We start from the raw sequence: 55850 nt of genomic DNA, 5'->3' as shown, positions 1-55850 counted from the left end.
CGCCTCGCGGGAGTTCGGCACGAAGGTGGGCTGGCAGGCCGGCCTGCTGACGCTGCTGCTGCCGCTGGCCGGCTCGCTGGGCCTGATGGCGCTGCCCGATGCGGCGATGGCGCTGGCGACGCTGCTGTGCCTGGATGCCGGCGCGCGCCTGTTGCGGCAGGTGAGCGCGCAGGCCGCGCTCGAACTGGCCGCGGGTCTGGCGCTGGGCGCGCTGTGCCATTACCGCTTCATCGCGGTGATCGTCGTGGGTTTCATTGCGCTTGTGCTGCTGGAAGACGGCCGCCGCGCATTGCGCGATGTGCGCGTGATGGTCGCCATCGCATTCGGCGCTTCGGCGTGGGCGCCGCTGGTGGCGTGGAACCTGGACAACGCCGATGCCGGATTGCGCTTCCAGCTGGTCGATCGCCATCCGTGGTCGTTCCATGCCGACGGACTGCTCTTCATCGCGGTCCAGGCGTTGCTGGTGACGCCGCTGTTGTTCGCCGCGATGGCAGTGGCGGCGCGGCGCAGTCTCGCGTGTGCCTCGACGGTGTCCCGCTATTTCGCCCTGCTGGGCACGGGCGTGGTCGCCGGCTTCTTCGCGTTGGGCTTCTTCGCCGACACCGAACGCGTGAGTTTCCATTGGCCCTTGCCCGGCTACCTGGCGCTGATGCCGCTGGTGCCGGCGGTGCTGGCGTCGTGGCCGCGCGCGTGGCGACTGGCGACGGTGTGGCTGGCGGCAATCGGGCTGGTGGCGAACCTGGGCTATTACGTCGCCGTGTCCAGCGCGACATGGCGCGAGGCGAGCGCCGCGGAGAAGTGGTATCCGTCCAACTTCGCCGGATGGGAGCCGTTGGCCGATGCCGTGCGCGCGCGCACGGCGACGATGCCTGCCGGCACGCGCGTGGTGGCCGACAACTTCAAGATCGGCGCCGAGCTCGGCTTCGCACTCGGCGACGCGCGCATTCCGGTGCTCGACCATCCGATCAACCAGAAGCACGGCCGGGCACCGCAGTTGCGCCTGTGGGGCCTGCACACGGAAGGTCGTTCGCAGTGGGGCGCAGCGCCGGTGCTGCTGGTGGTCGGCGCGACCGAAGTGAAGTACCGCGATCTGCTCGACCGCTACCACGCACTGTGCGAGATGGTCGGTCCGCTGCCGGCCCCGGAAGTGCTCAACATCGATCACGGGCGCCAGCGTTTCCTGCTCTTCGCGTTGCAGGGAACGCCCGCCGCGGGCCCGTGCACGACGCCGTCGATGGCGTGGATCGACGCGCCCGTCATCGGCGCGCGCGTGGGACGCCGCTTCGACGTGCGCGGCTGGGCATTCAAGGACGGCGTCGGCCTGTCCGGCGTGGACGTCACGCTGAATGGCGTGGCCGTGGGGCAGGCGCGCTACGGGCGCGAGTTCGAGGGGTTGCAGCGCGTCTGGCCGCGTTCCAACGATCCGCTGCATCCCAAGGTCGGCTTCGAAGCCCGGGTCGACCTGACCGGGCGCGACATCCGCCCCGGGCGGCATTGGCTCGGTCTGCGGCTGCATGGCCGCGACGGCAGCGTGGAAACCTGGGCGGAGCAGCCGATCGAGCTGGCCGACTGAACCCGGGAGCGTGCCTCAGGGCAGGCGGAAGCCGGCCTCGCGCAGCAGCCGGGCGGTGGCGATCAGCGGCAGGCCGATCAGTGCAGTCGGATCGCGGTTCTCGATGGCCTCGAACAGCCCGATCCCGAGCCCTTCGGACTTGAAGCTGCCGGCGCAGTCGTAGGGCTGCTCGGCCTGCAGGTAGCGCTCGATTTCGTCCGTGTCCAGCGTACGGAACCGCACCACGGTGCAGTCCATCGCCTCCAGCGGCGGCTGGCCGTCTCGGACCAGGCACAGGCCGGTGTGGAAGCGCACCGCCTGGCCGGACATCGACGCCAGCTGCGCGATCGCCGCGGCATGCGCACCGGGCTTGCCCAGCGCCCGGCCGCCGCACTCGGCGACCTGATCGGAGCCGATCACCCAGGCGCCCGGGTGGCGAGCCGCCACATCGGCGGCCTTGGCGTGGGCCAGGCGGCGGGCCAGCGCCTCGGGCGCCTCGCCGGGGTGGGGAGTCTCGTCCGTGCCAGGGCGATCGGTGTCGAAGGGCAGCCGCAGCCGGCCCAGCAGTTCGCGACGGTAGACGGACGTGGAGGCCAGGATCAGCCGGGGCGGGGCGCTCATGCGACCGGCGCGCGTGCCTGCGCGATGCGCGACAATTGCTGGTCGATCCGGTCCCGGGCGGCGTCGATGGAGCTGCGCACCTCGTCGAGCTGCTCCAGGCTGGCGTCCGGGCCGTGGTCACGCAGCCACAGGCGCTGGCGGAGCATCTCGCGCATGGCCTCGCCGACCGGGTCGTCGCCGTCGCCGCCGGTGACCGCCTCGATCTCGGCCCGCGCCACGCGCAGCTGGGCTTCCAGCGCATCGGCGGCGTCCAGGACGTCGCGCATGGCCCGCTCGCGCCGGCGGGGCCGGGTGCGGGAATAGGCCAACGCCGCGATCACGAGGGCAGACAGCAGCAGGAGCAGGGCGATGGTCACGAGGATGGCCGCAAGACGGACGGAAGGAGGCCAGTCTGAAGCCCCGCCCACCGGCCGGCAAATGTTGCGCGGCGGAACCGTGAACTCGCGGGTTCAGGTTTGACATGGCGGCCCCCGGTCCCTAACATTCCGCGGCTTATGTCAGCAGACCTGCCCGGGATTCTTGATGCTTGGCGCATGGTGGCGGCACGGCGCGGCCTGGAAGGTCGCGTCCCGTTGTCGGCGCTGACGCGGCTGCGGGACAGCCTGGTCGACACGGAAGGTGAGGTGCGGTTCGCGCTCGAGTTCGATAGCGATTCGCTGAAAGTGCCTTATGTCGAACTGCGTATCGATGCCGAGCTGCCGCTGACCTGTCAGCGCAGCCTGCAGCGGTTCCTGTTGCCGGTGAACATCGTGCAGCGGCTTGGCCTTATCCGTGACGAAGCGGACGAAGCCGGGCTGCCGCCCGGATACGAGCCGCTGCTGGTGCCGGATGACGGCCAGCTGCGGACCGTCGAACTGGTCGAGGACGAACTCATCCTCGCCGTTCCGGTCGTGCCGATCATGCCCGGCACGGAGGCAGTGGAAAGCGATTGGCCCGCGCCCGACCAGGCGCCGGAGCCCGAGCGCGAAAACCCATTCGCCGCGTTGTCGGCATTGAAGAAACATTCGAACTAGTTTTTTTGGAGCAAGACCATGGCTGTCCAGAAGTCCCGCGTTTCCCCGTCCAAGCGTGGCATGCGTCGTTCGCACGACGCGCTGTCCGCCAAGCAGCTGGCCACCGACCCGACCACGGGCGAGACCCACCTGCGTCACCACGTCACCGCTGACGGTTACTACCGCGGCAAGAAGGTGATCGACACCAAGACCAAGGTTGTCGACGAAGAGTAAGCTCTTCGCCCACCGCCGCGCCCGCGCGCGTCGCCAGACGCGCGCGGATGCCGTCGGGCCCGGAACTGTCCGCCGCCGAAAGGTAACGCGGGGCAGCGACAGCCCGTCGTAGCGAACGATCGCGGCGGCGCACTTTCGCCGGCCTGTCCGGTGGAAGATTCCCCGGCAAGTGCCCGAACGGGCCATAACGGCTGTGCAGCGGAGTGGCGATGACGCAACAGATTTATTCCCGCATCGCGGGAACCGGCAGCTACCTTCCCGAGAAGGTGCTGACCAACGACGACCTGTCCAAGATCGTCGACACCAGCGATGAGTGGATCGCGGCGCGTACCGGCATCCGCGAGCGCCACATCGCCGCCGAAGGCGAGACCACCAGCGACCTGGCGTACCACGCCTCGATCCGCGCGCTCGAAGCTGCCGGCATCGACGCGAAGGATCTCGACCTGATCGTCGTCGGCACCACCACGCCCGATCTCATCTTCCCTTCGACCGCGTGCCTGCTGCAGCACCGCCTCGGTGCCAACGGCTGCCCCGCGTTCGATGTCAACGCCGCCTGCACGGGTTTCGTCTATGCGCTGACGGTGGCGGACAAGTTCATCCGTTCCGGTTCGGCCAAGACGGTGCTCGTGGTCGGCGCTGAAACGCTCACCCGCATGCTCGACTGGAGCGACCGCTCCACCTGCGTGCTGTTCGGCGATGGCGCGGGCGCGGTTGTGCTCAAGGCCGATACCGAAACCGGCATCCTCAGCACCCACATGCACGCCGACGGCGGCAAGAAGGAGCTGCTGTGGAATCCGGTCGGCGTGTCCGTCGGCTTCAAGCCGGAAGAGCACAACGCCGGCGTGAAGGTGCTGATGACCGGCAACGAAGTCTTCAAGCACGCGGTGAAGGCGCTCGACTCCGTGGTCGAGGAAACGCTGGAAGCCAACGGTCTGGATCGCCACGACATCGACTGGCTGATCCCGCACCAGGCCAACCTGCGCATCATCGAAGCCACGGCCAAGCGCCTGGACATGCCGATGGAGCGCGTCGTCGTCACCGTCGATCGCCACGGCAACACCTCCTCGGGCTCGGTGCCGCTGGCGCTGGACGAAGCGGTGCGCTCGGGCAAGGTGCAGCGCGGCCAGTTGCTGTTGCTGGAAGCCTTCGGTGGCGGATTCACCTGGGGCTCGGCGCTGCTGCGCTACTGAGCCTTCGCGCGTCGTTCCACAAACGCCTCCGCCATATCCGGCGGGGGCGTTTTCGCTTGCGGCCGACGTGCTTCACGGTTCGCGAAGGACAAGGGTGTTTCAGTACGTGGCGGTACAGACGCCCTAGAGCAAACACTCGTATCATGCGCACTCTTTTCCCTGGGACCGATGCGTGACCGATTCCCCCGCTAACGACGCCTCGCTGGCCTTCGTGTTTCCCGGCCAGGGCTCGCAGTCGCTCGGCATGCTGGCCGAGCTGTCCGAGCTGCACCCGATCGTGTGCGACGCGTTCGTCGAAGCCAGCGATGGCGCCGGTGTCGATCTGTGGGCGCTGAGCCAGGGCGGTCCCGAGGAAATGCTCAACCGCACCGAATACACCCAGCCGGCGCTGCTCGCCGCGGGCGTGGCGGTGTGGCGCGCTTGGCACAAGCAGGGCGGTCGCTCTCCGGCGTTCCTGGCAGGCCACAGCCTGGGCGAATACACCGCGCTCGTCGCCGCCGGTGCGTTGTCGCTGAAGGACGGCGCGCACCTGGTGCGTTTGCGCGGTCAGCTCATGCAGGAAGCCGCGCCCACCGGCGTCGGCGCGATGGCCGCCGTGCTCGGCGCCGAAGAAGCGCTGGTGCAGGAAGTGTGCGATGAAGTCTCCGGCACCGAAGTCGTCGTGCCGGCCAATTTCAATTCGCCCGGCCAGATCGTCATCGGCGGTCACGCGGCCGCGGTGGACAAGGCGCTGGCGATGCTCGGCGAACGCGGCGTACGCAAGGCGGTGAAGCTCGCCGTCAGCGTGCCCTCGCACACGCCGTTGATGCGCGAAGCTGCCAACCGTCTGGCCGAAGCGATGGCCGGGCTGTCGTGGCGCATGCCCGACCGTCCCGTCGTGCAGAACGTCGATGCGCGCGCGCACGGCGATGTCGACGCGATCCGCGAAGCGCTCGTGCGCCAGCTCTATCTGCCCGTGCAGTGGACCGGTTGCGTGCAGGCGCTCGCCGGCAAGGGCGTCACGCGCATGGCCGAGTGCGGACCGGGCAAGGTGCTCGCCGGCCTCGCCAAGCGCATCGACAAGAACATCGACGCGCGCGCCATCGGCACGCCGGGCGAGTTCCAAACCGCTATCGAAGAATGGAAGAACGCATGAGCGAGAAGATCCTGTCCGGCGAAATCGCGCTGGTCACCGGCGCCAGCCGTGGCATCGGTGCGGCGATCGCCGACGAACTGGCCGCACAGGGCGCGACGGTGATCGGCACGGCGACGTCCGAGTCCGGCGCGAAGGCCATCGCCGAACGCCTCGCTGCGCACGGCGGCCACGGTCGCGTGCTCGACGTGGGCAATGCGGCCTCGATCGACGCGCTGATGGACGGCATCGCCAAGGACATCGGCGCGATCTCGATCCTCGTCAACAACGCCGGCATCACCCGCGACAACCTGCTGATGCGCATGAAGGACGAGGACTGGCAGGCCATCCTCGACACCAACCTCACCAGCGTCTACCGCACCAGCAAGGCGGTGATGCGCTCGATGATGAAGGCACGCAAGGGCCGCATCATCAACATCGCCTCCGTGATCGGCGTGACCGGCAACGCGGGGCAGGCGAACTACGCCGCCGCGAAGGCCGGCATCATCGCCTTCAGCAAGTCGCTGGCGAAGGAGATCGGCAGCCGAGGCGTTACCGTCAACGTGGTCGCGCCGGGCTTCATCGACACCGACATGACCAAGTCGCTGCCGGAAGACGCCAAGAACGCGATGCTCGGCCAGATTGCGCTGGGCCGCTTCGGCGAGCCGGCGGACATCGCCCGCGCGGTGGCCTTCCTGGCTGGCCCGTCGGCCGCGTACATCACCGGCGAGACCCTGCACGTCAACGGCGGCATGTACATGCCGTAATGGTTCGCAGGAAAGCCAACGTTTCAGTTGTAACCGCTTGAACTCAAAGGGCTTTCGCGTATGCTCGCGATCGTCCGTGATTCATTTAGACTATTCCGTCGAATATCCCGTCCCGGGAGGAGTGAGAACCCATGAGCAGCATCGAAGAGCGCGTCAAGAAGATCGTGGTCGAACAGCTTGGCGTTAAGGAAGAAGAAGTCACCAACAACGCTTCGTTCGTCGACGACCTCGGCGCGGACTCGCTCGACACCGTCGAGCTGGTGATGGCTCTCGAAGAAGAGTTCGAGTGCGAGATCCCGGACGAAGAAGCCGAGAAGATCACCTCGGTGCAGCAGGCCATCGACTACGTGAAGGCTCACGTCAAGTCGTAAGCGCTGCGCTGGAGCCTGGCTTCGCGGCCGGGCGTCCAGGAAAACCAACGCCTCCGCAGGCGCCTGGTAATGCAAGCAGAAAACCAGACCGGGGCCGCACATTGCGGCCCCGCGTCTTATCAGCCGGACGATACGCCGGCGTAGTGTCAGACGGAGTGCTTCATGAACAACCGACGCGTAGTCGTCACCGGCCTGGGCGCGGTGTCGCCGCTGGGCAACGACGTGGCCACCACCTGGGATGGCATCGTCAACGGTCGTTCCGGCATCGGCCCGATCACCCATTTCGACGCCACCAACTTCACCACCCGCATCGCGGGCCAGGTGCGCGACTTCGACATCACCCAGTGGGTGAATCCGAAGGACGCGAAGAAGATGGAGGAGTTCATCCATTACGGCGTCGCCGCATCGCTGATGGCGATCAAGGACGCCGGCATCACCGTCGACGAATCCAACGCCGAGCGCATCGGTGCGCTGATCGGCTCGGGCATCGGCGGCCTGCTCGGCATCGAAGAGCAGACGATCAAGTTCCACGACGGCGGCCCGCGCAAGGTCTCGCCGTTCTACGTGCCCAGCACGATCATCAACATGCTGCCGGGCCAGGTTTCGCTGCTGACCGGCATCAAGGGCCCGAACTTCTCCGCCGTCTCGGCCTGTGCCACCGCCAACCATTCCATCGGCATGGCGATGCGCATGATCCAGTACGGCGATGCCGACGTGATGGTCGCCGGCGGTGCCGAGCGCGGTTCCTCGCCGACGTCGGTCGCGGGCTTCTGCTCTATGAAGGCGATGTCCACGCGCAACGACGACCCGACGCACGCCTCGCGTCCGTGGGACAAGGACCGCGACGGCTTCGTCCTCGGCGACGGCGCGGGCATCCTCGTGCTGGAAGAGTACGAACACGCCAAGGCCCGCGGCGCGCGCATCTACTGCGAGCTCGCCGGTTTCGGGGCCAGCTCCGACGCGTTCCACATGACCGCCCCGAGCGAGAACGGCGAAGGCCCGGCGCGCTGCATGGTCGCGGCGATGAAGGACGCGGGCGTCAACGCCGACCAGATCGAGTACCTCAACGCGCACGGCACTTCGACGCCGCTGGGCGATCTGGCCGAAACGCTCGCCATCAAGCGCGCGCTGGGCGACCACGCGTACAAGACGATGGTCAGCTCGACCAAGTCGATGACCGGCCACCTGCTCGGTGCGGCCGGCGGCGTGGAGGCGATCTTCTCCGTGCTGGCGCTGCATGCGGGCATCATCCCGCCGACCATCAACCTGTTCGAGGCGGGCGAGGGCTGCGATCTGGACTACGTGCCCAACATCGCGCGCGAGAAGAAGATCGACGTCGCCATGTCGAACGGCTTCGGCTTCGGTGGCACCAACGGCACGCTGGTCTTCAAGCGCATCTGACGGCTGTCCACCCTGCGGTCCCGACGATCCCCGCCCCGGCGGGGATCGTCGTTTCCGGGCCTGGCATCCGAGCCACTCTCCCTCTGCGAGAGGGGTTGGGGTGACGAAACAGCGGCGGCGCCGATCGCCGGACGCCGCGTGGCCGGAATGACGGCCCGCCCCGACGTGGCCCGCGGCCTTATCCACGTCGCGATAGACGACAATATCGCCATGCTGCTGACCCACCCCCTGCCGAATTCCTTCGACCTCCTGTCGCTGCAGCGCCTGTCGCCCGCGCGCTACCCGCTGCTGCTGGAATCCAGCGCGCACGGCACCGCGCAGGGACGCTGGGACCTGCTCCTGGTCGCGGGCGAAGGTGCGCTTCGCCTGGCAGCCGACGGCGCCGTGCGCGACGAAACCGGCGAAGGCGTCGGCAACGATTTCTTCGCCGCGCTCGACGCCCGCTGGCAGGCCGAACGCGTCCCGCGCGACGAACCCCGCTGGCCGTTCCGCGGCGGCTGGGCGCTGCTGCTGGGATACGAAGCGGCCGCGCAGGTGGAGCCGATCCTTCGACTGCCGCGCGCCGAAGGCCAGCTGCCCGTGGCGCTCGCCCTGCGGTGCCCGGCGGCGGTGCTGCGCGACCACACCAGCGGCGAATGCGTGCTGGTCGTGGAAACCGGTCACGACTCGGTGCGCGCCCGTGTGCTCGACGACGTGACCGCGCTCGCTGCGCAGCCCGCGCTGCCAGCGTGGCTCCCGCCGGTCGCGTTGGAGGAGGACGAACCGCAGCGCTTCACCAACGGCGTGCGCAACGTGCTCGATTACCTCGCCGCCGGCGACGTCTTCCAGGCCAACCTGTCGCGCGGCTGGCGCGCGCGTTTCGATCGCGACGTGCAGGCGGGCGAGCTTTTTCAGCGCCTGCGCGAGAACAACCCTGCGCCGTTCGCCGGCGTGTTCGCGGGCGATGACTGGGCGGTCGTCAGCGCTTCGCCCGAACGTCTGGTGTCGGTGCGCGGTGATGTCGTGGAAACGCGTCCCATCGCCGGCACGCGACCGCGCTTCGCCGGCGACGACGACGCGGCGCGCATCCAGGAACTGGTCGGCCATCCGAAGGAACGCGCCGAACACGTGATGCTGATCGACCTTGAACGCAACGACCTCGGCCGCGTGTGCACGCCGGGCAGCGTGGAAGTCGACGAACTGATGACGGTGGAAAGCTACGCGCACGTGCACCACATCGTCAGCAACGTGCGCGGCCGACTGCGCGCGGATGCGACGCCGGGGCAGGTGATCCGCGCCGTGTTCCCCGGCGGGACGATCACCGGCTGCCCGAAAGTGCGCTGCATGCAGATCATCGCCGAGCTGGAAGGCGTGGGCCGCGGCGCGTACACCGGCGCGATGGGTTGGCTCAACCGCGACGGCGACCTCGACCTCAACATCCTGATCCGCAGCGCGGAGCTCGAATCGACGGACGAAGGTGCCACGCTGCGCTTCCGCACCGGCGCGGGCATCGTCGCGGACTCCGATCCGCAAAAGGAACTCGAGGAAACCCGCGCCAAGGCGCGCGGCATGCTGCGCGCCCTGGGAGTGGCCGGGTGAGCGTGCGCCACTTCGTCGGCGACGCGGTCGTTGCGGCCACGCCGGATTTCGACCGTGGCCTCGCCTACGGCGACGGCCTGTTCGAAACCATGCGCGCGCATCGCGGTGACGTGCACTGGTGGCCCGCTCACTGGCGGCGCCTGCAGCGCGGCGCGCATGCGCTGGGCATCGTGCTGCCCGATGAAGATCGCGCCCGCGGCGAGGCGCGCGATCTGCTCGACGGTGCGGAGGCGGTGCTCAAGCTCATCGTCACGCGCGGCAACGGCGGGCGCGGCTACGCGCCGCCGGAACCGGCGACGCCGCACTGGATCCTCTCGCGCCACGACGTCCCGCCCGCAACGCCGGCCGACGGACTGACCCTGCGTTGGTGCCGGACGCGCCTGGCGCTGCAGCCCGCGCTGGCGGGCCTGAAGCACTGCAACCGGCTCGAACAGGTGCTGGCGCGTGCCGAATGGCGCGATGCGGACACGCACGAAGGCCTCATGCTCAGCACCGAAGGCGACGCGGTCAGCGCCACGTCCGCGAACCTGTTCGTGCTGCACGACGGCCGCTGGACCACGCCAGCGATCGACCGTTGCGGCGTCGCCGGCGTCTGCCGGGAATGGGCGATCGGCGCGCTGGGCGCGCGGGAGGCGCGTCTGGCTGTGACCGAAGTCGAAGCGGCCGACGCGGTTTTCCTGTGCAATGCCGTGCGCGGTATCCTGCCGGTGGCGCGGCTCGGCGCTTGCTCGTGGCGACCGCACCCGCAGGTGGCGCAGCTTCAGCGCCGCCTGGCCGCCGAGCATCCCGCATTCGCCACGGAGGTTGCGTGAGTCGCAAATCTGGACGCCGCCTGGGCGGCTTCGTGTTCGTTGTCCTGTTGATCGCCGCCGGCGTCGGCGCCTATCTGTGGCAGCGCTACACGAGTTTCGCCGACGCGCCTCTGGCGGGTCTGGAAGCGGGCGAAAGCCTCGTCGTCGAGCCGGGCGATTCGCTGCCCGCCATCGTGCGCAAGCTGCGCGAGGCCGGCGTGCGCCAGGGCGACCTGCTGGAATGGCGCGCGCTGGCCAAGCAACTGGGCGCCGCGGGCAAGCTGCAGGTCGGCGAATACGCGCTGGAGCCGGGCACGTCGCCGCGTTCGCTGCTCACGGCGATGCGCGACGGCAAGGTCGTGCGCCGCCGCTTCACCATCGTCGAAGGCTGGAACATCCGCGAGCTGCGCTCCGCGCTGAAGCGCGCGAACGAACTCGAGCACGAGACCGACACGCTCGACGACGCCGCGCTGATGAAGACGCTGGGCCACGCGGGCCAGCATCCGGAAGGCCGTTTCCTGCCCGAAACCTATCTGTTCACGCGCGGCGACAGCGACCTGGACATCCTCAAGCGCGCGCACGAAGCGATGGACAAGGCGCTCGCCGACGCGTGGGAACGCCGCCTGCCCGACAGCGTGCTCAAGACGCCGGAAGAAATGCTGGTCCTGGCGTCCATCGTCGAGAAGGAAACCGGCATCGCCGAGGAACGCCCGCGCATCGCCGGACTGTTCGAGCGCCGCCTGAGAATCGGCATGCGCCTGCAGACCGACCCGACCGTGATCTACGGCCTGGGCACGAACTACGACGGCAACATCCGCAAGGTGCACCTGACCACCGACACGCCGTACAACACCTACACGCGCGTCGGTCTGCCGCCGACGCCGATCGCGATGCCGGGCGTGGATGCGCTGCAGGCGGTCGCGCGGCCGGCGCCGGGCGAGGATCTGTTCTTCGTTGCGGTCGGCGATGGCAGTGGGCGTCATCTGTTTGCGCGCACGCTGGCCGAGCATGAAGCGAACGTGCAGCGCTATCTGGCGCGCTATCGCCAGGCCCGTGCCGCGGAGTCGAACGGCGCCTCGCAGACGCAGGAGCGGCAATGACGCTGCGTGCGTATCCGCGTTTCATCACGCTGGAGGGCGGCGAGGGCGCCGGCAAGTCGACCGTGCTCGCCGCGCTGCGCGATACGCTGTCCGCGACCGGACGCGAAGTGGTGAGCACGCGCGAGCCCGGCGGCACGCCGCTGGCCGAACAGATCCGCGGCCTGCTGCTGGACACGCATCACGAACCGCCGACGACCGAAGCCGAGCTGCTGCTGGTCTTCGCCGCACGCGCGCAGCATGTGCGCGAGACGATCGTGCCGGCGCTGGAGCGCGGCGCGTGGGTCATCAGCGATCGCTTCACCGATGCCAGCTACGCCTACCAGGGCGCGGCGCGCGGCGGCGACGCAGCTTTCATCGCCGAACTCGAACGGCGCGTGGTCGGCATCGCGCCGGGCATGACGCTGCTGCTGGACGTGCCGGTGGCCATCGGCCTGCAGCGCGCGCGTGGGCGCGGCGCCGTCGATCGCATCGAGGCCGAGCGCGAGGACTTCTTCGAACGCGTGCGCGAAGGCTACGTGTCACGTGCGAAGGCCGAGCCGCAGCGCTTCCGCGTGATCGACGCGACGCAGCCGGCCGACGCCGTCGCCGCGCAGGCCGTCGCGCATCTGCGCGAATGGATGGAGGCGAACGCATGAGCGGGCAGGCCGCCGGTTTCGCTCCGTGGCAGCACCGCGTATACGACCAGGCGGTGGCGGCGCTGGACGCTGGTCGCCTCGCGCACGGATTGCTGTTCTGCGGCCCCGCGCGGCTGGGCAAACGCGCCGTGGCCGAGCGCCTGGCGCAGCGGCTGCTGTGCCAGCAGCCCATGGCCGGTGGCGAACCCTGCGGCGCGTGCCGCAGTTGCCATCTGCTCGCGGCCGGAACGCATCCGGATTACCACCTCATCTCGTTCATCCCGAACAAGGAGGGCACGCGGCTGCGCACGGAGATCGTGATCGAGCAGATCCGCCAGCTCTCCGAGCAACTGTCGCTGACGCCGCAATACGGCGGCGCGCAGGTGGTGATCCTCGATCCGGCGGAGGCGATCAACAACGCCGCCTGCAACGCATTGCTGAAAACGCTGGAAGAGCCGGTGCCGGGGCGCTACCTGTGGCTGGTCAGCGCGCATCCCACGCGCCTGCCGGCGACCATCCGCAGCCGCTGCCAGCGGTACGAGTTCAAGCTGCCCCCGCACGAGGAGGCGCTGGCCTGGCTGCGCAGCCGCGGTCACGCGGAGGCGACCTCGCGCGAGGCATTGGACGCCGCGCGCGGCCACCCGGGGCTGGCGCACGAGTGGCTGGAGAACGACGGCCTCAAGCTGCGGCGCGACGTCGCCGGCGACCTCGCGCGCCTGGGGCGTGGCGAGATCGGCGCGGTCGAGACCGCGCAGCGCTGGGTCGGCGATGAACACGCCGGGCTGCGCCTGCGCCATGCCGCGGATCTGGCCTTGGCCGAGGCCGCCGGCTTGACCGACCCGGTACGAACGCGCAGTCTGGCCGCGTGGTTCGACCAGGCGAACCGGACCCGGGATCTGCTGCGCACCACGGTGCGGGCGGACCTCGCGGTCACCGAATTGTTGCTGGCCTGGCGCGGCGCGAGTGGCGCCCAGGCTTCAGGGGGAAGCAGGAGATGAGCGGTATGAACGCAGCGGGCGGCGCGCGCCAGGGCATCCTGTCGTGTGCGATCAAGGACAAGGCGCAGCTCTACAGTGCCTACATGCCGTTCCTCAAGAGCGGCGGCATCTTCGTACCCACGCCCAAGCGCTACTTCCTCGGCGACGAGGTCTTCCTGCTGCTCACCCTTCCCGAATCCAACGAGCGCCTGCCGGTCGCCGGCAAGGTCGTGTGGGTGACGCCGGTCGGCGCGCAGGGCAACCGCGCGGCGGGCATCGGTGTGCAGTTCGCCGACAGCGCCGAAGGCGAAACGGTCAAAGGCAAGATCGAAGCGCTGCTGGCCGGCACGCTCAGCGCAGAGCGCCCGACCCACACGATGTGACCGCATCGCCGGTCGCGGCGGGTCAGGTCACGCGTGCGTCCAGGAACGACACCAGCTGCTCGGCGATGATCGGATAGCTGAAACGGCTCTTCACGAACTCGCGCGCCTTTTCGCCCAGGGCCGCGCGACGGTTCGCATCGCACAGGCGCAGGATTGCGTCGCGCCAGGCCACCGCATCGTCCGGCGGCAGCAGCAGGCCCGTCTTCCCGTCGATCAGCGTTTCCGGCACGCCGCCCACATCGCTGCCCAGTACGGGAATGCCGCAGGCCTGGGCTTCGATCGAGACGCGACCGAACGTTTCCGGCGCGATCGAAGGAAACGCCAGCAGCGAAAACGCGCTGTAGTAGGGCGAGGGATCGTCGACGAGCCCGACGAAATGGTGCCGCGACGCATGCGGACTTCCGGCGACGCGCGCGCGCAGGCGGTCGCCATCGAGCGATTCGCCGACCCACAGGCAATGCAGGCTCGGTTCCACCTCCATCGCCGAGGAAGTCGCTTCGAACAAGGTGTAGATGCCCTTGCTCTCCAGCATGCGCCCGCAGTAGCCGACCACGACGGCGTTGTCGTCGATGCCCAGCGATGCCCGCACTTCACGTCGCAGGTCGGGCGCGAAGCGATAACGCTTGAGGTCGATGGGGTTGTGCAGGACCTGCACCCGCTCAGGCGCGATGCCCTGGCCCAGGTATGTCGAGCGCGCGAAATCGGACACGGCGAAGAACCCGCGCGCCAGACGCGGAAGCAACCAGCCCGACGCGGGTTTCAACGCCGCGACGCGATGGCGGAACAGCAGCACCGGCACGCGCAACAGACGGCCGGCGAGGATCAGCGGCCAGTAGTCCTTGCCGAAGTTCGCGACCAGTGCATCCGGACGAACGGCGCGGATGGTGCGGATCAGCGCGGCATGCGCGAGCGGGTCGACCGCGTTGCGGAACGCGATGCGCCGGGGCCGGATTCCCAGACGTTCCAGCTCGTCGGCGATGAAGCCGTGCGGGTAAACCATGGCCTCGACGCGATGGCCCGATTCCAGCAACGCCTGCGCCAGCGCGATGAAGTGGACTTCCGCGCCGCCGTGGTCGGGGGAGGAGCGGACGAACAGGAACTTCATGCGTACTTGAAGTCCCTGCCGTTGCGGTCCTCGTAACCCGTCAGGGTGCGCAGGGCGAAGCTCGGCAGCAGATGACGGAACGTGATCGGCACGCGCGGCAGGCGCCAGAGGTCGTCGCCCCTGCGTGCACGACCGCGCTGCGTGGTGACGGCGGCGTCGAATCCCGCCTCGCGCGTCGCGGCGACGACCGCGTCGTCGTGGTCGCCGTAGGGATAGCAGAACTGGGTTACGCGGCGGCCCAGGAGGTCTTCGAGGAAGGCGCGACTGCCGCCGATCTGGTCCTTCAACTCCAGCGCATCGCAGTCGCCCAGGCGCGGATGCGTGCGGGTGTGCGCACCCACCTCCATGCCCGCGTGCTGCCACTGGCGAAGCTCGTGCACCGACATCAACGGCTTGCGCAAGCCGAGCCGATCGCAGTCCCACGCGTTGTGCCCGCCGATCCAGCTGCTGACGACGTAGCACGTGGCGGTGAATCCCAGTGCGCGCAGCACGGGAAGGGCGTTGTCGAGATTGTCGCGATAGCCGTCGTCGAAGGTGATCACGGCGATGCGGCCGTGCTGTTCTCCACGCAGGTACGGCATCGCTTCCGACATCGACACGCCGCGATAGCCGAACGAGCGCAGCAGCGACATCTGCCGCGCGAAGCGCTGCGGCGTCACGTACAACCCGCGTTGCCGCTGGATGTCCCGCGGCGGCACGCAGAGGTTGTGGTACATCAGGATGGGAATGGCATCCCGCGTGGGGGCGGGTGGGGTGCGGATAACGTCCATCGTTCGGATCGCCTGCGGGCAGGCGGCCGATTCGCCTGCGTTAGTGGCAGGCAGTCTCGGCGGCGCGATGCGCCGCCGGAATGAGACGATTCCGAATGATGGCGGGCGTCACCGGATCCCGGGACGGTGACGCGGCCGGTGTTCACGCGGGCGCTTGTGCGCGCTCATGCGCTCCCGTTGCGCGGGCGATGGAACTTCGAGTCCACCGGCATTACGGGAAGGCCGTCCGAAAGCGCGGCCCCGTTTCGAACCAGTTCACGGATGCATCCCGGCGAAGGCATCCGCGCACAACCACCGGCGACGCGATGATGCGTCGCTCGGTGAGCGGCTGGCTCAGGCCGCGGCGGCGGTTGCCGTGGCCTGCGGGCGCAGCGCCGGGCTGTCCCAGCCCGGACGCGGCCTGAAGCGATCGCCATAGCGCTGTTCGAGGATCGACAACCGCGCGAGCAGGTTGTCGACGCCGGTTTCGCGGACGTACTGGATCGGGCCGCCGCGGAACGGGGCGAAGCCGGTGCCGAAGATCACGCCGGCATCGAGCAGTTCGGCGTCGTCCACCACGCCTTCGTGCAGGCACGCCACCGCTTCGTTGATCAACGGCAGGATCAGGCGATCCTCCAGGTCGGACGGGAACTGGTAGTCCTTCGGCAGCGCCGGCTTCACCGGCTTGCCGTTCTCCCACTTGTACAGGCCCTGGTTGTCCTTCTTGCCGCGCTTTCCGGCTTCCGGCGGCTTCGCCAGCGCGGCCGGGATCGGCAGGCCGAGGAACGGCGCCAGTTCCGCGCCGACGCCGGCGGCCACGTCCAGGCCCACGGTGTCGATCAGTTCGATCGGCCCCATCGGCATGCCGAACTTCACCGCGGCCTTGTCGATCGCCGCACCCGGAATGCCATCGGCGTACGCGGTCGCGGCTTCAAGCATGTACGGGAACAGCACGCGGTTGACCAGGAAGCCCGGCGTGCCGGCCACCGGAACGGGCAGCTTGTCGATGGCCTTGCAGAACGCGGCCAGGCGCTGCTCGGTCTGCGGCGCGACGCGGTCGTGGTGGATGATCTCCACCAGCGGCATCAGCGCGACCGGGTTGAAGTAATGCAGGCCGGCGAAATGCACCGGGCGTGCGATGTGTTCGCGCAGTTCGGTCAGCGGGATCGACGAGGTGTTGGTGGTGAGCAGCGCGTCGAACTTCATGCGCGGCTCGAGCGAGGCGTACAGCTCGCGCTTGGCTTCGGCGTTTTCGATGATCGCCTCGATGACCAGATCCGCTTCCGGCACGCCGTCGCCGGCCAGGTCGCCCTTCAGGCGCGCCGAGACCGCGGCGCGCTTGGCCTCGTCCTTCACCTTCTTCTCGAACATCGCTTGCGCGCGGGTCAGCGCGGCGTCGATGAAACGCTGCTCGCGATCCTGCAGCGTGACGTTGAAACCCTTCGTAGCCGACCATGCGGCGATGTCGCCGCCCATCACGCCGGCGCCGACGACATGCACGTGGCGGATGCCGTGATCCTTGCCGCCCAGTCCCTTCAGGCGTTCCTGCAGGAAGAACACGCGGATCAGGTTGCGCGCGGTCGGCGTGGACGCAAGCTTCACCACCGCCTTGCGTTCGGCCGACAACTGCTGCTGGATGCCGCCGCCGGTGTTGGCCCAGCTGTTGATCAGCGCATACGGCGCGGGGTAGTGCTCCTTGCGCGCCTTGCGTGCGACCTGCTTGGTCAGCATCGGCGCCAGCAGCTTGCGCGCCGGCAGGGTATTGGTGGCCCAGCCGAGGAAGCGCTGCTTGAACGGACGCTGCGTGCCCTTCAGGGCCAGCGCGGCGGCGACGTCTATCAGGCTGGCCGGATCGGTGACCTTGTCGACCAGTCCGTTCGCGCGCGCGGCCGAGGCCGACAACGTGCGGCCGGTGAGCATCACGTCGAACGCCGCCGGCGCGCCGATCAGGCGCGGCAGGCGCACGCTGCCGCCCCAGCCCGGGAAGATGCCCAGCTTCACTTCCGGCAGGCCGATGCGGGTGGACGGGTCGTTGCTGGCCACGCGGTAGCGGCAGGCCAGGGAGATCTCGGTGCCGCCGCCCATGCAGAAGCCGTGGATGGCCGCGACGGTCGGGCAGGGCAGCTCGGCCAGGCGCTGGAAGGTCTGCTGGCCGCGGCGAATGGCGTCGCCGACGGTGCCCTTCTGGTCGAAACTCTGGAATTCCTTGATGTCCGCACCGGCGATGAAGCCCGATGCCTTGGCCGAACGGAGCACCACCGCCTTGGGCGGGTCCAGCGCCAGGCGCTCGATCAGGATGTCCAGTTCGATCAGGACGTCCTGGGAGAAGGTGTTGACCGGCGTGCCGGCCTTGTCGAACGACAGCAGCAGGACGCCGTCGGGGCGAAGCTCCGTCTGCCAGTGCTGGAAGCGAAGACCGTCGAGGCCAGCGATCATCTGCGGGACCATCCGTTCAGGTATGGAGAGACCGCTATCATCCCGAGGATGTTTCGCCGGCGTCAATCGCCGTCGCGTCCGGCGACCCGCCCGGATCCGTGACGGCCGGCGCTTGCGGCCCCCGGGCCCGTCCCCATTAATGATCCTGATTCGAATCTCGCCCCGTTGAACGTTCGTCGTTGAACTTTCCTTCCACGGGGCTGTCCATTCGTTCGGCCATGGCCGAGCTGACAGGAGCGCCGGCAGCGGTATGGCCGAAATGACGTTGCCCAAGGATGTTGAGTTGGACCAGGAGCTGGTCGCGCGCGTGCAGCGTGGCGACAGCACGGCGTTCGATGCGTTGGTGCGCAAGTACCAGCATCGGATCACCGCGCTGATCGGCCGCTACATCGCCGACTGGAGCGAATGCCAGGACGTGGCCCAGGAAACCTTCATCCGCGCCTATCGGGCGCTGCCGAATTTCCGTGGGGACGCGCAGTTCTATACATGGTTGCACCGGATCGCCGTGAACACTGCCAAGAATCACCTGGTCGCACAGAACCGCCGCCCGCCGACGGACGACGTCGATGCCGGCGAAGCGGAGCTGTTCGACACCGGCACGCGACTGCGGGATACCGACACACCGGAACATGAACTTCTGCGGCAGGAAATTGAACGCACGGTCATGCGTGTGGTCGAAGCACTGCCTGAGGAATTGAGGGCCGCAATCACCCTGCGCGAGGTGGACGGCCTGAGCTACGAGGAGATCGCGCAGAAGATGGGCTGCCCCATCGGCACCGTCCGTTCGCGCATTTTCCGCGCGCGAGAGGCGATCGATGTCGAACTGCGGCCTCTGCTCGACCACGACCCCGCGGAAGCTGCCAAGCGATGATTACCGAACCCCGAACCCCCGACGACCGCGAAACCCTTTGTGCACTGTTCGACGGTGAACTGCGCGTCGACGAAGCGCGCTTCGCGCTGAAGCGGCTCGGTCACGACGTGCAGTGGCGCCAGTCCGTCGGGCGCTGGCAGTTGTATGGCGACACCCTGCGGGGTCAGGCCCAGGGCGTGGCCGCGAGCGGCTTCGCCGAACGCGTGGCACTGGCCATCCAGCAGGAAACGGCGACGCAGACGGTGGTCGTGCACCACCGTGCTGCCGCTGGACGTCGCGGCTGGATCGGCGGCGCGTTGGCGGCCTCGGTCGCCGTGGCCGCGCTGTTCGTGACGCGGCCGTTCTCCGACGATGCCTCTGCTCCCTCAGCGCGCGTCGCGAGCGCCTCGGCGCCGGAGGTGCCGGCTACGGCCGTGGCGACCACACCGGTGACCGCACCCGTGACGCCGCAGGTTCCCGACGCGCCGGGCCCCGATCGTTCGCTGGGCTTGAGCGCCGCCGCCGTGGCCGTCGCCGTCGCCGAAGTTCCACGCCGCGCCACCGAGCGTCGCGCCTCGCGCGGACAGACCCAGCGCGCCGCGCTGCGCGGCAACCGCCAGAGCGAACTGCCCGCAGCCGTTGCGACGGCCGCGCTTCCGCAATCCGCAGTCGCCGAAGTTGCCGCGCCGCCCACGCCGAAGCCGTTCCAGCCCGAGCACATGGAGCCTGCTTCGCGACCCTGGCCGCGCGCGGTGCTACCGCAGTACTCCGGCAATGGCGCGATGACGGCGAGTTTCGGGACGAGCAGCCCGGTGTCGCCGTCGTTCTATCCCTTCGAGCCGCAGGCGGCCGCGCCGTCCGGTAACGAGGCGCCGGCCGACCGCGAGCCGCGCAACTGATACCCGCGGGTCCGCGTCGCAGCGCGATCGGATCGGCCCCGCTTCCCCTTCCATTTCGCGCCCCCGCAACGGCGTCAAAGCCCACACTCACCCAACGATTTCTCCAAGGCCCATGCCGATGAACCGGATGCAACTCACTCCTTTGCGCAGCATGTTCCTGGTGACTGCGATCGCCGCGGCTCTGCCGGTCGCGTGCACCGCTCAGCCGCCCGCCAATCCGATCGCGGCGCCGCCTGCATCGGCGCCGGCGCCGACGCTGGTGTCGGGTCTGCCTGACTTCACCAACCTGGTGCAGCGCGTCGGGCCGGCCGTGGTCAACATCCGCGCCGAAGTGACGCCGCGTCGCAATGCGCGCTCGCAGATGCCCGACGAAGAACAGATTCCTGAAATCTTCCGTCGCTTCTTCGGCGACGACATGCCGTTCCCGGGCGGCCCCGGCGGTCCGGGTGGCCCGCGCGGTCCGCGCGGTGGCGGCGGCACGTCGCTGGGCAGCGGCTTCCTGATGTCCGCCGACGGTTACGTGATGACCAACCACCACGTCGTCGAAGGCGCCGACAACGTGACCGTCACGCTGTCCGACCGTCGCGAGTTCACTGCCAAGGTCGTCGGCAGCGATGAGCAGTCCGATGTCGCCCTTCTCAAGATCGACGGCAAGGGCCTGCCGTTCCTGCGCATGGCGCCGGCCAACTCGGCCAAGGCCGGTCAATGGGTGATCGCGATCGGTTCGCCGTTCGGTCTGGATCACTCGGTCACCGCCGGCATCGTCAGCGCGGTCGGCCGCAGCAATCCGTATGCGAACCAGCGTTACGTGCCTTTCATCCAGACCGACGTCGCCATCAACCAGGGCAACTCGGGCGGTCCGCTGCTCAACACGAGCGGCGAAGTGGTCGGCATCAATTCGCAGATCTTCAGCAATTCCGGCGGCTACATGGGCGTGAGTTTCGCCATCCCGATCGACGTGGCGATGAGCGCGGCCGAACAGCTGCGCTCGACCGGCAAGGTCAGCCGCGGCCAGTTGGGCGTGCAGGTGCAGCAGCTGACGGCGGAGTTGGCCAAGAGTGCAGGCCTGCCGGACGGCAATGGCGCGCTGATCGCCGAAGTGCTGCCCGGCAGCCCGGCCGAGAAGGCCGGCATCGAGCGCGGCGACGTGATCCGCTCGGTCGACGGTCGCACCATCAACGACTCCGCCGACCTGCCGCCGATCATCGGTTCGATGGCCCCGGGCACGAAGACCAAGGTCACCGTGTTCCGCGACGGCCGTTCGGTGGAGAAGACCGTCACGGTCAATGAACTGGACGATCTGGCCGGCGGCTCGGCTCCGCGCCCCGCCTCCGACAGCGCGCCGTCGCGTCCGTCCAACGGCAATGCGCTGGGCGTGATCGGCCAGGATCTCTCGGCCAACGACCGCCAGCGGATGGGCCTGCGCACGGGCGAGGGCGTGCTGATCCGCAATCCGGGCGACTCCGGCGCCGAAGCTGGCCTGCGACCGGGCGACGTGGTGCTGCAGGTCGGTCGCACGTCCGTGGGCAGCGCCTCGGCCCTGGACCGCGAGCTGGCCTCGGTCAAGAGCGGCGACACCGTCATGCTGCTGGTGCGCCGCCAGGGCTCGACCCAGTTCATCGCCGTCACCGCACAGGACGCCCAGACCGGCTGATGGCCGCGTCCCGGCCGGTTCCGCGCCGCTCCAAAGGCGCGCGGGGCCGGCAGTCGCGGGGCCTGTGCGATAATCGCGCGTTGATTTCAAGGAACGGCTAGCCCCGCGCGGCCTCGCATGCAGCAGATCAGAAACTTCTCCATCATCGCCCACGTCGACCACGGCAAGTCGACCCTCGCCGACCGCATCATCCAGCTCTGTGGCGGCCTCGAGGCCCGCGAGATGGAAGCGCAGGTGCTCGATTCCAACCCGATCGAGCGCGAGCGTGGCATCACCATCAAGGCGCAGTCCGTTTCGCTGCCGTACAAGGCGAAGGATGGGCAGACCTACTTCCTGAACTTCATCGACACGCCCGGCCACGTCGACTTCAGCTACGAAGTCAGCCGTTCGCTGGCCGCGTGCGAAGGCGCGCTGCTGGTCGTCGACGCCGCGCAGGGCGTTGAAGCGCAGTCCGTCGCCAACTGCTACACGGCGGTGGAGCAGGGCCTGGAAGTGGTGCCGGTGCTCAACAAGATCGACCTGCCCACGGCCGACATCGAACGCGCCAAGGCCGAGATCGAAGCCGTCATCGGCATCGACGCCGAGGACGCGGTCGCCATCAGCGCCAAGACCGGCCTGAACGTGGTGGACGTGCTGGAGGCGATCGTACATCGCATCCCGCCGCCGAAGCCGCGCGACACCGACAAGCTGCAGGCGCTGATCATCGACTCCTGGTTCGACAACTACCTGGGCGTGGTGTCGCTGGTGCGCGTGATGCAGGGCGAGATCAAGCCCGGCGACAAGCTGCTGGTGATGTCCACCGGCCGCACGCACCAGGTCGACAAGGTCGGCGTGTTCACGCCCAAGCGCAAGGACCTGCCCAAGCTCGGCGCGGGCGAGGTCGGCTGGATCCACGCGTCCATCAAGGACGTGCACGGCGCACCGGTCGGCGACACGCTGACCCTCGCCGGCGACCCCGCCGCCAAGCCGCTGCCGGGTTTCCAGGAAATGCAGCCGCGCGTGTTCGCCGGCCTATTCCCGGTGGATGCCGAAGACTACCCGGACCTGCGCGAAGCATTGGACAAGCTGCGCCTCAACGACGCGGCGCTGCGTTTCGAGCCGGAAAGCTCCGAAGCGATGGGCTTCGGTTTCCGCTGCGGCTTCCTGGGCATGCTGCACATGGAAATCGTGCAGGAGCGCCTGGAGCGCGAGTACAACCTCAACCTCATCAGCACCGCGCCGACGGTGATCTACGAAGTCCTCAAGACCGACGGCACCATCGTGCCGATGGACAACCCGGCCAAGCTGCCGCCGGTGAACATGGTCGAGGAAATCCGCGAACCGATCATCCGTGCCAACATCCTCACGCCGCCGGACTACGTGGGCAACGTGATCACGCTGTGCGAAGAAAAGCGCGGCGTGCAGATCGGCATCCAATACATGGGCGGGCAGGTGCAGATCAGCTATGAGCTGCCGATGGCCGAAGTCGTCCTGGACTTCTTCGACAAGCTCAAGTCGGTCAGTCGCGGCTACGCCTCGCTGGACTACCACTTCCTGCGCTTCTCCGCCGGTCCGTTCGTGCGCGTGGACACGCTCATCAACGGCGACAAGGTCGACGCGCTGTCCATCATCACGCACCGCAGCCACGCCGATCGTCGTGGTCGCGACCTGTGCGAGAAGATGAAGGAACTCATCCCGCGCCAGATGTTCGACGTGGCGATCCAGGCGGCCATCGGCTCGCAGATCATCGCCCGCAGCACGGTCAAGGCGATGCGCAAGAACGTGCTGGCCAAGTGCTACGGCGGCGACATCTCCCGCAAGAAGAAGCTCCTCGAGAAGCAGAAAGAGGGCAAGAAGCGGATGAAGCAGGTCGGCCGCGTCGAGATCCCGCAGGAGGCCTTCCTGGCCGTCCTGCAGGTGGACAGCAAGTAAAGGGGATGGCGCGGCGTTTCCCTACGGCGCGGGAGGAAGTTCCCGCGGGTATCGGGAGAGCTTCACCCATGACGGACGGCACGCCCGCCGTTATCCTGCCGGTGGCAGGGTGCCGGGGAACACCCCGCTGTCCGGCTCCGGTCCACCCCTCCGTCTTCCCGTACACCGCTCTCCCGAGGAGCCTGCATGCGCTGGTTTGAAATCGCCCTGGTCGTCCTGACGCTGTTCACCGGCCTGGTCTGGCTGCTCGACAAGCTCTTCCTGGCCAGACGTCGCGAGGCGCGACAAGGTCTGCTCGACGACGGCAAGGAGCCGATCGTCGTCGACTACTCCAAGGCGTTCTTCCCGGTCCTGGCGGTGGTGCTGATCCTGCGAAGCTTCGTGGCCGAGCCGTTCCGCATCCCGTCCAACTCGATGATGCCGACGCTGCTGACCGGGGACTTCATCCTGGTCAACAAGTTCACCTACGGCCTGCGTCTGCCGATCACCAACAGCAAGTTCGTCGCCCTCGGCGAGCCGCAGCGTGGCGATGTCGTCGTCTTCCGTCCGCCGCACCATCCGGACCAGGACTGGATCAAGCGCGTCGTCGGCCTGCCGGGCGACCGCATCGGCTATCACGACAACCAGGTCAGCGTGAACGGCAAGGCGCTTTCGTACGCGACCGTCGGCGTCTATCAGGGCAAGGGCAACGGCACGGAAATGACCGGCGCCGAGGAACTGCAGGAAGACCTGCTCGGCCGCCAGCATCACATCCTGGAGCGCACCAACCTGCCGTTCATCGACCAGGGCGAAGGCGACTGGATCGTGCCGCCGGGTCACTATTTCGTGATGGGCGACAACCGCGACAACAGCGAGGACAGCCGATACTGGGGCTTCCTGCCGGAGCAGAATCTGCGCGGCAAGGCGTTCCTGATCTGGATGAACATCGACGGTGGCGTGGACACCTCGCGCATCGGCAACAAGATCCAGTAATACTGCGTGTGCCGGCGAGGGGAATGCGCCGGCACCGTGGCAATGCAACCTCATGGGGGATTGGTGAAATGAAGCGTACGCAGAGCGGCATGACCCTGATCGGGTTCGTCATCGTGCTGGGTGTGGTCGGCGTGTTCATCTACATGGGCATGAAGGTCATTCCGATGTACTCGGAGTACTTCGCCGTGAAGCAGGCCCTGAAGCAGATGTCCCAGGAATCGGGCATCAGCCAGCAGGACCCGGGCCGTATCAAGGACGCCTTCTTCCGCCGCCTGTACGTGAGCTACGCCGACAACGTGAAGCCCGCCGACGTCAAGCTGGCGCGCCGTGATTCGGGCTACCTGATGACCGTGGACTACGAAGTCCGTCGCCAGTTGATCGGCAACTTCGACATCGTGGGTCACTTCAACGCCGAGCAGCAGCTCGCGCGCGGTTCGGATGATTGATCGCATCGGCCATCGCTTCACCCGTCCGGAACTGCTGCAGCAGGCCCTGACCCACCGAAGTGCAGGCGCTCCGCATAACGAGCGCCTGGAATTCCTCGGCGACGCACTGGTAAACCTGATCGTCGCCGAAGCGCTGTACGTGCACTGGCCCAAGGCCGACGAGGGCGCGCTGACCCGCGCCCGGGCCGAACTGGTACGCGAATCGGCACTGGCGCCGATCGCGCGCACGCTGGAGTTGGGCGCCCGCCTCACGCTCGGTCCGGGCGAAATGAAGTCCGGCGGCCATCGGCGCGACTCCATCCTGGCCGACGCGCTGGAAGCGGTGATCGCCGCGATCTACCTGGATTCGGACTTCGACACCTGCCGCGCTGCGGTGATGCCGTGGTTCCAGGACGCCATCGCCGCACTGCCGCCGCCGCACAAGGTCGGCAAGGATGCCAAGACCCGCCTGCAGGAATGGCTGCAGGCCCGGCAGAAGCCGCTGCCGGTGTATGCCCTGCTGGCCGAATCCGGCGAGGATCACGCCAAGAGTTTCCAGGTGAGCTGCACACTCAGCCAGCCTTCGCTGGTGGCCGAGGGCGTCGGCAGTTCGCGTCGCGCCGCCGAGCAGGCCGCGGCCGAGGCCGTGCTCGAGCATCTGCAGGAGCGCTGAGCGCTCGACGCTGCACGGTGTAATGGCCGTCCGCATCTGGGGCGAGACCGGCGTGGCAAACCCAAATCCGCAGATATGCATGTCTGGCCGTCCACAGGATGGCCGAGCCGGCGGCCCCTGGGCGCCACCGCAAGCGAGGCACTCGATCGCTCGCCATCTCCGGCCGGACTCGACCCGGCCGGGAGGCCGAACTGCCGCCATCGGGCCGTCCAGAACCGCCCGATGTCCCTGCTCGCATGAACCGGATGCGCCGAACCCGCGTCCCTGACACCCACGCGCTTACAATTCCCGCATGAATACCCCCGCTCATCGCGCCGGCCACGTGGCCGTCATCGGCCGTCCCAACGTCGGCAAGTCCACCCTCGTGAACGCCCTGGTCGGCGCGAAGGTCAGCATCACCTCCAACCGTCCGCAGACGACCCGGCACCAGTTGCTGGGCATCGCCACCTTCCCGGAAGGCCAGTTGCTGCTGGTCGACACCCCCGGCATTCATCGCGAACAGAAGCGGGCGATGAACCGCTGGATGAACCGCGCCGCGCGCGGTGCCGTGGAAGGCGTCGACGCCGCCGTGCTGGTCGTGCGCGCCGGTCAGTGGGACGACGACGACGCGCTGGCCTACGACGCGCTCAAGAAGGCCGGTGTGCCGGTCGTGCTGGTCGTCAACCAGGTCGACCGGATCAAGGACAAGGGCACGCTGCTGCCTTACCTGGCGAAGATCAGCGAAGGCCGCGACTTCGCGGGCGTGCATCCGATCTCTGCGCTCAAGCGCAGCGGCCTGGACGCGCTGGTGAAGACCGTCCTGGCCCACTTGCCCGAACAGCCCGCGCTGTACGGCGAGGACGAGATCACCGACAAGAGCCAGCGGTTCCTCGCTGGCGAGATGGTGCGCGAACAGTTGATGCGTCAGCTCGGCGAGGAACTGCCGTATGCGACGACGGTGGAGATCGAAAAGTTCGAGGTCGACGGCAACCTGCTGCGCATCGGCGCGGTGATCTGGGTCGAGCGCGACGGCCAGAAGGCCATCGTGATCGGCAAGGGCGGCGAACGCCTGCGCGAGATCGGCGCCAAGGCGCGTCAGCAGATGGAGCGCCTGTTCGGCAGCAAGGTGTTCCTGGAAACCTGGGTGCGCGTGCGCGAGGGTTGGTCGGACGACGAGGCGGCGTTGCGGGCGTTCGGGTATCACGATTGACTTGTGAGTCGGGATTCGGGATTCGGGATTCGGGATTCGGGATTCGGGATTCGGGATTCGGGATTCGTGATTCGTGATTCGTGATTCGTGATTCGTGATTCGTGAGTCGTGAGTCGTGAGTCGTGATTCGTGATTCGTGAGCGGCAAAGGCGCCACGGTTTGCATTCCAGCCGTCATCCCCGCGAAGGCGGGGATCCAGGCTTGCGGGCGTCACCGCCAACGCAGGTCGGAATTACATCAGCACCATGGGTTCCCGCCTTCGCGGGAATAACGTTCCCCCACAACGCCGAACCCCGCCCAACCCATGCGCCTCACCGCCGAAGCCGCCTTCGTCCTGCATGCGCGCCCCTGGCGTGAAACCAGTGCATTGGTGGAAGTGCTGAGCGAGCAGTACGGTAGGCTTGGGCTGGTCGCACGCGGTGTGCAGGGGCCGAAACGGCAGGCGCTGCGTGCGGCGTTGCAGCCGCTGCAATGGATCCGCTTCGACGCCGTGCAGGTGGGGGAACTGGCGCGATTGAATACCGCCGAGGCGCTCGACGTCGCCCCGCGCCTGGCGGGCGAGGCCATGCTGTCTGGCTTCTATCTCAACGAACTCACGCTACGGCTGGCGCCTCGCCAGGATCCCGCCCCGGAACTCTATGCGGCGTATGCGTTGGCACGGGCTCGCCTGGGCGCGGGCGAGCCGCTGGCGTGGACGCTGCGTCGCTACGAACGCGACCTGCTCGACGCACTCGGCTTCGGTTTCGACTGGCACCACGACGGCGACGGCACGCCGATCGACACGGCCGCGCGCTATCGGCTGGATCCCGAATACGGACCGCGTCGCGTGCTGAGCGATCGCGGCCACGGCGATCGCAGCCAGGCCGCAACCGGCCGCGGTCTGCTCGCGCTGGCCGATGACACCGTGCCCGAAGCCGACGACCTTCCCGGCCTGCGACGCGCGATGCGCGAGGTGCTGACGCATTACCTGGGCCCGCGTGGGCTCAAGTCGTGGGAGATGCTTGCCGAGTTGAACCGCGTGACGCGGCCGCCTGCGGATCAGGCTGGCGCGGGCGATTGATCCGTTGCCGGCGCAGCGGCGGATTTGGCCTGCGCCAGCGTTTCCTGCGCCACGCGTTCCAGCGTGTCCAGCAGCACCGACGAGGCGGGGTCCTGCTGTAGCGCCTGCACTGCGGCCGCAAGACGCTGCGCACCGACGAAACCGCAACTGGCGCGCAGCCGGTGCAGGTCGCTGCGGACCGAATCCAGGTCGCCGCGCTCGGCGGCAGTGGTGATCGCGTAGACGGACTTGGACAGCTCCTGCACGAACAATTCGCGCAGCGTTTCCACGTGCACGCGATTGCCGTTGAGCGCCAGCGCAGCGGCATCGTCATCCCACAGCGGCAGGTCGCCGTCGATGTACGCCGTCGCGATCGCCGGCGCCAGGTTCGGCGTGAGCCCGAGCACGCGCCGCAGCGCGGCCTGCACGGTCGCAGCCGGCATCGGCTTGACCAGCGCTTCGGCGAAACCCGCCGAGACGAGCGCGTCGAGAATGGTCGACTCGTGCGCAGCGGTGTGGGCGATGGCCGGCGTATGCGGATCGCGTTCGCGCAACCGCGCGAGCAGGTTGGCACCGCTGCCGTCGGGCAGTCGCGCATCGATCATCCATGCCGAATACGTTTGCGATGACGCCATCGCCAGCGCCGCGGCCAGACTGTCGGCAGCGTCGACATCCACCGGCGTCGCGCGCAGCGCGGCGGTCAGGAAGCTGCGACTGGTCGGGTCGTCCTCGACCAGCAGGATGCGAGGGAGTTGTTGGGGCATCATCGGCAATTCGCGTCCTGTCGGTATGCTGATCGGATGTCACGGTCGATCTTACGCCTGCTGCTGGCCTGCCTGACCATCGCACCTTGGGTGGCGTGCGGCGTCGCGTCGGCCGCGACGGCGCAGGCGCGCATCGCCAAGGTGCGAACCGCCGTGGCCACGCTGGAAGGCGTGCGCGTGCAACTCCACTGGCCCGACACCGCGGCACAGGGCATCTTGCGCATGCACGCGGCGCGCATCGACGCGCCCGACCTGGGTTACCGCTTCGGCGATGTCACCTGGCAATGCCCACTCTCTCACTCAGGAAACCGCTGGCGGTGTGAAGGCCCCGTGCGCGGCGGCCGCGGGTCGGCGATGACGCTGGCCATCGACCTGGACGAGGTCCGAACCGACGCGCGTCTGTCCCAGGGCCGAGGGTCCATTGCGCTCAACCGGCAGGCCCGTACGCCCGATCTCACCCGGATCGACCTGACACAGGTGCCGGTGGCCTGGGCACAGGCGCTGGTGGCGAAGGGATGGGCGGCCGGTCGTTTCAGCGCCGGTACGCTGGGCGGTCAGCTGGACGTGCGCGCGCCGGCCAACGCGCCGCTGCGGGTCAGCGGGCCGCTGCGCCTGGACGGTGTGGCCTTCGACACGCCCGACGGCACGATCGCCGGCGAGAACGTCGCGGCCCAGGTGCGCCTGGACACGAGCTTCGGCGCCGTCACGACCGTCGCCCTGGACGGCGCCCTGCACGGCGGCGACCTTCTGTTCGGCACGACTTACCTGGCTCTGCAGAAGCGTCGAATCGCCATCGAGATGCGCGCCGAGCAGCGCGGCAACGAAGGCTGGCGCATGCCGGACCTGCGCTGGGACGACCCCGGCATCCTCCATGCCGAAGGCAGCGCCGCGCTCGCCCCGGACGCGACGCTGCGCGCGCTGGACCTGCGTGCGCGCAGTGACGACCTCGCCCCGCTGCGCGACGGCTACCTCACCGGATTCCTGGGGCAGGCCGGCCTGGCCGAGTTGCAACTTCGCGGTGCGGCCGACCTGCGCCTGCGCATCGACGGGGGCACCGTGCACGAGGCGCATTTCGTGCCGTACACGGTCGCCATCGACGATCCGCAAGGGCGTTTCGATTTCGCCGGGCTCGAAGGCGACGTGCGCTTCTCCACCACGCAGGAACTGCAAAGCGAACTGCGCTGGAGCGGCGGTCGCCTGCACGGGCTGGCTTTCGGCGCGGCGCGCCTGCCGTTCGCCAGCGGCGCCGGCGAGCTGCGATTGCGCGAGCCCACGCACCTGCCGATGCTCGGCGGCACCGTCACGGTCGATCCGCTGCACATCCGTCCTCCCGCAGCGGGGCAGGGGCTGCAGGTCCGCTTCGGCCTGGAGCTGGACCGGCTCGACATCGCGCAACTGTCGCAGGCACTGGGCTGGCCCGCGTTCACCGGCGAGCTGACCGGCCACATCCCCGAAGCGCTTTACGCGGACGATCGACTGGATTTCGAAGGCGGGCTGTCGGTAGAACTTTTCGGCGGCACCGTGCAGGTGTCGTCGCTGGCAATGGAACGGCCGTTCGGGGTCGCGCCGACGCTGTCGTCGGACATCGCCTTCGAGGACATCGACCTGGAATCGCTGACCGGCGTGCTCGGCTTCGGCACCATCACCGGGAAGCTGGACGGCCGCTTCGACCACCTGCGCCTGGTGGATTGGCAGCCCGTCGCGTTCCAGGCGGTGATCGCCAGCGACGCGGCGGCCGCGCGTCGCGACGGCGTGCGGCAGCGCATCAGCCAGCGCGCCGTGCAGGATCTTTCCAGCGTCTCCGATGCCTCGTTCGTGAGCACGCTGCAGGCGCAGTTGATCGGCCTGTTCGACGATTTCGGGTATCGCCGCATCGGCCTGTCGTGCTATCTCAGCGACCAGGTCTGCGACATGAGCGGCCTGGGTTCAGCCGGCAACGGATTCACTATCGTGGAAGGTTCGGGACTGCCGCGCCTGAGCGTGGTGGGTTACAACCGCCGGGTGGACTGGCCCACTCTGATGGAGCGCCTGAAGGCGGCCAGCACGGGCGATGTGAAGCCGGTCTTCGAGTAAGCATCATCGTTAAGTCATAGACAGCAATCGTCGGCTTCGGCCGAAGCGCGTTCCGAGGAGAATCGATATGCGTCGTTGGATGGGAAGTCGTTGGATGGGCGTTCCGGTCGCGGCCGTGGCGCTTACTGCCTGCGTCACGATCAATGTGTACTTCCCGGCCGCGGAGGCCAAGGAAGCGGCCCGCGAGTTCGTCGAGAAGGTCATCGGCGACGACGCGCAGCCGGCGCCCAAGTCGCAGGACAAGCCGGGCGGGCAGAGCGCCGCATTGCCCGCGCCGCAGCGCGCGCTGGCTTCGCGCATCGACTGGTATGCGCTGGTCGGCATCGGCAGCGCGTACGCGCAGGACCAGCCGGACATCACGATCAAGACGCCGGCGATCCAGGCGATCCAGTCGCGCATGGCCTCGCGTTTCGACAGCCAGCTGCATGCGCATTTCGACAGCGGTGCATTGGGGTTCGCCAACGACGGCACCGTCGACGTGCGCGATGCGTCCAAGATCCCGCTGCCGCAGCGCGTTGCCGTGAACCAGGCCGTGTCCGACCAGAACCGCGACGCCAAGGCCGTGTATCGCGAGATCGCGGTGGCCAACAACCATCCCGAATGGGAGCAGCAGATCCGCGCGGTGTTCACGCGCCAGTGGGCCGACAGTGCCCGTTCGGGCTGGTGGGTGCAGGACGCCGGCGGCGGCTGGCGCCAGAAGTAAGCCAGCCCGGCCCCTCTCCCGTCTCGCGGGAGAGGGGCAAAGCAAGGCAGGGCCGGACGGCGGGCCGGATCTGCGACAATACGCGGCCCAGTTCAGCAGTACCTGCCAGCCGCTGTGGCCCGCATCGACCAGACCCCCTTCGAAATCCAGATCACCGATCTCACCCATGACGGCCGCGGCGTAGCCCGCCGTCCGGACGGCAAGGCGGTGTTCGTTGCCGGCGCATTGCCGGGCGAGCGCGTCATGGCCTCGCAGACCGGCCGCCACCGCAGCTTCGACGAAGCCAAGACCGTGGAAGTGCTCGACGCCGCGCCCGAGCGCGTGACGCCGCGTTGCGCCCACTTCGGCGTGTGCAGCGGCTGTGCCTTGCAGCACTTCGACGAGGAAAAGCAGATCCTCGCCAAGCAGCGCGTGCTGATGGAGAACTTCGAGCGCATCGGCCACATCGCGCCCGAGCGCGTGCTGTCGCCGCTCACCGACGCGCAGTGGGGTTACCGCCGCAAGGGCCGGTTCTCGGTGCGCCGCGTGGAGAAGAAGGACAAGACGCTGGTCGGTTTCCGCGAGACCGATCCGCGCTTCGTCGCCGACATCCGCGAATGCCACACGGTGATCCCGCAGATCGCCTCCAAACTGCCGGACCTGTCCGCGCTGGTCGACAGCCTGCAGGCGCGGCGCGAGATCCCGCAGATCGAGTTCATCGCCGGCGATGCGCAGGAGGATTTCAGCGGCATCGCCCTGACGATCCGCCACCTGGTTCCGCTGGTCGACAGCGATCGCGATGCACTGGTCGCGTTCGGCAAGCAGCACGGCTTCGCGATCTTCCTGCAACCCGGCGGCGTGGACAGCGTGCACGCGCTGTGGCCGGAGTCGCCGAAGTTGGCGTTCTCGCTGCCGCAGTGGAACCTGGAATACCTGTTCCGTCCGCTGGATTTCATCCAGGTCAACGCCGGCCTCAACGGCAAGATGATCCAGCTGGCGATCGATCTGCTCGACCCGAAGCCGGAAGACCGTGTGCTCGACCTGTTCGCGGGCCTGGGCAACTTCACCCTGCCACTGGCGCGCCAGGTGCGCGAGGTGGTGGGCGTGGAAGGCGAGGCCGGACTCGTGCGCCGCGCGCGCGAGAACGCCGAGCACAACGGCATCGCCAATGCCGAATTCCATGCGGCCGACCTAGCCAAGGACCTCAGCGGCGAATACTGGATGAAGCAGCCCTTCGACAAGCTGCTGCTCGATCCGCCGCGTTCGGGCGCCGACGCCGTGCTCGCGCAGCTGCCGCTGAAACAATTCGACCGCATCGTCTACGTGAGCTGCCACCCGGCGTCGCTCGCGCGCGACGCGGGATTCCTGGTGAAGGAGCGCGGTTGGAAGCTGAAGGCCGCGGGTGTGATGGACATGTTCCCGCATACGGCGCATGTGGAGTCGATTGCGTTGTTCGAGCGCTGAGGCGGGGCGGGCGAGCGGTCACGCAGGCAAGTCACGCAAACAATTCGTCATGCAAGTAGGCCGTCATCTAAATAAGCCGTCATTCCCGCGAAGGCGGGAATCCACGCTTGCTGGCCTCACCGCTTCCGGGAGCCGGGATCGCGCCGGACAGTTGGATTCCCGCCTTCGCGGGAATGACGCCAACAAGCGATAGGCTTCATCACGAATCACGAATCACGAATCACGAATCACGAATCACGAATCACGAGTTCGCCATGGCCCTCGAAATCGAACGCAAATTCCTGGTCACCGGCGACGGCTGGCGCGCGGCGGCGCACAAGGTCGTGCCGATGGCGCAGGGCTACATCAACGACCAGAAGGCGATGGACTCCGGCGCGATGAAAGCCTCGGTGCGCGTGCGCATCGCGGGCGACGAAGCCTTCCTCAACCTCAAGTCGCGCGAGCTCGGCCACACGCGGCAGGAGTTCGACTACGCCGTCCCCGTCGCCGACGCCCGCGCGCTGCTCGAGCTGTGTGTCGGCGGGCTGGTCGACAAGCGCCGTCATTACGTCGAGCACGAAGGCCACCTGTGGGAGGTCGACGAATTCCTCGGCGACAACGCCGGGCTCGTCGTCGCGGAGATCGAGTTGGCCAGCGCCGACGAAGCCTTCGCGCGGCCGTCGTGGATCGGCGCGGAAGTCACCGACGCCTCGCGTTACTACAACCTCGCGCTGGCGACCCGCCCGTACTCGCAGTGGAACGCGGACGAGCGCGCCGGCACGGTTGCATAACCGGCCCGGGCCCCATCTTTCGCCCATGGAAACGACACCTTTGCGCATCGACATATGGTCCGACGTGGTCTGTCCCTGGTGCTGGATCGGCAAGCATCGACTGGGTGAAGCGCTGCGGCAGCTTGGCGAGGTGGGGCAGAACGCCGAGATCCACTGGCATGCCTACCAGCTCGATCCGGAATCCGACGAAACCCCGGTGCCGTTGCGCCAGGCCTACGAGCGGAAGTTCGGCGGTGCGCAGCGCACCGAGCAGATCCTGTCGCAGACGCAGGCCACCGGCCGCGCGGAAGGACTGCCGTTCGATTTCGATCGTGGCCAGGTGCGCGTGAGCACGCTCAAGGCGCATCGGCTGATCTGGCTGGCCGGTCGCGAAGGCGATGCGGACAAGGTCGGCGAAGCGCTGTTCCGCGCGCACTTCGCTGAAGGGCGCAACCTGGCCGACACCCGCACGCTCATCGACGCGGGTGCCCAGGGCGGGCTGGACGAGGCGCGCATTCGCGCGATGCTCGACTCCGACGAGGGCATCGCCGAGGTGCGCGCGCAGCTCGGACAGGCGCAGGCGCTGGGCATCCAGGCCGTGCCGACGTTCGTCTTCGACGGACGCCTGGCCGTGCAGGGCGCGCAGACGCCGGCGGTGTTCGCGCAGGTGTTCGAGCGGCTCGGCCTGGAAGCGAAGCCGGCCGAAGGCCAGGCGGTATCAGGTGGGACCTGCGGCCCCGACGGCTGCGCGGTCTGAGCGCGGCTTCACGCTACCGCGACGCGGTCGGATGCCCGTCGCGGGCATCTGCGCCACAATGCGGGGCCGCACCCAACGTGCGGCCCCTTTTTTCGGAGTTTTCCGCATGCTCGTGATCGGCGTCGCCGGCACCGAACTTTCCGCGCAGGAGCGCGACTGGCTGCAGCATGACGCCTGCGCCGGCGTGATCCTGTTCAGCCGCAACTTCGCGTCGAAGGCGCAGGTGGCGGAGCTGTCCCAGGCGATCCGCGCGGCCGCGCCGCGCCCGCAACTCATCTGCGTCGACCAGGAGGGCGGTCGTGTGCAGCGCTTCCGCGACGGCTACAGCGCGCTGCCGCCGCTGGAGGGTTTTGGCCGTCGTTACGCCGCCGATGCCGAGGCCGCACTCAAGCTCGCCGAAGAACACGCCTGGCTGATGGCCAAGGAAGTGCTCGCCAGCGGCGTGGACCTGAGCTTCGCGCCGGTGGTGGACCTGGGCCGCGGCAATCTCGCCATCGGCAACCGCGCGTTCTCGGAGGATCCGGCCGTCGTGGCCGCCTTCACCCGTGCCTACGTGCGCGGCATGCACGGCGCGGGCATGGCCGCCACGCTCAAGCATTTCCCGGGGCACGGATCGGTCAAGGCCGACACGCATTTCGACGACGCGGTCGATCCGCGTTCGCTGGAGGAGCTGCGCGCGACCGACCTCGTCCCCTTCGTCGCCGGCATCGAGGCCAAGGCCGACGCGGTGATGATGGCGCACGTGAAGTACCCGGCCGTCTCGGACGAGCCGGCGGGTTATTCCAGGCGCTGGATCGAAGAGATCCTGCGCGGCGAGATGGGCTTCCGGGGCGTGGTCTTCAGCGACGACATCGGCATGAAGGCGGCGTTCTCCGCAGGCGGCGTGAAAGCGCGCATCGACGCGCACTATGACGCCGGCTGCGATGCGGTGCTGGTCTGCCATCCGCAGCTCGTCGAGGAATCGCTGGCGGCCGTGCAGGACCGCAAGCTCAACACGATGGCGCTGGCCGGCCTGATCGGCCGCGGCGCCATGGGATGGGATGGATTGCTGGCCGACGCGCGCTACGACGCCGCTCGCAACCGGCAGGAAGGACTGGCCTGATGGAAACCGTTTCGAACACGCACGACCTGGCCGCGGCGCTGGCCAACTCCGATGTCATCTTTGATCGCGCCACGCTGGAGCGGGCGATCGCGCGGATGGCTTCCGAGATGAAGACCGACTACCGCAACGACGACGTGCCGGTGTACCTCACGATCATGCACGGCGGCCTGCCGTTCGCCGCGCAGCTGGCGATGGAGCTGGGCGCGCTGGGGCAGGACCTGGAGTTCGATTACCTGCACGCCACGCGCTACCGCGGTGCGACCTCCGGCGGCGAACTGGTGTGGAAGCACCGGCCGGCCACGAAGCTCAAAGGTCGCCGCGTGCTGCTGGCCGACGACATCCTGGACGAGGGCCACACGCTCGCGGCGATCCGCGACTGGTGCCTGGAGCAGGGCGCGCGCGACGTGCGCATCGCCGCGCTGGCCGTGAAGAAGCACGACCGCTGCGTGGAAGGCGTGTGCGCCGATTACGTCGGCGTGGAAGTGCCGGACCGCTACGTGTTCGGCTACGGCATGGACTACCACGAGCAGGGCCGCAACCTGCCGGCGATCTACGCACTGAAGGATTGAACCGATGAGCGACATCGCCCTGGCCGTCATCGGCGGCACCGGCCTGTACAAGCTGGCCGACCTGCAGGACGTGGAGACGCACCAGCCCGACACGCGCTTCGGCGCGCCGTCCGGGCCGATCCGCGTCGGCACCCTCGACGGGCATCGTGTGGCGTTCCTGGCCCGCCATGGCGAAGGCCATTCGCTGCCGCCGCACAAGATCAACTACCGCGCCAACCTGGCCGCGCTGCAGGCGCTGGGCGCGACGCAGGTGCTTGCGCTCAATACGGTGGGCGGCATCACCGAGCGGTTCGGCCCGCGTGTGCTGGCCTGCCCGGACCAGCTGATCGACTACACCTGGGGCCGTGTCTCCACGATCTGCGAGGAGCCCGGCACTGAAGTGCTGCATGTCGACTTCGGCGAGCCGTACACGCGTTCGCTCCGCGAGGCGGTGGTTGCGGCGGCGGCCACGGCCGGCGTCGACCTGGTCGCCGACGGTTGCTACGGGGCGACCCAAGGGCCGCGTCTGGAGACTCGCGCGGAGATCGCCCGCATGCGCCGCGACGGCTGCGATCTGGTCGGCATGACCGGCATGCCCGAGGCCGGACTGGCCCGCGAACTGGGCCTGGACTACGCCTGCCTGGCCATCGTCGCGAACTGGGCGGCTGGCGCCGGACCCGACCCGGACGAGGTCATCACCCTCCAGGATGTCTTAGACAATGTCGCAGCCGCCTCGTCGGGCCTGCCACGCCTCCTGTCGGCCCTGCTCGGGACACGTGTCAAAAGATGATTGTCAAGGCGGCGTTCAGTTTGCATACTCGACCCGCGCCCCGGATCGCATCCGCGTCGGTGCGCGACTCGCATCCAGCATGAGGTTGACAAGGACATGCAGTACGGCACCGTGAAGTGGTTCAACGACGCCAAGGGCTTTGGGTTCATTTCTCCCGAAGATGGCAGCGCAGATGTGTTCGCGCACTTCTCCGCAATCAACGCCAAGGGCTTTCGCAGCCTGCAGGAAGGCCAGCGCGTGAGCTACGAGCTTACGCAGGGCCCGAAGGGCGCCCAGGCGTCCAACATCAACGTGGTGGCGTGATCCCGAAGGGGATCCCGCACTGCGGCGATTCAAAGGCCCCGCGTCGCGGGGCCTTTTTTATGCGCCGCTGATCCGAGCAGCGTCCTTTCGACCGGAGTCGCCGTGTCTGCATCCAGACCGCTTCGCATCGGCATCGTCGGCTATGGCACCGCGGGGCAGGCGTCCGCGCTGCTGCTGACCGCGGACGGCCATCGCGTCGAGGTCTTCGAGCGCGCACCGCAGCTCGGCCCCGTGGGCGCCGGCTTCCTGCTCCAGCCGACGGGCTTGGCGGTGTTGTGGGAGCTGGGGCTGCTCGACGCCGCACTCGCGCACGGCGCCCGCGTGGGCCGTCTGTTCGGCGAGACCGTCGCCGGCCGCGCCGTCATGGACATGCGTTATCGCGAACTCGATCCGTGCCTGTTCGGTCTGGGCATGCAGCGCGGCGCGCTGTTCGGCCTGCTCGACGAGGCCTGGCGGGATGGCCGCTCCGTGCACTGTGGCCGACGGATCGTCGAGATGGATGCCGAGTGCGGTCTCCTGCGCGACGAGCACGGCGAGGAACACGGCGCGTTCGACCTGGTGATCGTGGCCGACGGCGCGGCGTCGGCGCTGCGCAGTTCGGTGGCCGCGCCGGCATTGGATCGACCGTACCCGTGGGGCGCGCAGTGGTGCCTGGTTGCGCAGCGCGACTGGGGCTTCGTCGACGAACTGCGCCAGCGCTACGTCGGTGCGCGGCGGATGGCGGGCATGCTGCCGGTCGGCACCCGGCCGGGTGATCCCACGCCGCGGCTGAGCTTCTTCTGGAGTCTGCCGACGGCCGACCTGCCGGCAGCGGGCGAAGACGAGGCCGCGTGATGTCGCCGAGGTCTGGCCCGAGGCGGCGGCCTTGTTGCGCGACACCGCCGTGCCGGGCGGACTCGCGCAGGCGCGCTATCGCGATACCGTGCAGCGCCGCTGGCACCGCGGCCGCGCGGCGCTGATGGGCGATGCCGCCCACGCGATGAGCCCGCAGCTGGGGCAGGGCGTGAACATGGCGCTGGCCGACGCGTTGGCGCTGCGCGACGCCCTGCCCGACGCCTTCGCCGCCTACGAGCGCCGCCGTCGCGATCACCTGGGCATCTACCACTTCTGGAGCCGCTGGCTCACGCCGCTGTTCCAGTCCGAACGAGACCGCCTGGCGGCGATGCGCGACCGCGTCTTCCATCCCATGTCGCGCCTGCCCGGCGGGCGAGGGCAGATGCTGCGCGTGCTCACCGGCACGCGCCGGGGCTGGTTGGGCACTTACGCGATGGCCCCGGCGTTCATCGACGCCCTGTCCGAACGCGCGCCTCGCAGTTCCCAACACCCGGCCACCGACCGCCCGGGCGGCGAAATCGCGTAGCCCTCGGTAACGGGGGCCTAGAATCGGTCGATCCCTCGCCGGAGTCGCCGATGGAACCGTTGCCGCCGTTCGTCACGCACCGCGTGGACAACCAGCCGCCGGAGTTCGCCCCGCGCGATCTGTGGCGCGACGACGCCGCGTTGCGCGAGGCGGTCGTGCGCGAAGGCGGCGGCGACTTCGCCGATGCGCTGGCGACCTACGGCGCCCTCGCCGGCGACGAGGTCTACCGGCTGAGCTTCGACGCGCATCGCGACCGCCCGCGCCTGCGCACCCACGACCGCTTCGGCCAGCGCATCGACCTGGTCGAATTCCATCCCAACTACCACCGCATCATGCAGGTGGCGATCGAGCACGGCGTGGCGGGGCTGTCGTGGTCGCAACTGCGGCCGGGTTCGCACATCGCGCGCGCGGCGTTGAGCTACCTCCACCACCAGGTCGAGCCGGGCACCAGTTGTCCGCTGACGATGACGCATGCCGCAATCCCCGTGCTGCGCCACGCGCCGGAGCTGTCGGGATGGGAAACCAAGGCGGTGTCGCCGTTCTACGACCCGCGCGACCTCCCCAGCGAAGACAAGCTCGGCGTGACGCTCGGCATGGGCATGACCGAGAAGCAGGGCGGCAGCGACGTGCGCGCCAACCGCACCGTCGCCACGCCACTGGCCGCGGAAAACGAATACCGGCTGGTCGGTCACAAGTGGTTCTTCTCAGCGCCGATGTCCGACGCCTTCCTCGTCCTGGCGCAGGCGCCGGGCGGACTGAGCTGCTTCCTGATGCCGCGCTGGACGCCCGACGGTGCGAAGAACGCCTTCGCGCTGATGCGCCTGAAGGACAAGCTCGGCGACTGGTCCAACGCCTCGTCCGAGGTGGAGTTCATGGACGCCTGGGCGTACCGCATCGGCGAGGAAGGACGCGGCGTGGCGACGATCCTCGAAATGGTGATGCTCACCCGCCTGGACTGCATGCTCGGCGCGGCCGCAGAGATGCGCATGGCGCTGGCGCAGGCGATGCACCACACGCACCACCGCGCGACGTTCGGCAAGCCGCTGGCCGATCACGCGCTGATGCGCAACGTGCTGGCCGACCTGGCGGTCGAAGCCGAGGCGGCGATCGTGTTGGCGATGCGGGTGGCGCGGGCGGTGGATCGCGCGCCGTACGACGCACAGGAAGCGGCGTTCGCGCGCATCGCCACCGCTGTCGGCAAGTACTGGGTGTGCCGGCGCGCGCCGGGCTTCGTCAACGAAGCGCAGGAATGCCTGGGCGGTGCGGGCTACATCGAGGAATCGATGCTGCCGCGCCTGTACCGTCAGGCGCCGCTGAACTCGATCTGGGAAGGCAGCGGCAACATCCAATGCCTGGATGTGCTGCGTGCGCTGCAACGCGAGCCGCAGACAGGCCAGGCGCTGCTGGCCGAACTGGAGGCCGCGCAGCATCTGGATCCGGATTTCGACGCCGAGCTCAACGAACTCCGGCCCGTGCTGGAAGGCCGCGCCACACTGCACGAAGTCGAAGCGCGGCGCTGGGTGGAAGCGCTCGCGATGGCGCTGCAGGCCAGCCTGCTCCTGCGCTCCGACAGCCCGATGGCGGACGCGTTCTGCACCAGCCGAATCGGTGGCGATCACGGCAATGCGTACGGGACCTTGTCGCGGGATTTCGACCTGGGCGCGTTGATGGCGCGTGCGTGGGCGGCGGGAGCCGCCACGACTTAATCGAGGAACTGCAGCTTCGCCAGCTCCGCATACAGCCCGCCTTGGGCAAGCAACTGCTCGTGCGTTCCTTCCGCGATGATGCGGCCGCGGTCCATGACCACGATGCGGTCGGCCTTCAGCACGGTGGCGAGGCGATGCGCGATGACCAGCGTGGTGCGGCCTTCCATCAGCGTTTCCAGCGCCTGCTGCACGGCGCGCTCGCTCTGTGCGTCCAGGGCGCTGGTGGCTTCGTCCAGCAGCAGGATCGGCGCGTCCTTGAGCAGCGCGCGGGCAATGGCGATGCGCTGCTGCTGGCCGCCGGACAGGCGCGCGCCGCGTTCGCCCAGTTCGGTGTCCAGGCGCTGCGGAAGCGCGGCGATGAAGTCCGCGGCGTGCGCGGCCTCGACGGCGTGCTCGACATCGGTGTCGGTCGCATCCAGACGGCCGTAACGGATGTTGTCGCGCGCGCTGGCGGCGAAGATCGTCGGCTGCTGCGGCACCAACGCGATGGATTCGCGCAATGCGGCCAGGTCGAGCTGGCGGATGTCCGCGCCGTCCACGCGGATCGTGCCGGACTGCGGATCGTGGAAGCGCAGCAGCATCGAGAATACGGTGCTCTTGCCGGCGCCGGACGGACCGACCAGCGCCACCGTCTCGCCGGGCTTCACGTGCAGGTCGAAGTCTTCCAGCGCAGGTGCGTCGGGACGCAGCGGGTAGTGGAAGCTCACGTGGTCGAACGACAGCTCGCCGCGCACCGGTAGCGGTAGCGGTGCGGGGTGCGTCGGCGACTGCACGTCGGCGGTCTCGACCAGCAATTCGCTGATGCGGCCCATGCCGCCGGCCGCGCGTTGCAGTTCGTTCCACACTTCCGCCAGCGCGCCGACCGAGCCGCCGCCGATCAGCGCGTACAGCACGAACTGGCCGAGTGTGCCGGCCGTCATTCGGCCGGCGACGACGTCGTGCGCGCCGGACCACAGCACCAATGTGATCGCGCCGAAGATCAGCGTGATGGCGATCGCCGTGACCCACGCCTGCGACTGGATGCGGCGGCGCGCGGTGTTCACCGCTTCCATGAGCGCGGCGCCGAAGCGGCCGAGCTCGTACGGTTCGCGCGCGTGCGCCTGCACGGTGCGGATCGCGCCGAGGGTTTCGTTGGCCAGCGTGTTGGCGTCGGCGACGCGGTCCTGGCTGGCGCGCGACATCTTCTTCAGGCGCCGCCCGCCGATCACGATCGGCAGCACCGCCAGCGGAATGCCGACCAGCGCGAACGCCGCCAGGCGCGGCGCCGTGATGAAGAGCATCGCCAGGCTGCCGATCACCGTGACGAGGCTTCGCAGCGCGACCGACATGCTGGTGCCGACCACGTTGCGCAGCAGCTCCGCGTCGGCGGTGAGGCGCGAGACGAGCTCGCCGCTGCGGTTGCGGTCGTGGAAACCGGCATCGAGGCCGATGAGGTGCGCGTACAGACGCTCGCGCAGGTCGGCGACCACGCGTTCGCCCAGCAGCGAGACGAAGAAGAAGCGCGCCGCCGTCGCCAGCGCCAACGCCACGGCCACGGCGAACAGCAGCAGGAAGGCGCGGTCGATGGCCGCGCCGCCGCCCTGGGCGAAGCCCTGGTCGATCATCGTGCGGAACGCGACCGGCAGGCTCAACGTGGCGGCACTGGACGCGGCGAGCGCGAACAGCCACGCAATGAAGAGCGTGCGGTGCCGGCGGACGAACGGCCACAGCGTGCGCAGGCTGCCGATGGGGGCTTTGGCGGAGGAGGCGTCGGTCATCGAGGGGGCAGTATGAAGGCGGCGGGGCATTCGCGAACGCGAACAAGACCTCGCGGCCGGGTCGGAAGTTTCCGCGCCAGCGCGTAGGAGGTGGACGTTTCAGGTATCGAAGAAGCGCACCCGGTCCCGGGTGGCGTCGCGCAGGCGGACTTTCAAGCCTTCCACGCGATCGGCCGGCATGCGCACATGCAGCCGGGCGCCGTCGGCGTCGAACTGTTCGTCGAGCTTTTCCGCATCGAATTGCGAGATCAGCGCGTGCACCGCGCCGGTTTCGGTGAAGGGGTAGGCGAGGCGGAGGTCCGCGTGGACGATGAGTTCGCGTCGCGCTGCCACGCGCAGGCATTCGGCCGCGCTGCCGCCATAGGCACGCACCAGCCCGCCGGCGCCCAGCTTGATCCCGCCGAACCAGCGCGTGACCACGGCGACCACGCGGTCCAGTCCCTGGCCGTCGATGGCCGCCAGGATCGGTCGCCCGGCGGTGCCGGCCGGTTCGCCGTCGTCGTTGAAACGGTATTCGCTGCCGATGCGGTAGGCCCAGCAGTTGTGCGTGGCCGCCGGATCGCCGACCTGGGCGACGAAGGCCAGCGCCTGCTCGGGCGTGTCCACCGGGGCGGCATGGACGAGGAAACGGCTGTGCTTGACCTCCAGCAGGTGCGAGGTCGGGCCGGCCAGCGTGCTGCTCATCGCGTCGCGGGAGGCTGGGCGAGGGCGCGCAGGTCGCGCGGCACGCGCACATCCGGATGGACCTGGCGGAAGCGCGCCAGACTCGCGCGCGCGCCGTCAATGTCGCCGGTGGCGCGGCGTTCGCGGATGCGTTCGAGCCAGGCCTTGGCTTCGAGTCGGGCATCCTCGTCGAGCGGAATGTCGGCCAGCACCACGGCGGAAATCAGCGAGGCGTCGTTCTTCACGCGGCTGCCGGACACCTCGATGCGATCCAGCGTCGCCGATTCGGCGCTCGCTTTCGCGGCCGCGCGTGATTCGGCGGCGGCCGTCGTCTCGCTGTAGGCCTCTTCCTGGCGTGCCCGTTTCAGGCCGAACGCCTCGCGGCGGGCGGCGTCCGCAGCCGCTTCGCTCGACAGGGCGGCCGGCGGGGCCGGTGCGGCAGGTGCCGCTGCCGCAGGCGCCGACGAGTACGCCGCAGGGGCGGGCGCCTGCATGATGGCCTCGTCGAGGTAGTGGGACTGTTCGTCAGGTCCGACGGTCGCCATGATTTTCGGCGCCGGTGCTGCGGCCGGCATGGGCGGCGGGGCACTGGCGATCGCGGGTGCGGCCTCGCTTCGCGCCGATGCGACTCGGCGCTGGATCGGAGCCGGCTCCAGCGCCCTGGCAACGGCGGCCTCGGCGGGCGGAGGCGGCGCCACGACGGGCTGCTTGCGCTGGATGATCTCGGCCGAAACGTAGGCGACGCCTTCGCTCCGCGCGGGCCTGGGGGCCGGGTCGGACGGCCGAAGCTGCCAGACCACGCCGACCACCAGCACCAGTGCCGCGGCCATGCCTGCGCCCGTGATGAGGCCGCCCGGCAGCGCCGCCAGCCCCAGCCAGCGACGGCGGCGCGACGGCGCAGGCGCCACGGCCGCGTGCGCGGCGGCCAGGATCTTCGCGTCGAGCGCCGCCGACGGGCCGTCGTGCGGACCCAGCCGCGCCAGGCGGTCGGCCAGCGCGCGTTCTTCCGGGCTCAGCGGTTCGTCGTCGAAGCGGTTCATTCGTTCAATCTCGCGCGCAGCTTGTCCATCGCATAGCGAAGCCGCGACTTGACGGTTTCCCGGCCGGCGCCGGTGATGGCGCCGATCTCCTCCAGGCTCAGTTCCTGCTCCAGGCGCAGCAGCACCACTTCGCGCTGCTCGTCAGGTAACTCTTCGATGGCCAGCTGCAGGCGGCGGCGCTGTTCGAACTCGGACAGTTCGCGCTCCGGGCTGGTCGGGTCGGGCACGCGCGCGGCGCGTTCGTCGGCATCGTCCGGCGCGGGCGGGCGGTGCTTCAGGCCGCGCCAATGGTCGCCCAGGCGATTGTGGGCGATGCGGAAGAGCCAGGTCCTGAATGCGGCCTCGGGTTTCCAGCCATGACGGGCGGCGATGACGCGCTGCCAGACGTCCTGGAAGAACTCGTCCGCCAGCGCCGGATCGCGCAGCTGGCGCAGCAGGAAACGGTACAGCGGGCCCCGGTGGCGGGCGTAGAGCAGCTCGAACGACGCCGCGTCGCCGGCCGCCCAGGCCAGCATCAGCACGTCATCGTCGGTGTCCGCACCCGCATTCATGCGCGGCAGCGTACGGGGTGAGGACGCCGGCGTGAAGCGGGCGGGGCCGGGGAAGTCCCATGTTGCGAGGTTCATATTCAGACGAACGGGTCGCAGTTCTGGATGGGGTTGAGCACGCGGGCGAATTGCCGCGCTATCCTGCCCCGTCCACCCAGGGGTCCCTTCCGCAGTGTCCACACGAACCAGGCCAAAGGCCGTGAGAATCGTCGACGCCCGAAGCGGGCGGGACGCGCTCGCGGACACCCTGCAGGAAGCCCTGCCGGCCGGTTCCGAGGTGGCGGTGCTGTGGCGCGACCCCCACGGCGGCGCGGTCGCCGGTTCGGCCTCCATGGGCGCGACCACCGCGCTGGCCAACCGGGCCGAATCGCTGCTCGGACGCGATCCGCTCGGCCAGCATTCCCAGCGCATCGAAGCCTGCTGGACCACCAACGAAGGCGTGCGCGTGGCCATCGCCGCGCAGCTGCCGGCCCCGATCGGCGCGGAAACCCGGACCATGTGGGTGGCGCTGGCGCGAATCGTCATCGGCGCCCACCTCGTCGCCCTGCGCACGCTGGCCCGCGCCGAATCGCTGGAGAAATCCGAGCGCTTGCAGCAGGCGTTGTTCGAGATCGCCGACCTGGCCGGTTCGGACCTGGAACTGGCCGACATGCTGCGCCGGATCCACACCGTCGTCGCCGGCCTGATGTACGCGGCCAACCTGTACATCGTGCTGTACGACGACGTGCGCGACAGCCTGCGCTTCCTGTACTTCGCCGACCAGCGCGACACCTACGTCGCCGAGCCCGAGCGCGACATCCCCATCGAGGAGATGCCCAACAGCGTGACCGTCGCGCTGCTGCGCCACGGCGAGCCGTTGCAGGGCCCTTCCGCGCAGATCCGCGAACGCCTGGGCGTGGCGCGCGACATCCAGCACGGCCCGGACAGCGAGGACTGGCTCGGCGTGCCGATGCGCCGCGATGAGCGCATCTGCGGCGCGATCGTGGTGCAGAGCTACGACCGCCCGGACGTCTACGGCGAAGAGGAACGCGCGCTGCTGGCCTTCGTCGCCCAGCACATCCTCACCGCGCTGGACCGCTTCCACGCGCGCGAGGAACTCGAACGCCGCGTCGAGGAACGCACCCAGGCGCTGCAGCTGAGCAACCGCGACCTGCAGGCGGAGATCATCGAGCGCCAGCGCGCCGAGCGCCTGCAACGCGCGCTGTTCCGCATCGCCGAGCTGTCGATCACCTCCGAGACGCTGGAGCGTTTCTACACGCAGGTGCACGACGTCGTCAGCGACCTGCTGTACGCGCGCAACTTCTACATCGCGCTGCTCACCGAGGACGGCGAGCGGCTGGAATTCCCGTACTCCATCGACGAACGCGACGCCGTGCGCGTGACGCGCAACCTCACCTCGGGCCTGACCGAGTACGTGATCGCGCGCGGCCGCCCGCTGCTGGCCGACCGCAAGCGCATCGCCGCGCTGGAGTCGCAGGGGCTGGTGCGCAGTCGCGGTTCGCTGGCGCATTGCTGGCTCGGCGTGCCGTTGTTCCGCAACGAATCGGTGGTCGGCGTGATCACCGTGCAGAGCTATTCGCCGGCGATCAGCTTCAGCGTGCGCGACCAGGAGCTGCTGACCTTCGTCGCGCACCACATCTCGATCGGCCTGGCGCGCAAGCAGTCGCAGGACCGCCTGGTGTCCGCGCATGCGGAACTCGAGCAGCGCGTGGAATCGCGTACGCGCGAACTCGCGCAGGCCAACGCGGAGCTGCTCTCGCAGATTGGCGAGCGCCTGCGCGTGGAGCAGCAGCTCACCCACCAGGCCACGCACGACGCGCTCACCGGGTTGCCGAATCGCAGCCAGCTGCTGGACCGTCTCTCGCACGCCATCGCGCGTGCACAGAGCGATTCGCAGCGCACCTTCGCGGTGCTGTTCCTCGACCTGGACCGCTTCAAGCTGGTCAACGACTCGGTGGGTCATTCGGCCGGCGACGAACTGCTGATCGAAACCGGACGCCGCATCGTCGACGCCGTGCGCACCGGCGACACCGTGGCGCGCCTGGGCGGCGACGAATACGCGATCCTCATCGAAGACATCGACGGCCCACAGGTGGCCGAAGACCTTGCGCAGCGCGTGCTGCGCGCGCTCGGCGAGCCGTGCTGGATCGCCGGCCGCGAAGTGTTCCCGTCGGCGAGCCTGGGCATCGCCCTGTGGCACCCGCGTTATCGCACCGGTGCCGAGCTGCTGCGCGACGCGGACGCGGCCATGTACCGCGCCAAGTCCGCCGGCCGCGACCGTTGCGCCGTGTTCGACGAGGCCATGCGCGAGGAAGCCGTGCGCATCCTCGACCTGGAAGCCGACCTGCGCCGCGCCATCAACGGCGACGGCTTCGTCGCGTTCTACCAGCCGATCGTGCGCCTGGACGACCATCGCGTGATCGGCCACGAAGCGCTGCTGCGCTGGCGCCACGAGCGCCGCGGACTGCTCACGCCCAGCGAGTTCATCGGCGTGGGCGAAGACAGCGCGCTGATCGAGGAAGTCGACTGGATCCTCTACCGGCAGGTCATGGAGGAGCTGGCGCGCGGTGGCGAGGGTTACATCTCGGTCAACGTCTCGCCGCGGCATTTCCGTTCGTCCGACTTCGCCGACCGCCTTCTGCGCATGATCGACCAGGCCGGCGCGGACCCGCACCGCCTGCGCATCGAGATCACCGAAGTCGCGCTGCTGGACGACGTCCCGCGCGCGTTGCGCATGCTCCGCACCTTGCGCAGCCACGGCGTGCTGGCGCAGCTGGACGACTTCGGCACCGGCTTCTCCGCGTTGTCGTACCTGCACCGTTTCCCGATCGAATGCCTGAAGATCGACCAGAGTTTCGTCTCGGGCCTGGTCGGCGATACGCAGCCTGAAAGCGTGGCGGTGGTGCGCGCGATCCAGGCGCTGGCCGGCACGCTGGGCATCCACACCATCGGCGAAGGGGTGGAGAACGAAGCCCAGCGCGCGACGTTGCGCGAGCTGGGCTGCACTTACGGCCAGGGCTATCTGTTCGGCTATCCGGCCGAGCGCACGAACGTGGTGCCGTTGCGGCTGGCTGTTACGGGCTGAGTTGCGCCTGGGTTAATCGCGGTGCGGACTGCTCGCGCGACTTGATCGACGACTGGGCATCTCTCCCTCTCCCCTTGCGGGAGAGGGACAGGCGCGCAGCGCCAGGGAGAGGGCTGTGGCGCTGCCGCGAAAAGCCGGCCCCTCTCCCTCGCCGCTGCGCGGCGTTTCCCTCTCCCGCTAGGGGAGAGGGAGTGAACGTGCGGCTGTCCGTTACTGCCGGATGCCCACGCGCTCATCGCCCGCGGACTGCTGACGCGCCGCATCCATCAACTGGATCAGCTCCGAACGCTCCCCGCGCGGATCGTCGCCACGCGCGCCAAGTGCCGTGGTGATCATCGCGTCCCAGCTCCAGCCGTCCATGCGCTCGCCGCCGCGCAGCGCGTCGGCGAAGCCCGCGACGGCGCTGGCGAAGCGCAGCGACGGACTCGGTGTACGCGTCAGCGTCGAGGCCAGGATCGGCGTTTCGATCAGGCGGCTGCTGTCCTGCCCCGGCAGCTTGTAGCGCAGGCGCAGGTGGGCCAGTTCGCCCGTGCCGGACTTGTCCGCCTGCGTCGCCTTCGCGCCGTAGCGCAGCGGTTCAATGCGTTGCGCGGCCGAACCGGCCGGCGTGATCTCGTACAGCGCGGTCACCTGATGGCCCGCGCCGATATCGCCCGCGTCGACCTTGTCGTTGGCGAAGTCCTCGCGCTGCAGGATGCGGTTCTCGTAGCCGATCAGCCGGTACTCGGCGACCTGCGCGGGGTTGAACTCCACCTGGATCTTCACGTCGCGCGCGATGGTCAGCAGCGTGCCGCCCATCTGCTGCACCAGCACCTTGCGCGCCTCGCGCACGCTGTCGATGTAGGCGTGGTTGCCGTCGCCGACGTCGGCCAGGCGTTCGGCCATCTCGTCGTTGTAGTTGCCCGTGCCGAATCCGAGCGTAGTCAGCGCGATGCCGCTCTTGCGCTGTTCGGAGACCAGCGTTTCCAGCGCGTTCTGATCCACGGTGCCGACGTTGAAATCGCCGTCGGTGGCGAGGATCACGCGGTTCGCGCCGCCTTCGACGAAACTCTGCTTCGCCATCGCATAGGCCAGGCGGATGCCGTCGCCGCCGTTGGTGCTGCCGCCGGCTTCCAGGCGGTCGAGTGCGGCGAGGATCTCGCCGTGGTGGTCGCCCGGCGTGGGAGGCAGCACGAGTCCGGCGCTGCCGGCGTAGACCACCATCGACACGCGGTCCTGCGCGCGCAGCTGCGGCACCAGCTGGCGCAGCGCCTGCTTCACCAGCGGCAGCTTGTCGGGATCCTGCATCGAGCCGGAGGTGTCGATCAGGAACACCAGGTTCGCCGGTGCCAGCGTCGCCTTGGGAACGTCATAGCCCTTGATGCCGATCATCAGCAGCTGACGCTGCGCGTTCCAGGGCGCGGGTGCGAGTTCGGTGGTGACGCGGAACGGCGTCTCGCGCGTGGTCGGCGCGGGGTGGCCGTAGTCGAAGTAGTTGATGAACTCCTCGGCGCGCACGGCGTCGCTGGGCGGTCGTTCGCCGTCGTTCAACATGCGGCGCACGTTGGCGTAGCTGCCGGTGTCCACGTCGATGGAGAACGTGGAGACGGGCTGCTCGGCGGCGCGCTGCACGGGGTTGTCGGTGCGTTGCGCGTACTTCTCGGTGTTGGCTGGAGCGGCCATCGGAGCCGGGCGTACCAGCATCACCGCAGCGGCCGATTCGCGAAGCGCCATCGGCGCCGGCGGCGAAGCCGGCGGGGCGTACTGGGCCTGGTCGGCGAGCCGGCTGCCGGAGATCTCGACCCGATCCAGCGTCGCCGGCTCCGTCGGCGGCGCAATGGCCTTGGCCTGGCGCTTGTATGCCTCTTCGCGCGTGGCGCGCGCTTCGGCGTCGGCTTGCTGGGCCGGATCGGACGTGCTGCGGCAGCCGGCCAGCGCGGCGATCACCGCAGCGAACAACAGCGTGGGAGCAAGGGTCGTGCGGTTCATCGGCGAACTCCGTGGTTGGGTCGCCGGTAATGAACGCCTGCCCGCGCCAAACGGGGTTGAGGCGATTGGCGGCTCAGCCGACCGGGTCGCGGATCACCAGCAGGCGCGGCTCGGTCATGTCCTCGATGGCGCTGCGCACGCCCTCGCGGCCCAGGCCGGAGTGCTTCACGCCGCCGTAGGGCATGTTGTCGACGCGGAAGCTCGGCACGTCGCCGACGATCACGCCGCCGACCTCCAGCCGGTCCCAGGCGCGCATCGCATGCTCCAGCCGGCCGGTGAAAACGCCGGCCTGCAGGCCGAAGTCGCTGTCGTTGACGCGGTCCAAAGCCTGCTCGAAATCCTCGAACGGCTCCATCAGCGCCACCGGCGCGAACGCCTCCTTGCGATACAGGTCGGCATCGCGCGGCACGTTCTCCAGCAGCGTCGCCGGCACCAGGTTGCGCTGGCGATCACCGCCCACCAGCCGCTTCGCACCGCCCTTGCGCGCGGCGGCGATCCACGACTCCAGGCGCTTGGCGGCGTTCTCGTCGATCATCGGGCCGATGAAGGTCGTCTCCACGCGCGGATCGCCCATGCGCAGCTTCGACACGGCGGCTTTGAGCTTCTTGCGCAGCTTCTCGTACACCGCCGCGTGCGCGTAGATGCGCTGCACGCTGATGCAGCTCTGGCCGCTCTGGTAGTACGCGCCGAACACGAGGCGCTCCACCACATGGTCCAGCGACACGCCCGGATCCTCGTCAACGATGCACGCCGCGTTGCCGCCCAGTTCCAGCGTGACCTTCTTGCGTCCGGCGCGTGCTCTCAGGTCCCAGCCGACCAGTCCGCCGGTGAAGCTGAGCAACGCGACGCGTTCGTCCTCGACCAGCTGCGCGGCGTCGTCGTTGCTGCACGCGAGCACGGAGAACGCGCCCTTGGGCAGGTCGGTCTCGGCGAGCACCTCGGCGATGATGAGCGCGCCGATCGGCGTCTTCTCCGACGGCTTGAGCACGAACGGGCAGCCCGCGGCGATCGCCGGCGCAACCTTGTGCGCGACCAGGTTCAACGGAAAGTTGAACGGCGTGATGAAGCTGCACAGCCCCACCGGAACGCGCTTGACCATGCCGCGATAGCCGCGCGTGCGCGGCGAGATCTGCATTTCGATCACTTCGCCGCCGATGCGCGTGGCCTCACCGGCGGCGATGCGGAAGGTGTCGATCAGGCGCGTGACTTCACCGCGTGCGTCGCGGATGGGCTTGCCGGCTTCGATGCACAGCGCGAGTGCGAGTTCGTCGAAGCGTTCGGTGAAGCGCTGCACGCAGTGTTCGAGCACGTCGCGGCGCGCGTCGGGCGGGAACGCCGCCACCGATTCGCGCGCCTGGTAGCCGGCGACGATGGCCTTGCGCACCGCCGCCGCATCGGCGAGCGCCACGCGCGTGGCTCGCTCGCCGCTGTACTTGTCCAGCACCTCCAGCGCGGTGTTGGCCGCGACCGGACGGTTGGCGAGGTAATAGGGATAGCTCGACTTCAGTCCCTTGCCGGCGCGGTTCTTCTTGTTCTTGGCCATGGTCTGCTCCCGTCAGAACGAGGCGGAAAGGGTAGGCGAGGTTGCGTTACGCGTGGGTCACATGGGCGGTCGCGGCATGCCGCGATCCTGGAGAGCCGTCATTCCCGCGAAGGCGGGAATCCAACTGTCAGGCGCATCATGCATGATCGAGCCGGAACACCGTCGGCGAGTTGGATCCCCGCCTTCGCGGGGATGACAGCTCTGATGCCCGCGTCATCGCCTCAGGCGTTGCCGTCGTGCGGCTCGACCCGCACCGCCAGCTCGCCATCCGTCAACCGTGCCGACAACCGATCGCCCGGCGCCGCATCCAGCACGCTGCGCACGATGCGGCCGTCTTCGTGGCGCAGGATCGAATAGCCGCGCGCGACCGTCGCCAGCGGGCTCACCGCTTCCAGCGAACGCGCCAGCCCGCGCAGGTGCAGCGCCTCGTTCGCCAGGCGACGCACGATGGCCGATTGCGGCCGCTGCGCGAGCGCGGCGAGGCGCTCGCGCAGGCGCGTGATGCGTCGGCGGGGATGCGCGGCGCGCAGCACCGCGTCGGCGTGGCGCAGGCGGGAGCGCTCGTGTTCGAGGCGGCGCTTCCACGCGGCTTCGAGACGACGCAGCGCATCGGCCTGGCGACGCGCGAGCATGTCCAGCCGCGCGCGCGGACGCATCGCGTTCAATCGAAGCGCGGCGCGATCGGTGCGCTGCATGGCCCCGCGCAGTCGCTGCAGTTGCAGGTTGCGCAGGCGCGCGTCGAGCACATGCAGGCGATGCAGGAGATCGTCGCGATTGGGCACCAGCAGCTCGGCGGCGACCGAGGGCGTCGGTGCGCGCACGTCGGCGGCGAAGTCGCTGAGGCTGAAGTCGGTCTCGTGGCCGACGGCGGAGACGATCGGCACGGGCGAAGCCGCGATCGCGCGCGCCAGTCGCTCATCGTTGAACGCCCACAGATCTTCCAGCGAACCGCCACCGCGCGCCAGCACGATCACGTCATAACGCTGCGCGGCGATCGCGCGTTGCAGCATGGCCGTGATCTGCGCCGCCGCGCCGTCGCCCTGCACGGGCACGGGCAGCACGTCGGCCTGGATCAGCGGGAAGCGCCGCGCGAGCACGCTCAGCACGTCGCGCACGGCGGCGCCGGTGGGCGAGGTGATGACCGCGATGCGTCGCGCATAACGCGGCAGTGGCCGCTTGCGTTCGGCGTCGAAGAGTCCTTCGGCGGCGAGCTTGGCCTTGAGTTCATCGAACGCCCGTCGCAGCGCGCCTTCGCCGGCTTCCTCCAGATGGTCGAACACCATCTGGTACTCGCCGCGCGCTTCGTACAGCGTGAGCCGGCCGCGGCCCAGCACGCGCAGGCCCTCGCGCGGCTGGAAACGCAGCCAGCTGCTCTTGGGCCGGAACATCGCGCAGCGCACCTGGGCGCGCGCGTCCTTCAGCGTGAAGTACAGATGGCCGGACGAGGGGCGCGACACGTTGCCCAGCTCGCCCTCGATCCAGATCGAGGGGAAGGCCCCCTCCAGCAGGTCGCGGGCCAGCGTGTTCAGCTGGCTGGGGGTGAGGACGTCGTCGGGGCGCAGGTCGGGCATTGCGGGCGGTGGGGCGAAAACTCCGGCGCCGTCGCTCCGTTGCGCGGGAACGACGAGGGAAGGCGGTGGGGGCGAGCGATGCGGCAGGATACCCGGGATCGCCCCGGATGCATTCACGCGGCGCGGGCATTCACCGAGGGTGGCCCGTCGACGCGGCCTGTCGAAAACCGGTCCCGGCTACAATACGGCCCATGAACTCCGAAGCCGTTCCCCCCTGCGCCCAGCCCTCGTTCGGCCCCCTGTCGCGCCGCATCACACGCGCGGTGCGCATCGGCGGCGTCGACGTGGGCGGCGGCCATCCGGTCGTCGTGCAGTCGATGACCAACACCGACACCGCCGACGTGGCGTCCACGACCAAGCAGGTCGCCGAACTGTGGCGCGCGGGCTCGGAAATGGTGCGCGTCACCGTCAACACCGTCGAAGCCGCCGCGGCCGTGCCGCGCATCGTCGACAAGCTGGCGATGATGGGCGTGGAAGTGCCGATCATCGGCGACTTCCACTACAACGGGCACCAGCTGCTCACCGCCGAACCCGCCTGCGCCGAAGCGCTGGCGAAGTACCGCATCAACCCGGGCAACGTCGGCTTCGGCAAAAAGAAGGACAGCCAGTTCGCCACGCTGATCGAACTGGCGATCAAGCACGGCAAGCCGGTGCGCATCGGTGCGAACTGGGGCTCGCTCGACCAGGCGCTGGCCGCGCAGCTGATGGACGAGAACCACAAGCTCGCCCAGCCGCTGGACGCCGCCGAAGTGCTGCGTGAGGCGCTGATCCGCTCGGCGCTGGATTCGGCCGCGCGTGCGGAGGAGATCGGCCTGCCGCGCGAGCGCATCGTGCTCAGCGCCAAGGTCAGCGGCGTGCAGGAGCTGATCGCGGTGTATCGCGAACTCGCCCGCCGTGGTGACTACGCGCTGCATCTGGGCCTCACCGAGGCCGGTATCGGCAGCAAGGGCATCGTCGCCTCCAGCGCGGCGCTCGGCGTGCTGTTGCAGGAAGGCATCGGCGACACGATCCGCATCTCGCTCACGCCCGAACCCGGCCAGTCGCGCACCAACGAGGTCGTCGTCGCGCAGGAACTGCTGCAGACCATGGGCCTGCGCGCGTTCACGCCGATGGTCACCGCGTGCCCGGGCTGCGGCCGCACCACCAGCACGTTCTTCCAGGAACTGGCCAAGACCGTGCAGGAACACGTGCGCGCGAAGATGCCCGAATGGAAGATCAGCCACCCGGGCGCGGAGAACCTCACGCTCGCCGTGATGGGCTGCGTGGTCAACGGGCCGGGCGAATCGCGCCACGCCAACATCGGCATCTCGTTGCCGGGCACGGGCGAGGCGCCCTCGGCGCCGGTGTTCGAGGACGGCGAGAAGACCGTGACGCTGCGCGGTGAAAACATCGCGCACGAATTCGTGGCGCTGATCGACAGCTACGTCGAGCGCAAGTACGGGGCCGACGCCGCGCGTGGCGTCTGAGTCCGACGGCGCGCTGCAAACCGCGCTGCGCTTCGGCGCGGATGTGCTGCGCCGGCACGGCCTGCGCCTGATGCTCGTATTCGGCGGCCTGCTGCTGCCGCTGTGGGTGTTCGGCGAACTGGCCGACGAGATCCACGAGCAGGAAGCCATCGCCTTCGATGAACCGCTGCTGCGCTTCGCGCAGTCGATGGCGCGGCAGGGCTTCGACGATTTCTTCGTCTTCATGTCCCGGCTCGGCTACGAGTGGGGCGTGGTGCCGTTCGACATCGCCTTCGTCCTCGTGCTCGCCGTGCTGCGCAAGAACCGCGAGGCGGTGTTCGCGGGCATCGCACTGGGCGGCTCGGCGCTGCTCAACATCGGCGCGAAGCTGACCTTCGCGCGCGAGCGTCCGTCGCTGTGGGATTCCATCGCGCCGGAATCCAGCTACAGCTTTCCCAGCGGTCACGCGATGGGTTCGATGACGCTGGCCTGCGTGCTGTTCCTGCTGGCCTGGAACACGCGCTGGCGCTGGCCGGTGGCGGCGGTGATGCTGCCGTTCGTGGTGCTGGTGGGCCTCTCGCGCGTGTACCTGGGCGTGCATTACCCCTCCGACATCCTGGCCGGCTGGGCGGTCGCGACGGCGTGGGTGGCCGGCGTGTACCTGATCCTGTTCCGGTCATCGCGTCGCCCCTGGCGTCGCCACGACCGGTCGTCGGACGCGGCTTGACCGTCCCTCCCGGCGCCGCCCACATTGGCGCGGGGCCAACCGGGGACATGCAATGGAATTGCGCAACCGTCGTTTCACGCTCGCGTGCGCCGCAGCCGTGCTGCTGGGTCTTGTGCAAGGCAGTGCGATCGCGCAGGGCGTCCTGGGCAAGACCGTCGCGGTCGATGCGCAGGACGAATACGCACAGATCGAAGTGGAGCCGTCGCGCTCGGCGATGGAGCGTCTGCGTTCGCCCGATGCGCAAACGCGTTTCAAGGCCGCCGACGAGGTGCTGGCGCAGCCGTCGCGCTACAACCCGGCGGTGCTGTTCGCGATGTCCGACACGCTGTTCGAACGCGGCCGGCCGCAGGAAGGCGTGTTCTGGTTCGCCGTCGCCAACACGCGCGCGGTGGCCGATGCGCAGATCATCACCGACCGCACCGCCGTGCCGGGCGTGGTGACGATCCGGCAGGTGTTCGGCACGCGTTTTCGCGAGCATCTGAAGACGCACCCGCAAGACGAATGGCCGCAGGTCAGCCGTGCGATCGAGTGGGACCGTGCGAACCCGCCGCAGTACGACCGCCGCTGGCTCGCGCTGCACGGCATTCGCGCGGTGAACAGTGCGCTCGCCGCGCAGGAAGGCAAGCCCGACGGCATCGACGAGATCACCGTGCCGCAGGCACAGTGGGCGGCGCTGGACGAGGAGAACCGCAAGGCGATGCTCGAGCTGTCGCGTCGCCGCCACGAATCCGCGCAGGCCGCACCCACGCCTGCGGCGGGATCGCGCTGAAGGTCATCCCCGTCAGCGGCCGTACGCGATCTCGCGTTCGCGTTGCAGCCGCTGGCGCAGGTACTCATCGCGGCTGAGGCCGTCGGGAATCGTCGCCATCGCCATCACTTCGGCGACGACGCGCCGCTCGCGCTGCTTGTAATCGTTGAACGCCGGGTCGTGCTGCTGCGCCTGCACGAACGCGGCGTTGCGGCGTTCGGCGTCGAGGCGGTAATGCGCGATGAGTTCGCCGACGCGGTCGGCCTGGCGCACCGCGTCGGGATCGGTGGCGCGGATCAGGCCGATGCGCAGCATCAGCGATTCGCCCGCCGACAGGTCGCCGGTGTTCGCGTAGCGGTCGGTGCCGCGCGCAATCTCCTGCGCTTCGCGTTCGCGTGCGGCGGGCGGAAGCGTCGAGGATTCCAGGAAGAAGCGGCGCGCGCGTTCCTCGAACGCCAGCCGCTCCTGGTACTCGCGTACCTGCGGACGCGCCAGCAGCGTGGCCGTCGTCGATGTCGTGTTGCGCTCCACGTCCGACGGTGTGGAAGGCGGTGCGCCAGTGCGCGCGTCCACGCGTTGCACCTGCCAGGCGACGCCCGCTGCGCCGAGCACGGCGATGAGGATGAAGATGGCGATCTGCGCGGGACGTTTCATGGCCGGTGCGGTGCTCCGGCGAACGCCGTGACGGCGTTCGCGGGACGGTCGCGGTTCAATTCAGCAGCGCATCGATGAGTGCGTAGAAGGGATTGAACGGCTTGGCGCGATCGGCCTGGTCGCTGCTTTCCGAAGCGTCGAGCACCGCGCCCTGGCCGTTGAGCACGTTGTCGATGAAGTGCGACAGCTCCAGCCCGCGTTCCTGCACGTCGCCGTTCT

52 protein-coding genes and 1 pseudogene (2 of these 53 only partly in view) are annotated in these 55850 nt (G+C 68.9%); 38 read left to right on the top strand and 15 right to left on the bottom strand.

Features of this window, described 5'->3' with window-relative positions; genetic code table 11:
• Positions 1-1573: the 3' portion of a glycosyltransferase family 39 protein gene (locus AAFF32_RS16495; protein ID WP_342315789.1), read on the top strand. Its footprint begins 272 nt before the window's first position; only the last 1573 of its 1845 coding nucleotides appear in the window; its start codon lies beyond the left edge, outside the window; the stop codon is at positions 1571-1573.
• 15 nt (positions 1574-1588) lie between these two features.
• On the opposite strand, the gene AAFF32_RS16490 is transcribed toward AAFF32_RS16495, so the two are convergent.
• Positions 1589-2173, bottom strand: coding sequence for a Maf family nucleotide pyrophosphatase (locus tag AAFF32_RS16490; protein ID WP_342315788.1), 585 nt, complete (start codon positions 2171-2173; stop codon positions 1589-1591).
• Positions 2170-2529, bottom strand: a complete 360-nt coding sequence (locus AAFF32_RS16485; protein WP_216962442.1) for a hypothetical protein — start codon at positions 2527-2529, stop codon at positions 2170-2172. Before AAFF32_RS16485 ends, AAFF32_RS16490 begins: the two co-directional genes overlap by 4 nt.
• A gap of 138 nt (positions 2530-2667) precedes the next feature.
• Here AAFF32_RS16485 and AAFF32_RS16480 point away from each other — a divergent pair, with 138 nt between their 5' ends.
• From AAFF32_RS16480 to AAFF32_RS16420, 13 genes are all read left to right on the top strand, one after another.
• Positions 2668-3186, top strand: a complete 519-nt coding sequence (locus tag AAFF32_RS16480) for a YceD family protein (RefSeq protein ID WP_216962439.1) — start codon at positions 2668-2670, stop codon at positions 3184-3186.
• 18 nt (positions 3187-3204) lie between these two features.
• Positions 3205-3399, top strand: a complete 195-nt coding sequence (rpmF, locus tag AAFF32_RS16475) for a 50S ribosomal protein L32 (RefSeq protein WP_158982056.1) — start codon at positions 3205-3207, stop codon at positions 3397-3399.
• A gap of 209 nt (positions 3400-3608) precedes the next feature.
• Positions 3609-4589, top strand: coding sequence for a beta-ketoacyl-ACP synthase III (locus tag AAFF32_RS16470; protein ID WP_216962434.1), 981 nt, complete (start codon positions 3609-3611; stop codon positions 4587-4589).
• A 172-nt stretch (positions 4590-4761) separates the two neighbouring features.
• Positions 4762-5724 carry an ACP S-malonyltransferase gene (gene fabD, locus AAFF32_RS16465; protein ID WP_342315787.1) on the top strand — a complete coding sequence of 321 codons (963 nt, stop codon included), beginning with the start codon at positions 4762-4764 and terminating at the stop codon, positions 5722-5724.
• Positions 5721-6467 carry a 3-oxoacyl-ACP reductase FabG gene (gene fabG / locus AAFF32_RS16460; RefSeq protein WP_216962432.1) on the top strand — a complete coding sequence of 249 codons (747 nt, stop codon included), beginning with the start codon at positions 5721-5723 and terminating at the stop codon, positions 6465-6467. The genes fabD and fabG overlap by 4 nt, the downstream gene beginning before the upstream one ends.
• A 131-nt stretch (positions 6468-6598) precedes the next feature.
• Positions 6599-6838, top strand: coding sequence for an acyl carrier protein (gene acpP, locus AAFF32_RS16455; RefSeq protein WP_031373652.1), 240 nt, complete (start codon positions 6599-6601; stop codon positions 6836-6838).
• Between the two features lie 162 nt (positions 6839-7000).
• Positions 7001-8239 (top strand): beta-ketoacyl-ACP synthase II, encoded by a 1239-nt coding sequence (fabF, locus tag AAFF32_RS16450; protein ID WP_216962429.1) that lies wholly within the window; start codon positions 7001-7003, stop codon positions 8237-8239.
• A 210-nt stretch (positions 8240-8449) separates the two neighbouring features.
• Positions 8450-9817, top strand: a complete 1368-nt coding sequence (locus AAFF32_RS16445) for an aminodeoxychorismate synthase component I (protein ID WP_342315785.1) — start codon at positions 8450-8452, stop codon at positions 9815-9817.
• Positions 9814-10629, top strand: a complete 816-nt coding sequence (gene pabC, locus AAFF32_RS16440) for an aminodeoxychorismate lyase (protein WP_342315783.1) — start codon at positions 9814-9816, stop codon at positions 10627-10629. The genes AAFF32_RS16445 and pabC overlap by 4 nt, the downstream gene beginning before the upstream one ends.
• Before the next feature lie 20 nt (positions 10630-10649).
• A complete protein-coding gene (gene mltG, locus AAFF32_RS16435; RefSeq protein WP_342317297.1) occupies positions 10650-11708 on the top strand; it encodes an endolytic transglycosylase MltG in 1059 nt (352 codons plus the stop codon).
• Entirely contained in the window at positions 11705-12343 is a 639-nt protein-coding gene (gene tmk, locus AAFF32_RS16430; RefSeq protein ID WP_216962406.1) for a dTMP kinase, read from the top strand. The genes mltG and tmk overlap by 4 nt, the downstream gene beginning before the upstream one ends.
• Positions 12340-13320, top strand: coding sequence for a DNA polymerase III subunit delta' (locus AAFF32_RS16425; protein WP_342315782.1), 981 nt, complete (start codon positions 12340-12342; stop codon positions 13318-13320). Before tmk ends, AAFF32_RS16425 begins: the two co-directional genes overlap by 4 nt.
• Positions 13317-13682, top strand: a complete 366-nt coding sequence (locus tag AAFF32_RS16420) for a PilZ domain-containing protein (protein WP_342315781.1) — start codon at positions 13317-13319, stop codon at positions 13680-13682. The genes AAFF32_RS16425 and AAFF32_RS16420 overlap by 4 nt, the downstream gene beginning before the upstream one ends.
• 22 nt (positions 13683-13704) lie before the next feature.
• Here AAFF32_RS16420 and AAFF32_RS16415 read toward each other — a convergent pair whose 3' ends face one another.
• The 3 genes from AAFF32_RS16415 to AAFF32_RS16405 all read right to left on the bottom strand — a co-directional run bounded on the left by AAFF32_RS16415 (position 13705) and on the right by AAFF32_RS16405 (position 17972).
• Positions 13705-14787 (bottom strand): glycosyltransferase family 4 protein, encoded by a 1083-nt coding sequence (locus AAFF32_RS16415; protein ID WP_342315780.1) that lies wholly within the window; start codon positions 14785-14787, stop codon positions 13705-13707.
• Positions 14784-15503, bottom strand: coding sequence for a polysaccharide deacetylase family protein (locus AAFF32_RS16410; protein ID WP_216962383.1), 720 nt, complete (start codon positions 15501-15503; stop codon positions 14784-14786). The genes AAFF32_RS16415 and AAFF32_RS16410 overlap by 4 nt, the downstream gene beginning before the upstream one ends.
• 387 nt (positions 15504-15890) lie before the next feature.
• Positions 15891-17972 (bottom strand): 3-hydroxyacyl-CoA dehydrogenase NAD-binding domain-containing protein, encoded by a 2082-nt coding sequence (locus AAFF32_RS16405; RefSeq protein WP_342315779.1) that lies wholly within the window; start codon positions 17970-17972, stop codon positions 15891-15893.
• 250 nt (positions 17973-18222) lie between these two features.
• Here AAFF32_RS16405 and rpoE point away from each other — a divergent pair, with 250 nt between their 5' ends.
• The 9 genes from rpoE (at position 18223) to recO (ending at position 27605) form a co-directional block, all read left to right on the top strand.
• Complete coding sequence (gene rpoE, locus AAFF32_RS16400; protein ID WP_216962377.1) at positions 18223-18843, top strand: RNA polymerase sigma factor RpoE; 621 nt, start codon at positions 18223-18225, stop codon at positions 18841-18843.
• Complete coding sequence (locus AAFF32_RS16395) at positions 18840-19721, top strand: RseA family anti-sigma factor (protein WP_342315778.1); 882 nt, start codon at positions 18840-18842, stop codon at positions 19719-19721. Before rpoE ends, AAFF32_RS16395 begins: the two co-directional genes overlap by 4 nt.
• Positions 19722-19848: 127 nt before the next feature.
• Positions 19849-21375 carry a DegQ family serine endoprotease gene (locus AAFF32_RS16390; RefSeq protein ID WP_342315777.1) on the top strand — a complete coding sequence of 509 codons (1527 nt, stop codon included), beginning with the start codon at positions 19849-19851 and terminating at the stop codon, positions 21373-21375.
• 117 nt (positions 21376-21492) lie between these two features.
• Positions 21493-23286, top strand: a complete 1794-nt coding sequence (lepA, locus tag AAFF32_RS16385; protein ID WP_216962372.1) for a translation elongation factor 4 — start codon at positions 21493-21495, stop codon at positions 23284-23286.
• 186 nt (positions 23287-23472) lie between these two features.
• A complete protein-coding gene (gene lepB / locus AAFF32_RS16380; RefSeq protein WP_216962357.1) occupies positions 23473-24258 on the top strand; it encodes a signal peptidase I in 786 nt (261 codons plus the stop codon).
• A gap of 68 nt (positions 24259-24326) precedes the next feature.
• Positions 24327-24704 (top strand): DUF4845 domain-containing protein, encoded by a 378-nt coding sequence (locus AAFF32_RS16375; protein WP_216962354.1) that lies wholly within the window; start codon positions 24327-24329, stop codon positions 24702-24704.
• A complete protein-coding gene (gene rnc / locus AAFF32_RS16370) occupies positions 24697-25356 on the top strand; it encodes a ribonuclease III (RefSeq protein WP_216962351.1) in 660 nt (219 codons plus the stop codon). The genes AAFF32_RS16375 and rnc overlap by 8 nt, the downstream gene beginning before the upstream one ends.
• Before the next feature lie 292 nt (positions 25357-25648).
• Complete coding sequence (era, locus tag AAFF32_RS16365) at positions 25649-26545, top strand: GTPase Era (protein ID WP_342315776.1); 897 nt, start codon at positions 25649-25651, stop codon at positions 26543-26545.
• A 304-nt stretch (positions 26546-26849) separates the two neighbouring features.
• On the top strand, positions 26850-27605 hold the full coding sequence (gene recO, locus AAFF32_RS16360; protein ID WP_342315775.1) for a DNA repair protein RecO: 756 nt from the start codon (positions 26850-26852) through the stop codon (positions 27603-27605).
• Here the strand turns inward: recO and AAFF32_RS16355 are convergent.
• Positions 27584-28348, bottom strand: coding sequence for a response regulator (locus AAFF32_RS16355; protein ID WP_342315774.1), 765 nt, complete (start codon positions 28346-28348; stop codon positions 27584-27586). The two genes, recO and AAFF32_RS16355, sit on opposite strands and share 22 nt — an antisense overlap.
• Positions 28349-28384: 36 nt before the next feature.
• Between AAFF32_RS16355 and AAFF32_RS16350 the strand changes: the two genes are divergently transcribed.
• The 11 genes and pseudogenes from AAFF32_RS16350 (at position 28385) to AAFF32_RS16300 (ending at position 39882) form a co-directional block, all read left to right on the top strand.
• Positions 28385-30421 (top strand): hypothetical protein, encoded by a 2037-nt coding sequence (locus AAFF32_RS16350; protein ID WP_342315773.1) that lies wholly within the window; start codon positions 28385-28387, stop codon positions 30419-30421.
• A 94-nt stretch (positions 30422-30515) separates the two neighbouring features.
• Complete coding sequence (locus AAFF32_RS16345; RefSeq protein ID WP_254200510.1) at positions 30516-31124, top strand: DUF1318 domain-containing protein; 609 nt, start codon at positions 30516-30518, stop codon at positions 31122-31124.
• 102 nt (positions 31125-31226) lie between these two features.
• Entirely contained in the window at positions 31227-32567 is a 1341-nt protein-coding gene (rlmD, locus tag AAFF32_RS16340) for a 23S rRNA (uracil(1939)-C(5))-methyltransferase RlmD (RefSeq protein ID WP_342317296.1), read from the top strand.
• A 254-nt stretch (positions 32568-32821) separates the two neighbouring features.
• Entirely contained in the window at positions 32822-33337 is a 516-nt protein-coding gene (locus tag AAFF32_RS16335) for a CYTH domain-containing protein (protein ID WP_216962336.1), read from the top strand.
• Positions 33338-33377: 40 nt separating this feature from the next.
• The gene (locus tag AAFF32_RS16330) at positions 33378-34073 is read left to right on the top strand and encodes a DsbA family oxidoreductase (protein WP_342317295.1); all 696 of its coding nucleotides are present in this window, start codon (positions 33378-33380) and stop codon (positions 34071-34073) included.
• Positions 34074-34179: 106 nt separating this feature from the next.
• Positions 34180-35175, top strand: coding sequence for a beta-N-acetylhexosaminidase (gene nagZ, locus AAFF32_RS16325; RefSeq protein WP_216962335.1), 996 nt, complete (start codon positions 34180-34182; stop codon positions 35173-35175).
• Positions 35175-35744 (top strand): hypoxanthine-guanine phosphoribosyltransferase, encoded by a 570-nt coding sequence (locus AAFF32_RS16320; protein ID WP_216962332.1) that lies wholly within the window; start codon positions 35175-35177, stop codon positions 35742-35744. The genes nagZ and AAFF32_RS16320 overlap by 1 nt, the downstream gene beginning before the upstream one ends.
• 4 nt (positions 35745-35748) lie before the next feature.
• A complete protein-coding gene (locus AAFF32_RS16315; RefSeq protein ID WP_342315772.1) occupies positions 35749-36513 on the top strand; it encodes an S-methyl-5'-thioinosine phosphorylase in 765 nt (254 codons plus the stop codon).
• A 96-nt stretch (positions 36514-36609) separates the two neighbouring features.
• Positions 36610-36816 carry a cold-shock protein gene (locus tag AAFF32_RS16310; protein WP_115842987.1) on the top strand — a complete coding sequence of 69 codons (207 nt, stop codon included), beginning with the start codon at positions 36610-36612 and terminating at the stop codon, positions 36814-36816.
• A 102-nt stretch (positions 36817-36918) separates the two neighbouring features.
• Positions 36919-38176, top strand: a pseudogene (locus tag AAFF32_RS16305) (NAD(P)/FAD-dependent oxidoreductase).
• 50 nt (positions 38177-38226) lie between these two features.
• Positions 38227-39882 carry an acyl-CoA dehydrogenase family protein gene (locus tag AAFF32_RS16300; RefSeq protein WP_342315771.1) on the top strand — a complete coding sequence of 552 codons (1656 nt, stop codon included), beginning with the start codon at positions 38227-38229 and terminating at the stop codon, positions 39880-39882.
• On the opposite strand, the gene AAFF32_RS16295 is transcribed toward AAFF32_RS16300, so the two are convergent.
• The 4 genes from AAFF32_RS16295 to AAFF32_RS16280 all read right to left on the bottom strand — a co-directional run bounded on the left by AAFF32_RS16295 (position 39879) and on the right by AAFF32_RS16280 (position 43893).
• Positions 39879-41639, bottom strand: coding sequence for an ABC transporter transmembrane domain-containing protein (locus AAFF32_RS16295; RefSeq protein WP_216962321.1), 1761 nt, complete (start codon positions 41637-41639; stop codon positions 39879-39881). The genes AAFF32_RS16300 and AAFF32_RS16295 overlap by 4 nt on opposite strands.
• A 99-nt stretch (positions 41640-41738) precedes the next feature.
• On the bottom strand, positions 41739-42323 hold the full coding sequence (locus tag AAFF32_RS16290; RefSeq protein ID WP_216962318.1) for a YigZ family protein: 585 nt from the start codon (positions 42321-42323) through the stop codon (positions 41739-41741).
• Positions 42320-43342: a hypothetical protein gene (locus tag AAFF32_RS16285; protein ID WP_216962315.1), complete on the bottom strand. Its 1023-nt coding sequence runs from the start codon at positions 43340-43342 to the stop codon at positions 42320-42322. Before AAFF32_RS16285 ends, AAFF32_RS16290 begins: the two co-directional genes overlap by 4 nt.
• Positions 43339-43893 (bottom strand): RNA polymerase sigma factor, encoded by a 555-nt coding sequence (locus AAFF32_RS16280; protein WP_342315770.1) that lies wholly within the window; start codon positions 43891-43893, stop codon positions 43339-43341. Before AAFF32_RS16280 ends, AAFF32_RS16285 begins: the two co-directional genes overlap by 4 nt.
• Positions 43894-44089: 196 nt before the next feature.
• On the opposite strand from AAFF32_RS16280, the gene AAFF32_RS16275 reads away from it, so the two are divergent.
• Positions 44090-46975: an EAL domain-containing protein gene (locus AAFF32_RS16275; RefSeq protein WP_342315769.1), complete on the top strand. Its 2886-nt coding sequence runs from the start codon at positions 44090-44092 to the stop codon at positions 46973-46975.
• A gap of 210 nt (positions 46976-47185) precedes the next feature.
• On the opposite strand, the gene AAFF32_RS16270 is transcribed toward AAFF32_RS16275, so the two are convergent.
• From AAFF32_RS16270 to xseA, 3 genes are all read right to left on the bottom strand, one after another.
• Complete coding sequence (locus tag AAFF32_RS16270) at positions 47186-48658, bottom strand: VWA domain-containing protein (RefSeq protein ID WP_342317294.1); 1473 nt, start codon at positions 48656-48658, stop codon at positions 47186-47188.
• Positions 48659-49016: 358 nt separating this feature from the next.
• Positions 49017-50486, bottom strand: coding sequence for an aldehyde dehydrogenase family protein (locus tag AAFF32_RS16265; RefSeq protein WP_216962307.1), 1470 nt, complete (start codon positions 50484-50486; stop codon positions 49017-49019).
• A 221-nt stretch (positions 50487-50707) separates the two neighbouring features.
• Complete coding sequence (gene xseA / locus AAFF32_RS16260; protein ID WP_342315768.1) at positions 50708-52057, bottom strand: exodeoxyribonuclease VII large subunit; 1350 nt, start codon at positions 52055-52057, stop codon at positions 50708-50710.
• A gap of 191 nt (positions 52058-52248) precedes the next feature.
• Here xseA and ispG point away from each other — a divergent pair, with 191 nt between their 5' ends.
• The 3 genes from ispG to AAFF32_RS16245 all read left to right on the top strand — a co-directional run bounded on the left by ispG (position 52249) and on the right by AAFF32_RS16245 (position 54998).
• Positions 52249-53523: a flavodoxin-dependent (E)-4-hydroxy-3-methylbut-2-enyl-diphosphate synthase gene (ispG, locus tag AAFF32_RS16255; protein ID WP_216962301.1), complete on the top strand. Its 1275-nt coding sequence runs from the start codon at positions 52249-52251 to the stop codon at positions 53521-53523.
• 70 nt (positions 53524-53593) lie between these two features.
• On the top strand, positions 53594-54229 hold the full coding sequence (locus AAFF32_RS16250; protein WP_216964184.1) for a phosphatase PAP2 family protein: 636 nt from the start codon (positions 53594-53596) through the stop codon (positions 54227-54229).
• A 52-nt stretch (positions 54230-54281) separates the two neighbouring features.
• On the top strand, positions 54282-54998 hold the full coding sequence (locus AAFF32_RS16245; protein WP_342315767.1) for a hypothetical protein: 717 nt from the start codon (positions 54282-54284) through the stop codon (positions 54996-54998).
• Between the two features lie 12 nt (positions 54999-55010).
• Here AAFF32_RS16245 and AAFF32_RS16240 read toward each other — a convergent pair whose 3' ends face one another.
• Positions 55011-55631, bottom strand: a complete 621-nt coding sequence (locus AAFF32_RS16240; RefSeq protein WP_342315766.1) for a hypothetical protein — start codon at positions 55629-55631, stop codon at positions 55011-55013.
• Between the two features lie 55 nt (positions 55632-55686).
• A protein-coding gene (locus AAFF32_RS16235) for a pectin acetylesterase-family hydrolase (RefSeq protein ID WP_342315765.1) crosses the window boundary here: on the bottom strand, positions 55687-55850 show its 3' end. It continues 1141 nt past the right edge of the window; only the last 164 of its 1305 coding nucleotides appear in the window; the start codon falls outside the window, past its right edge; the stop codon is at positions 55687-55689.

The organism is Lysobacter sp. FW306-1B-D06B (genome assembly GCF_038446665.1).
Classification (GTDB): domain Bacteria; phylum Pseudomonadota; class Gammaproteobacteria; order Xanthomonadales; family Xanthomonadaceae; genus Lysobacter_J.
This window is presented reverse-complemented; position numbering and strand designations above follow the sequence as displayed.

Excerpts from the sequence above, each read along its gene's own strand:
- AAFF32_RS16490 (WP_342315788.1), bottom strand. The coding sequence starts at position 2,173 with ATGAGCGCCCCGCCCCGGCTGATCCTGGCCTCCACGTCCGTCTACCGT.
- AAFF32_RS16480 (WP_216962439.1), top strand. The coding sequence starts at position 2,668 with ATGTCAGCAGACCTGCCCGGGATTCTTGATGCTTGGCGCATGGTGGCG.
- rpmF (WP_158982056.1), top strand. The coding sequence starts at position 3,205 with ATGGCTGTCCAGAAGTCCCGCGTTTCCCCGTCCAAGCGTGGCATGCGT.
- AAFF32_RS16470 (WP_216962434.1), top strand. The coding sequence starts at position 3,609 with ATGACGCAACAGATTTATTCCCGCATCGCGGGAACCGGCAGCTACCTT.
- fabG (WP_216962432.1), top strand. The coding sequence starts at position 5,721 with ATGAGCGAGAAGATCCTGTCCGGCGAAATCGCGCTGGTCACCGGCGCC.
- acpP (WP_031373652.1), top strand. The coding sequence starts at position 6,599 with ATGAGCAGCATCGAAGAGCGCGTCAAGAAGATCGTGGTCGAACAGCTT.
- fabF (WP_216962429.1), top strand. The coding sequence starts at position 7,001 with ATGAACAACCGACGCGTAGTCGTCACCGGCCTGGGCGCGGTGTCGCCG.
- AAFF32_RS16445 (WP_342315785.1), top strand. The coding sequence starts at position 8,450 with ATGCTGCTGACCCACCCCCTGCCGAATTCCTTCGACCTCCTGTCGCTG.
- tmk (WP_216962406.1), top strand. The coding sequence starts at position 11,705 with ATGACGCTGCGTGCGTATCCGCGTTTCATCACGCTGGAGGGCGGCGAG.
- AAFF32_RS16425 (WP_342315782.1), top strand. The coding sequence starts at position 12,340 with ATGAGCGGGCAGGCCGCCGGTTTCGCTCCGTGGCAGCACCGCGTATAC.
- AAFF32_RS16420 (WP_342315781.1), top strand. The coding sequence starts at position 13,317 with ATGAGCGGTATGAACGCAGCGGGCGGCGCGCGCCAGGGCATCCTGTCG.
- AAFF32_RS16415 (WP_342315780.1), bottom strand. The coding sequence starts at position 14,787 with ATGAAGTTCCTGTTCGTCCGCTCCTCCCCCGACCACGGCGGCGCGGAA.
- AAFF32_RS16410 (WP_216962383.1), bottom strand. The coding sequence starts at position 15,503 with ATGTACCACAACCTCTGCGTGCCGCCGCGGGACATCCAGCGGCAACGC.
- AAFF32_RS16405 (WP_342315779.1), bottom strand. The coding sequence starts at position 17,972 with ATGATCGCTGGCCTCGACGGTCTTCGCTTCCAGCACTGGCAGACGGAG.
- rpoE (WP_216962377.1), top strand. The coding sequence starts at position 18,223 with ATGGCCGAAATGACGTTGCCCAAGGATGTTGAGTTGGACCAGGAGCTG.
- AAFF32_RS16395 (WP_342315778.1), top strand. The coding sequence starts at position 18,840 with ATGATTACCGAACCCCGAACCCCCGACGACCGCGAAACCCTTTGTGCA.
- AAFF32_RS16390 (WP_342315777.1), top strand. The coding sequence starts at position 19,849 with ATGCAACTCACTCCTTTGCGCAGCATGTTCCTGGTGACTGCGATCGCC.
- lepA (WP_216962372.1), top strand. The coding sequence starts at position 21,493 with ATGCAGCAGATCAGAAACTTCTCCATCATCGCCCACGTCGACCACGGC.
- lepB (WP_216962357.1), top strand. The coding sequence starts at position 23,473 with ATGCGCTGGTTTGAAATCGCCCTGGTCGTCCTGACGCTGTTCACCGGC.
- AAFF32_RS16375 (WP_216962354.1), top strand. The coding sequence starts at position 24,327 with ATGAAGCGTACGCAGAGCGGCATGACCCTGATCGGGTTCGTCATCGTG.
- rnc (WP_216962351.1), top strand. The coding sequence starts at position 24,697 with ATGATTGATCGCATCGGCCATCGCTTCACCCGTCCGGAACTGCTGCAG.
- era (WP_342315776.1), top strand. The coding sequence starts at position 25,649 with ATGAATACCCCCGCTCATCGCGCCGGCCACGTGGCCGTCATCGGCCGT.
- recO (WP_342315775.1), top strand. The coding sequence starts at position 26,850 with ATGCGCCTCACCGCCGAAGCCGCCTTCGTCCTGCATGCGCGCCCCTGG.
- AAFF32_RS16355 (WP_342315774.1), bottom strand. The coding sequence starts at position 28,348 with ATGCCCCAACAACTCCCTCGCATCCTGCTGGTCGAGGACGACCCGACC.
- AAFF32_RS16350 (WP_342315773.1), top strand. The coding sequence starts at position 28,385 with ATGTCACGGTCGATCTTACGCCTGCTGCTGGCCTGCCTGACCATCGCA.
- AAFF32_RS16345 (WP_254200510.1), top strand. The coding sequence starts at position 30,516 with ATGGGCGTTCCGGTCGCGGCCGTGGCGCTTACTGCCTGCGTCACGATC.
- AAFF32_RS16335 (WP_216962336.1), top strand. The coding sequence starts at position 32,822 with ATGGCCCTCGAAATCGAACGCAAATTCCTGGTCACCGGCGACGGCTGG.
- nagZ (WP_216962335.1), top strand. The coding sequence starts at position 34,180 with ATGCTCGTGATCGGCGTCGCCGGCACCGAACTTTCCGCGCAGGAGCGC.
- AAFF32_RS16320 (WP_216962332.1), top strand. The coding sequence starts at position 35,175 with ATGGAAACCGTTTCGAACACGCACGACCTGGCCGCGGCGCTGGCCAAC.
- AAFF32_RS16315 (WP_342315772.1), top strand. The coding sequence starts at position 35,749 with ATGAGCGACATCGCCCTGGCCGTCATCGGCGGCACCGGCCTGTACAAG.
- AAFF32_RS16310 (WP_115842987.1), top strand. The coding sequence starts at position 36,610 with ATGCAGTACGGCACCGTGAAGTGGTTCAACGACGCCAAGGGCTTTGGG.
- AAFF32_RS16300 (WP_342315771.1), top strand. The coding sequence starts at position 38,227 with ATGGAACCGTTGCCGCCGTTCGTCACGCACCGCGTGGACAACCAGCCG.
- AAFF32_RS16295 (WP_216962321.1), bottom strand. The coding sequence starts at position 41,639 with ATGACCGACGCCTCCTCCGCCAAAGCCCCCATCGGCAGCCTGCGCACG.
- AAFF32_RS16290 (WP_216962318.1), bottom strand. The coding sequence starts at position 42,323 with ATGAGCAGCACGCTGGCCGGCCCGACCTCGCACCTGCTGGAGGTCAAG.
- AAFF32_RS16285 (WP_216962315.1), bottom strand. The coding sequence starts at position 43,342 with ATGAACCGCTTCGACGACGAACCGCTGAGCCCGGAAGAACGCGCGCTG.
- AAFF32_RS16280 (WP_342315770.1), bottom strand. The coding sequence starts at position 43,893 with ATGAATGCGGGTGCGGACACCGACGATGACGTGCTGATGCTGGCCTGG.
- AAFF32_RS16270 (WP_342317294.1), bottom strand. The coding sequence starts at position 48,658 with ATGCTGGTACGCCCGGCTCCGATGGCCGCTCCAGCCAACACCGAGAAG.
- AAFF32_RS16265 (WP_216962307.1), bottom strand. The coding sequence starts at position 50,486 with ATGGCCAAGAACAAGAAGAACCGCGCCGGCAAGGGACTGAAGTCGAGC.
- xseA (WP_342315768.1), bottom strand. The coding sequence starts at position 52,057 with ATGCCCGACCTGCGCCCCGACGACGTCCTCACCCCCAGCCAGCTGAAC.
- ispG (WP_216962301.1), top strand. The coding sequence starts at position 52,249 with ATGAACTCCGAAGCCGTTCCCCCCTGCGCCCAGCCCTCGTTCGGCCCC.
- AAFF32_RS16250 (WP_216964184.1), top strand. The coding sequence starts at position 53,594 with ATGCTCGTATTCGGCGGCCTGCTGCTGCCGCTGTGGGTGTTCGGCGAA.
- AAFF32_RS16245 (WP_342315767.1), top strand. The coding sequence starts at position 54,282 with ATGGAATTGCGCAACCGTCGTTTCACGCTCGCGTGCGCCGCAGCCGTG.
- AAFF32_RS16240 (WP_342315766.1), bottom strand. The coding sequence starts at position 55,631 with ATGAAACGTCCCGCGCAGATCGCCATCTTCATCCTCATCGCCGTGCTC.